Raw genomic sequence first — 55,023 nt, forward strand, 5'->3', positions numbered from 1 at the left:
ACGGACGTCATCACCTACGCCTCCCGCCTCCTCCCCCACATCGCCCCCGGCCTCACCCCGGTCGCCTCGGTCCGTGAGAACCCGGGCTTCTTCGAGGTCCGTACGGCGACGGAGACGGCCGAAGTCGTCGCCGCGTGCGAGGAGTTGCTGCGCAACGAGGGCTCGACGGGCCTGATCGCGGCCGACGCCCGCGTCCCCGCACTGGCCGAGGCCCTGACGGCGGCCGGGATCACCTTCCTGGCCCCGGGTGAGGAGACCACCCGCGAGACCCGTCTCACCCTCGTCCCGGCCTCCCTCGCCAAGGGCCTGGAGTACGACTACGTGGTCCTGGACGAACCCCGGGCGGTGGTGGACGGCGAGCCGGACGAACGCACGGGCCTGCGGCGCCTTTACGTGGCCCTGACCCGAGCGGTGTCGGGCTTGATCGTGACCCATGCGGCACCGCTGCCCGCGCAGCTCGATCAGTAGGGTCCGGCTCGATCAGCGGGGTCCCGGCCCTGCCGGTATCAGGCGACGTCGTCGTCCAGTACCGCCCGCCACCTCGCGACCGCCTCCGCCGAGACCGGCCCCTCCCAGCCCTCCGGCCGGGCCGCGCCCCCGATGTGGAAGGCGTCGATGCCGGCGTGGCGGAGGGCGGGGACGTGATCCAGGCGCAGGCCGCCGCCGACGAGGATCGTCTGGCCGTAGCCGGGTTCGCCCCGTCGGCCCGCCTCGGCGAGCAGGGTGGCGAGCCCCTCGTCCACCCCTTCGGCCGCTCCCGCCGTGAGGTAGGTGTCCAGGCCGGGCAGATCGGCGAGCTGCTTGCGCAGGGCGTCGCGGTCGGTGGCGCGGTCGATGGCCCGGTGGAAGGTCCAGCGGCAGCCGCCGAGCGCACCGACGACCCGCTCGACGGCCGCCAGGTCGAGCCCGCCGTCCGCGTCGAGAAAGCCGAGCACGAACTGATCGGCCCCGGCCTCCCGCAGCTCGCCCGCCACCCGCACCAGGCGGTCCAGGCCCTCGGGGTCTCCCGCCGCGAACCCGTCCGCCGGCCGCAGCATCACGCGCAGGTCGATGTCGACGGCGGCCCGGATCCCGGCGACGGTGGCGGCGGACGGGGTGAGCCCGTCGGCCGCCATGTCGGTGACCAGCTCCAGGCGATCCGCGCCTCCGGCCTGGGCGGCGACCGCGTCCTCGACGTCGAGGGCGATCACCTCCAGGACTGCACGCTTGCTCATGGCACCCCATTCATCGGCCGACTACAGGTCTAGTCCAATTCAAGACTACGCCTGCCCCGCACCGGCCCGGCGCACCCCTGGTCACCCGAAGATGTTCAGTTCCCCCTCCGCGGCGCCCGCCAGCTCATAGGCGGCCCCGTTCAGCGGACGCCCCGCGTACAGCCGTACGAGCGTGGCGGCGTCGCCGATGTACCGGGCGGGCGGACTCGCCGCGGTCACGGCGCCGAGCCGCAGCGGCTCGTCCACGTCGTCGAGGTCGGCGTGCAGCGGCAGGTGCCCCTTCTCCCGGGTGATCCGGACCAGCAGCGTCAGCGCGTCCGGCAGCCCGGCTCCCGCGTACGCCCCCGGTACCCCGAAGACGTCCCGCACGTCACCCGCGTGCACCCTCCCCCACTGCCCTGAGGGCGTGGGGCCCCCACCCCGAGGGCGATCATGTCCAGCACGCCATCCGCCTTGGCGATCACCGGCCCGGCCTCGGTCATCCCGCGCTCCAGCTCGTCCACGACCCGCGCGTTCGTCCACTCGGCGCGCTCGGCGACGTCCCGGTCGTTCGACTCGGGCGAGAACACACCCTTCTCGAACCGGCTCTCCACCACCCGCATCAGCGCGGCGGAGCAGTGCGCCAGCACATCCCGCACCGTCCACCCCGGACACGCGACGGTCGGCAGCGCGAAGTCCGCGTCGGCGCGCGAACGCAGCAGCGGTATCAGGGCGTCCCGCTCGACGGCGAGCAGCCGGCCGGGGAGGTCGGGGTCACGTGCTTCCTCTGCGTGAGTCATGGAGCCACGCCAGGGGCGCCTGCTGACCCGCGTCACGGAAGAATGAACACATGGCCGACCTCGATGCCCTGCGCCTCCGCTTCGCCGGCGCCCTGGAAGGAGCCCGCGCCCCAGGCGCCGGCCCCGACCCCGCCCCCTACGCCGACAGCCTCCTCGCCCGCTGGCAGGAGCCACAGCGCCACTACCACACGCTGACCCACCTCACCGCGGTCCTCGACCACATCGACGTCCTGGCGGAGTACGCGGCCGATCCGGACGTGGTACGCCTGGCGGCCTGGTTCCACGACGCGGTCTACCTCCCCGACCGCTCCGAGAACGAGGAGCGCTCCGCGCACCTGGCCGAGCGGGCCTTGCCCGAGGCCGGCGTGCCACCGGAGAAGACAGCCGAGGTCGCCCGCCTGGTCCGCCTCACCATCACCCACGCCCCCGCCGACGACGACCGCAACGGCCAGGTCCTGTGCGACGCGGACCTCGCGATCCTGGCAGCACCCCCGTCGGCATACGCGACCTACACCGCCGAGGTACGCGAGGAATACCATTTCATCCCGAACGACACCTTCCGCGAGGGCCGCTCGGCAATCCTGCACCAACTCCTCGACCTGCCGTGCCTGTTCCGCACTCCGTACGGACGTGAACACTGGGAGGCGACGGCCCGCTACAACCTGGCGGCGGAACTGGACTTGCTCAGCGAAACCGCCTGATCCCATCGACGGGTACGCCGGAATCATCGGACTCCAACTGCGCCGCTCGCGCTTTCAGCTCTTCCGCGACCTCATCCCAGTCGGGCCCAAAAGAGAGCAGGTCGGCTGCCGCCTCACGCAGCAGCCCGGGGTCGTCAGGACGCTGCAAGCAGGCCAGCCGGTAAGCCAGATTACGGGCCCAGACCGGCATCGCCATCCAGTCCTCCGCCAGCACATCACGCACAGCGGAAAGGATGTCGTCGGGTTCGGCGAATGAGACTTTCTCGATGAACTCCCGTACCGGATCCGGGATCCTTTGGGCACCTTCCTCGTAAGTCGATTCGATCATATCGCGAGTCAATTCAACGAGTTCGGTCAAGGGGTTCCGCTTTCCGTGGCTTCGTCGCGCTCCCGCCCTGTCACGGCGACCGCCTCCGGCACTATTCCGGCGACCGGTGGCAGCACCAGCCCCCGCTCGCCGTCACCCGCGTCCACCAGCACCCCGCACGGCAGCCCGGCCTCGGCCACCGCCGGTACTCCGGCGTCCAGCACCGCCGCACCCCACACCGTGCGGTACCGCCACGTCCGGTCGGCCTCGCCGCGCGCTCTCGCGTACCGGGCGAGCGCGGCCTCGTCGGTGAACGCGAGCAGCCACCGCGCCCCGTGCGTCTCCACCGTCAGGGCGTCGCCGCTCTCCCCGTGGGGGACGAGGACCCGACGGCGGCGGAATTCGCCGAGCCTTGCGTGGAACTCACGTCGGTGGTCGGGGAGTCGCGTGGCTCCCGCAGAGGGCGGGGGCGCCTCGGGCGTTGGGTTCGCGGCGGCCGATGAGGCCGCCCCGGGCGGGGCCGACGCCTCCTCGGCAGCGAGCGCCGGCTCGTGGCCCGCGTAAAGGACCGTCCGTGCCGCGATGTCCGCCAGCGCCGACCTGGGCGGCTGTATTTCGGTCTCGTCCATCTCCCCCGCCGATCCCACAGCGTCTTCCCCCCTCAGGTGAACGACCTGAAATCGTCACATGTGCGCTCCGACCCAAACAACGTTCACCGGATCAACAGCGGGTAAAGCACCCGCCAAGGCGCGCGCATCACTGATCCGCAGGCCAGCCGGAAATGCTGTCGACCTGAGCGGACCCGCCCCGTACTGTTCGCGCATGCGACCGTTGAGCGGGGACCAGGTGGACGAGGCCGTCGCGGGCTGTGCGGCGGTACTGCGCGCGGCGGTGGACCGGGACTGGAGGGGCGTCAAGGCCGGTGGGCTGGAGTGGAGTTGCCTCGAAACGGCCGAGCACCTCGCGGGCGCCCTGTTCAGCTACACGAGCCGGCTGGTCACCGGCGCCCAGGAGTACTTCCCCTGCGATCTCGCCTTCGACGAGGACGCCGACAACGCGGGTGCGCTGGAGGTGATCCGGTCGACCGGTGCCCTGCTCGCCGCCACCGTCCGTGCCACCCCGCGCGAGGTGCGCGCCATCCACCCGTACCCGTTCGGCAGCGCCGACCGCGAGGGCTTCGCCGCGATGGGCATCACCGAGCTGCTGCTGCACACGTACGACATCACCCAGGGCCTGGGGCTGCCCTACGAGCCCTCCGAGGAGCTCGCCGAGTCCGCCCTGACCTGGCTCTTCCCGCACGTCCAGCCCGGCCCCGCGCCCTGGCCGACGCTGCTGTGGGCGACCGGGCGCGGCGAGCTGCCCGGCCGGGCCCCGGTCACCGACTGGCGCTGGCGCAACAACCTGGTCATACCCGCCGAACGCCTCACCCTGACCGGTATCCGCCCGGCCGCCGCCCGCGATCTGGGCCTGGGCGGCGACGGCGGCTTCGAGTGGCTCGGCGGCGAGCCGTACGAGGGCACGCGGCGGGCCGCGAACTCCATGATGAAGGCGTACGAAGCGGGCGTGCACCGACCCGAGTTCGGCATCTTCGCCCTGGTCCGGCACGAGGACGGCCGGGCGATCGGCGCCATGGGCTTCCACGGCGTCCCGGACGAGGAGGGCCGCGTCGAGGTCGGCTACGACCTCGTGGAGGGCGCCCGCGGCCAGGGCTACGCCACCGAGGCCCTGCGCATCCTGACCCCGTGGGTGCTGGCCCGGGACGGCGTCGACATGGTGCTCGCGGCCATCGAGCACGCCAATGTCCCCTCCCAGCGTGTGGTGTCCCGGGCGGGGTTCACCCGGGCGGCCGTCGACGAGGAGCGGATCGTGCACGAGGAACGGATCACGCACGAGGAGTACGGCGTGGACAGCGGCCTCCAGCTCTACGTCCGCCGGGCCTGAGGCCCCGTCCTCGCGCGCGCCTGTCTACGTCCGCCTCTCCCGGCGCCCCTTCCGCCTGCGCAGTCCGGACCTCAGCAGCAGACTCACCACCTCGCGGCTGCCGACCTCCACCGCCCCGGCCGCCACCGCGTCCGCGTACCGGTGGGACGGGAGATCGTAGTGGTCGCGTTCGAAGGCCCGACGGGGTACGCCCAACTCCTCGGCGAACAGGTGCAGTTCGGCGTACGACACATCGCTCACCAGGTGCGACCACATGCGTCCGTGGCCGGGCCAGGACGGCGGGTCGATGTACACCGTCACGGGCGCCTCACGAGGACGCCGTCCCGCCCGTGGCCCGCCCCAGCGCGCCCACCGCGGCGACCTTCACACCCGCCTTGTGGCACACCCAGTGGGGATCGGGTCCCAGCTCCGGCTCCACGTCCAGCGCGTGCGGGTCGCCCGAGCCGCACACCGGGCACAGCGGCCAGCGGCCGTGCCGGTCCAGCAGGGAGTCCTGCACGTCCTGCGCGATCAGCCCGGCCACGTAGTGGACGCCGTCCGGCCACTGCTCGACCCACCAGCGCCGCTGGGAGACGGACTCCTCGACCATGGAGACCACGTCCGCGTCGGCGACATCGCCCGCGACCAGGTCGGCGAGCACCAGCGCGCGGGCAGCGTGCAGCGCCTGTTCAAGCGGGCTCAGGGACTCCATGCTCCCATTGTGCGCACTCTTGACCGCGCCGCCGAAACGAAAATATCTTTCATGAGTGACCCAGGACGCGAAGGAAATTTTCGGCAGTCCGGGCGGTTCGCTCGCCGCCAAGGTGCGCACGCTCGCCCCTTCCATGACCCGGTCCATGCAGCGCGTCGCCGAGGCCGTCGCGGGCGACCCCGCCGGCTGCGCCGCCCTCACGGTCACCGGCCTCGCCGAGCTCACCGGCACCAGCGAGGCGACGGTCGTGCGTACCGCGCGCCTGCTGGGCTACCCCGGCTACCGCGATCTGCGCCTCGCCCTCGCGGGCCTCGCGGCGCAGCAGCAGTCGGGCCGCGCGCCCGCGATCACCACGGACATCGCGGTGGACGACCCCATCGCCGACGTCGTCGCCAAACTGGCCTACGAGGAGCAGCAGACCCTCGCCGACACGGCCGCCGGACTCGACACCGTCCAGCTGGGCGCGGCCGTCTCCGCGCTGGTGGGCGCCCGCCGCACCGATGTGTACGGCGTGGGGGCGTCCGGTCTGGTCGCCCAGGACCTCACCCAGAAGCTGCTGCGGATAGGGCTCATAGCCCATGCGCACAGCGATCCGCATCTCGCGGTGACCAACGCGGTGCAGTTGCGGTCCGGCGATGTGGCGATCGCGATCACGCACTCCGGATCGACGGGGGACGTCATAGAGCCGCTGAGGGTCGCCTTCGAGCACGGGGCGACCACGGTCGCGATCACCGGGAGGCCCGACTCGCCCGTGACGCAGTACGCCGATCATGTGCTGACGACGTCCACTTCTCGGGAGACTGAGCTGCGGCCCGCCGCGATGTCCTCCCGGACCAGTCAGTTGCTGGTGGTGGACTGTCTGTTCGTGGGGGTCGCCCAGCGGACCTATGACAGTGCGGCGCCCGCGTTGGCGGCGTCCTACGAGGCGTTGGCGCATCGGCACCGGAGTGCTTCGCGATAGACCGTGGAACTGACTGTTGGGGGGATCTGCGGGTCCGTTCCGGCTGGGCGCGCCCCGCGGAGGAGCCGCAGATCGAACACAGCCCCGCGCCCCTGGGGAATTGACCCGCCCTGAACTGGAGAGAGCCGCCCCCCATGACCTCCGCCCCCCGTCGGCTGCAAGCCGAACTCGCCGCTCTGACCACCGAAGCCTTCCGTCCGGAACTCGCCGAGATCGACCGGTTGCCCACCCTCGACATCGCCCGCCTCATGAACGGTGAGGACGCGGGGGTGCCCGCCGCCGTCTCCGCGCGGCTGCCGGAGATCGCCGCCGCCATCGACGCCGTGGCCGAGCGCATGGCGCGCGGAGGGCGGCTGGTGTACGCCGGTGCCGGTACCGCGGGCCGGCTCGGTGTCCTCGACGCCTCCGAGTGCCCGCCCACCTTCAACACCGATCCGGCGCAGGTGGTCGGCCTGATCGCGGGCGGGCCCGAGGCGATGGTGACCTCGGTCGAGGGTGCCGAGGACTCCAGGGAGCTGGCCGGCCGGGACCTGGACGCGCTCAAGCTCACCCCGGACGACACAGTCGTCGGCGTCTCCGCCTCCGGCCGCACCCCGTACGCCGTGGGCGCGGTCGAGCACGCCCGCGCGCTCGGAGCCCTGACCATCGGCCTGGCCTGCAACGAGCACAGCGCGCTCGCGGCCGCCGCCGAGCACGGCATCGAGGTCGTCGTCGGCCCCGAGCTGATCACCGGATCCACCCGGCTGAAGGCGGGCACGGCACAGAAGCTGGTGCTCAACATGCTGTCGACGATCACGATGATCCGGCTCGGCAAGACCTACGGGAACCTGATGGTCGACGTGCGCGCCTCCAACGAGAAGCTGCGCGCCCGCTCCCGCCGGATCGTCGCGCTGGCCACGGGAGCGTCCGACGAGGAGATCGAGCGGGCGCTCACCGAGTCGGGCGGCGCGGTGAAGTGCGCCATCCTGACCGTCCTCGCCGGGGTCGACGGCCCGACGGCCGCCCGCCTTCTGGAGGAGTCCGGCGGCCATCTGCGTGCCGCGCTGGCGATCGCGGGCACCTGACCCGCACGCTCGGGGCGTGCGCAACGACCCCGCCTCCACCGCAACCGCCGTCCTCGCCCGGGTCGGCGGCCCCGCGAACGTCGTCTCCGTCGCCCACTGCGTGACCCGGCTCCGGCTGGGCGTCGCGGATCCGGCGGCGGTGGACGAAGAGGGGCTGCGGGCGCTGTCCGGGGTGCTCGGGGTGGTGGTGGACGGGGAGTCGTCCTTGCAGGTCGTGCTGGGGCCGGGCGTGGTCGACGAGGTCACGGCGGCGGTGCGGGCCCAGGTCGGCGAGCGGCCGGTGGACACCGCCGCCCAGGTGAAGGAGCGGCTCCGGCAGCGCAACGCCACCCCTTTCAAGACCATTCTGCGCCGCATCGCCGCCGTCTTCGTACCGCTCATCCCCGCCCTGATCGGCTGCGGCATCCTCGCCGGTCTGGGCGGGCTGCTGGTCAACGCCGGCTGGCTGCCGGGCCTGACCCCGGCCCTGGCCGCCGTCGCCTCCGCGTTCATGGCGCTGATCGCGGTGTTCGTCGGGTACAACACGGCGAAGGAGTTCGGGGGCACACCCGTGCTGGGCGGGGCGGTGGCGGCCGTGGTCGTGTATCCCGGCGTGGCGAAGGTGACGGCGTTCGGGGTGCAGCTGGCCCCTGGCCAGGGCGGGGTGCTCGGCGCGCTCGCGGCGGCGCTGCTGGCGACGCGGGTGGAGAAGTGGTGCCGGGGCCGGGTGCCGGGCGCGCTGGACGTCCTGCTGACCCCGACCGTGACCGTCCTCGTCTCCGGCCTGGTCACCCTCTACGGCCTGATGTACGCGGCCGGCGTGGTCGCCTCGGCGATCGGTACGGCGGCCGACTGGCTCCTGACGACCACGGGCGCCTTCGCCGGGCTGATCCTGGGCGGCCTGTTCCTGCCCCTGGTGATGCTGGGCCTGCACCAGGCGCTGATCCCCATCCACACCACCCTCATCGAGCAGCAGGGCTACACGGTCCTGCTCCCGCTGCTGGCGATGGCGGGTGCGGGGCAGGTCGGCGCGGCCCTCGCGGTGTACGTCCGCCTGCGCCACGACACGTCGTTGCGTACGACGATCAGGTCGGCGCTTCCGGCGGGCCTGCTCGGCGTGGGCGAGCCCCTCATCTACGGGGTGTCGCTGCCGCTGGGCCGGCCGTTCGTGACGGCCTGCGCGGGCGGAGCGGCCGGCGGGGGATTCGTCGGGTTCTTCGCGATGCTCGGGGACAAGGTCGGGGCGACGGCCATCGGCCCGTCGGGCTGGGCCCTGTTCCCGCTGCTGGCGGGCAACCGGGGACCGGGAGTGACGGCGGCCATCTACGGAGGCGGGCTGCTCACCGGCTACGCGGTGGGCTTCGCGGCGACCTATCTCTTCGGCTTCGCACGCCGCCCCCGTGTGGCCGCACCCGCGTGACGTCCGGCCCGACCGGTCGTTCCCCCGGGCATGATGAAGAAACTCCTGGTCACCGCCTTCCTCGCCACCTCCGTCGCGGCCCTGGCCGCCCCCGCTCACGCCGACGAGGGCGAGTACGACATCCGAGCCGTGAAGTGTGCCGAGAACTTCGCGCTGCTTCCCGTCCTCCAGCCGATCTCACCGCTGTCGTTCGCGGCCGGTGGTCTCGCCGCCATCCCCACGTGCACGACGGGCAGCGCCGTCGGCCAGATCAACGGCTGACGTCAGCGGCCTGACGGGGTGGTGGGGGCGCGCCAGACGAGGGTGTAGCGCCAGAAGAGCCGGCGCCGCATCCGGGCGCCGGGGAGGAGGCGGCGGGCCTCGCGGGACATCTCGGCGAAGGTCATCTCGGGGGCCCGGGTGGGGGCGGTCATGGAGACCGGCAGGGGTCTGGCCCGTCCCCGGTTCTTCAGCCAGCCTGTGGCCGCGTTGAGGGGCAGGGCGAGCAGGCCGAGCGTATGGTCCCCGGGGCTGTCGGCCCGGGCGCAGCCGACGACGACCAGGGTCCCGCCCGGGGCCAGTTCCTCACGGAACCGGGCCAGGGTGTCGGCGAAGGGGAGGTGGTGGAGCACGGCGACACAGGTGATGACGTCGTAGGGGCCGGCCGGGAGAGCGTGCGGGGCCTCGGCCAGGGTGTAGGTGACGGGGGCGGAGGGAGCGGTCGACTCCCGTGCGCGCTCCAGGATCGCCCGGTCCGCGTCGACGGCATGGACCGTCCCCGCGCGTGCGGCCAGCAGCCGGGCCAGATCGCCGCTGCCGCAGCCCACGTCCAGCGCGGATCCGAAGCGGCGGGGCAGTCGCCGTAGCAGCCAGGGGTGGTAGTGGGCGTTGTGCGACCACGGGTGCGCGGCGTTGAAGCGGGTCAGGGCGGCGAGCAGGCGGGCCGTGAAGGTCGTCGTCACGGCCCCAGTCCAGCACGTGCGCCGCACGCCCGGTGACTCAGTACCATCGGTTTCACACCGGACTCGGAGGAACTCAGGGACCACGAGGAACTCAAGGACTGCGCAGGCCGACATGAACCACGCCCAGCTCACCGCCCTCGGTCGAGCCCTCCGGCTGCTCGGGGAGCACGGGGAGGCCCTCACGGCCGACGCCCCGGACGCCCGGCTGCACGAGATCAAGGCCGATCTGCGGCGGGCCCTCGACCTGCTGGAGGAGAGCGTCGGGGTCGGCGCGGCCACGACCCGGTGCCCCGAGCATCCGCACGGGCCCGTCGACGAGAGCGCCCCCGACCTGTGTCTGCTCTGCGAGACCAGGCGCCGGGCCGCCCGCCGCTCGGAGTTCCAGGGCAGCAGGCCGCACGCCGTCGAACCCGCCGCCACCGCCCCCTCCCGGTACGGTGTGCGCGCCGACCGTCCGCAGCCCCAGCAGCGATGGCTGCCGGAGGCGTGGAACGGGCGCGAGTGGCAGCTGTGCGGCACGCCCCGGCGGGACCGGCGGGAGGCCGAGGCGTATCTGGCCGCTCAGCGGCGCGGGTCCCGGCCCGCCATGGCGTACCGGCTCGTGCACGAGTTCACCGACTACGAGGTGCTGCGGATCTGGGGGACGCCCGTCCAGGTCGACATCGAGCCCTTGGGCAACCTCTAGGCCGGGGGCGTCCTTCAGGGCAGCAGCGGCAGGGGGAGGAATTCATGCCCTTCCCATAGGCGCCTGCTGGTCTCCCTCGGGTACGCCGTGACCGTCGGCTCCGCGTCCAGGACCTGTACCAGGCGTTCCGCGGTGTCGTAGGCCGGCCAGCCCGGGTCGCCGGTCCTGGCGAACGACGTCCACGAGCGGCGGAAGCGGGAGGAGAGCTCCTCCGCCTCGGCGGGTACGTCCGCTCCGGCGAAGAGCAGGACTCCCAGGTCGGCGCGGAACGTGCCGAAGAGCAGGGGGATGTCCAGGGCGTGGCAGGCGCCGAGGGCGCCGCCGTTACCGGGTGCCGTCCAGGCCAGTTCGTAGACGTGCGCGCTGCCGCCGCCCGCCCGCTGGGCCTCGGCGAGGTGCAGGGACGGCATCGCGAACAGCCAGTCGGTCTGCACGCGTTCGTACAGGTCGGCGGGGGTGGCTTCGGGGAAGGCCGCGCGGTAGGCCCGCTCGCCCGCCTCGCCGCCCGGGGCCAGCAGCCGCAGGATGCCCGTCGTCTGCTCCTCCGTGATCTTGTCGAGCAGGCCGGCCATCACCAGGAACAGGCGGAACTCGTCACGGTTGTGGCCGACCAGGAGGTCCACGTCCCTGGCCGCGCCCGCCGCGAGAGCCTGCCAGGGGGTGGTGGGCAGGATGTCGCCGTCGACGACCGGGGCGAACGGGGTGGCCGTGGGCGCCGCCTGGCCCCACCGGTCCCGGTACCCGGGCATCTTGGCGCCCAGCGACTGGCCCGCACTGGTGAGACGGAGGGGATCCACCGCCGCCAGGTCGGCCGCGGTCGGCCGGTGGCCCACCTCGGCCGCGAGGGCCGCCGCCATGTCGCGTGCCAGCTCGTCGGAGAAGAACGTGCCCGGCATGCTCTGCGCCACGGCCCGCCGGAACAGGCCGCGGGCCCTCGGCATCGCCAGCAGCGAGGCCACCGAGCCCGCTCCGGCCGACTCGCCGAAGACGGTGACCTGCTCCGGGTCACCGCCGAACGCCGCGATGTTCGCCCGCACCCATTCCAGGGCTGCCACCTGGTCGAGCAGCCCCCGGTTCGCCGGTGCGCCGTCGAGACGGGCGAAACCCTCTGTGCCCACCCGGTAGTTGAAGGTGACGACCACGACATCGCCGTCTCGGGCGATGTGCTGTGCGTCGTAGCCCGGCTGGCCGGCGTGGCCCATCCTGAAGGCTCCGCCGTAGATCCACACCATCACCGGGCGGGCGGACGACGGGTCGGGGTCGGGGGTCCACACGTTCACCGTGAGCCAGCCGACGCCCGTCGGGTCCGGTGCCGGGACGTCCTTGCGGCCCGTGATGCCGGGCTCCTGCGGAGGCGGCGGGCCGAACGCGGACGCCTCCCGGGTGCCGTCCCAGGCCCTTGCCGGACGCGGGGCCTGGAAACGGGCTTCGCCGACGGGCGGTTCGGCGAAGGGGATGCCCCGGAAGACCGCCAGACCGTCCTCGCGGCGGCCGCGCACCGCCCCGGAGGCGGTGCGCACCACGGGTCCGGCGGTCTCGGTCACGGGGGCCTGGGACTCACTCATCGTCACGCTCGCTCCTCACTGGTCATGACGAGAACGCACGACGACGATCACAAGTGCCCAGGCCCGTCCGACCGCGTCAGCTCAGCGTCTTGACCGCGGCCGCGTCGTACGGCTTCAGCTCCTCGAAGCGGTCGGCCAGCACCTTGGCCGCCCACTCGGGGTCCTGGAGCAGCGCACGGCCGATGGCGACCATGTCGAACTCCTCGGCCTCCAGGCGGTCCAGGAGGTTGTCGATGCCCTTGACCTCGGAGCCCTCGCCCTGGAAGGCGTTGAGGAAGTCGCCGTCGAGGCCGACCGAGCCGACGGTGATGACCTGCTTGCCGGTGATCTTCTTCGTCCAGCCCGCGAGGTTCAGGTCGGAGCCGTCGAACTCGGGCAGCCAGTAGCGGCGGGTCGAGGCGTGGAAGACGTCCACACCGGCGGCGGCCAGCGGCGTGAGGATCGCCTCCAGCTCCTCGGGGGTCTCGGCGAGGCGGGCGCCGTAGTCCTGCTGCTTCCACTGCGAGTACCGGAAGATGACCGGGAACTCGGGGGAGACGGCCGCGCGGACGGCCGCGGCGATCTCCGCCGAGAACTTGGCGCGGGCCACCGGGTCGCCGCCGTACGCGTCCGTGCGGCGGTTGGTGCCCGCCCACAGGAACTGGTCGAGGAGGTAGCCGTGGGCACCGTGCAGCTCGACGCCGTCGAAGCCGATGCGCTCGGCGGCGGCAGCGGCCTCGGCGAACGCGGCGATGACATCGTCCAGGTCCTGCTGGGTCATGGCCTTGCCGGTGGCCTCGGCGCCCTCGGTGACGAGACCGGACGGGCCCATCGCGGGAGCGTCCGGGTAGGGGGCGTCGCCGTCCTTGCGGACCATGCCGATGTGCCACAGCTGCGGGACGATCGTGCCGCCCGCCTTGTGCACCTCCTCGGCGACCTTCGCCCAGCCCGCCAGCTGCTCCTCGCCGTGGAACCGGGGCACACGGTCGCTCTGCCCTGCCGACTCATGACCGACGTACGTACCCTCGGTGACGATGAGCCCGACACCGGCGGCGGCACGGCGGGCGTAGTACGACACCACGTCCTCGCCGGGGACGCCGCCCGGCGAGAACATGCGGGTCATCGGGGCCATCACGATCCGGTTGGGGACGGTGAGTCCGTTGAGCGCGATGGGCCGGGAGAGTATCTGGGCTGCGCGGGAGGCGGGGGGCGTGGTGACGGTCACGTGGGGGGCTCCTCGTGAAGGGCTGCTTAACCGGCGGGTATGTGCACACGCATTGGTGCATCTCCTTAAGTAAACCCTCCTTGCGGCATCCCGCATTCCGCACGCCGGAACACCGCACTGTGATCCCGGACACGCCCCGGCATCAGGGCAGCTCAGCGGGTGGGCGCGAGCGGGTGTCCCGGTTCAGCCGCCGCACCTTTTCCCGCAGCACCTCGTCCGGCGCCACCTCCCCCAGCCCGTCCGGCGAACAGTCCCATTCCCGCCCACCGCCGATGGGACGCAACTGCACATAACCCCCTACGCGCGCCATGACCTCACCGATCCGCCCGGTCCGTACGTCGACGGCGTACGTCCCGATCTCCCCGGTCACGCACCGCCACCCGGCCGCCGCAGCGCCGCCGCCAGCCGCGAGGCCACGCCCAGGTTGCAGCGGCCCAGGTCGACGAGGGCGTACGGGTGGCCGTGGGCGCCGGTGACCGGGTCGATCCGCAGCGACGGGAGGATGATCCCCGCCTCGTGCAGGGCCGCACGCAGCCGCTCGACAGCCTCCTCAGCCGACCGAGCGGGCCGCTCGCCCGCCATCGTTTCCTTCGCCTCCATTGCGCCAATCCCTCCACGCTGAGTGTTCGCTTTCACCACACAGCGTGGCCGTCGGCGCTCTAACCTGGCTAGATACGACGCCCCAACAACCCCTGCTGTCAGACCGGGAGTTGCCATGGCAGGACCGAAGGACCTCGACCCGTCGTCATCGCCGCGCGCGCTCCTGGGCGCGGAGTTGCGGCACGCTCGCGAGAAGGTCGGGATAAGCCAGGAGGAGCTGGGCCAACGGTTGTTCGTGAGCGGGTCATTCATCGGGCAGCTGGAGGCGGGGACTCGGCGGATGCAGGCGGAGTATGCGCGGATGCTGGACGAGGCGCTCAGGACCGGGGGTTTCTTCACTCGGAACTGCAAGGCGGCGGCCAAGTCGAAGTATCAGGAGCACTTCGCGGAGGCGGCGGAGGCGGAGACTCACGCCACGTCGATCAGGCAGTACACACCGCTGCTCATTCCCGGACTGTTACAGACGCCCGCCTACGCGCGTGCCGTGAACCACGCGTACGACCCGACGACACCGAAGGAAACCATCGAGCAGTGGGTGGACAACAGGATGGCGCGAGCCCGGTTGCTCGACCACCCAACGAAGCCGCTGTTGTGGGTGGTGCTTGACGAAGCGGCTTTGCGCCGAGAGACCGGCGGCCGGGCTGTGATGGCAGAGGCCCTGCGTCACATCGGCGGCCTGGCCCAACAGGGCCGGGTCATCGTGCAGGTGCTGCCACTCAACGCGGGTGCGCACACAGCGATGGAGGGCGCCCTGAAACTGATGGACTTCGAAGACGCTCCTCCCCTCGTCTACCTGGAAGGAGTCCGCACGGGACGCCTGGAGGACGACCCTGCCACCGTCACCCAACTGAGGTTCGTGTTCGACCTCCTCGTGGCCTCCGCGCTCGCGCAGGACAAGTCCCTGGCTCTGATCAAGGCGTTGGCGGAGGATTACGCCCATGAGGAACACCCCTGACCTGAGCACGGCCATATGGATCAAGTCGAGCTACAGCGGCAACGCCGACAACTGCCTGGAAGTCGCCGTCGGCCACCCCACCCTCATCCCCGTCCGCGACTCCAAGACCCCCCACGGCCCGAAGCTCGTGTTCCGGGCAGAGGCCTGGTCGGCGTTCGTCGAAGACCTCAGGAGCCTCGACGCTTGAGCCTCGGGCATCGAGCCCCGAGACCCTTTTCCAAGGAACGGGTGGAGGGTCTCAACCCACCCTCCCACCCGGCGAGTTGACTTGACGCGTTCGGCTTGCGACGCACCGTGACGATCCTTTAGCGTGCCCGCATAACGAACAACCCCCGCCAGGTGCTGGAACACCTGCGGGGGTCTGACCGACGAGATCGAAGGAAGCGATCCCGTGGCTGACGCCAAGCTTAATGCTGCCCCCCTGCCCGCGCACGCGCCCCCGCACCCGATGGCCAATCCGGGTTACGGCAAGCGCTCGGCACCTGACCAACTCCCCCGAACCACCCACGACTTCGCACACTTACCGCCCCGCGAAGCCGCCATCGCCGCGTACATCGACCGCCTTCCCGGCGGCGCCGACATCTCCGTGAAGACACTGGCCAAGACGCTCCCGTACGGCCAGTGCGCGCTCCGTACGGCGCTCAACCGCCTCCAGGCGGCAGGGCACTTGAGGCGAGGAAGGGAGCGGCTGGAGACCGACTCGGGCGGCTCGCGCTGGATCACCCGATCGTGGTGGTCCCGTACCGCGCGTGACGACAGTTGGTGGGCGTCGTTCACACGCGGCGACGTACCCGAACCGGAACAGCCACAGGACGAACGCGCCCGCCCCACCCGCTCCCGCGCCCACATCCTCCTCGCCGCCCTGGGTCGTACGGCCCCGGTCCTGTCCCTCTCCGCCGCCGACTGCGCCGTACTCGCCCCGCTGGTGGAGGAGTGGTTCGCGCGCGGGGCCACCGAGAAGACGCTGCTGACCGCGCTGACCGCAGGTCTGCCGACGCCCGTCCACAGCCCGGCGGCCCTGCTCCGCCGCCGGTTGACCGACAAACTCCCGCCGGAACCACCGGCCCCACGCCCACCGCGCCGAGTGCTGGAGTGCGCGGAGTGCGGAGTACCGGGGCGCCCGGAAGCGCTGCCGGGGGGCGTGTGCGGCGGCTGCCGAGGCGAACGCGCCCCCGCGCACCCTCGTACGCCCCTGCCCGCCCCCGCAGTCCACGCCCGCGTGGGCGAGATCCGGGCTGCCATGTCCGTACGACGACGCGAAAGGACACCCGCATGACCGCTCCTACGGTCCGACGACACCACCCCGGGGCACGATGGAGGGGAGGAGGCGAAGCCATGACCCCCAGCACCGCCGAACGCCCGCAGATGCCCATCGAGGACTTCGAGCAACTCGCCAGCGTGGCCCCGGAGGGCGTGCGGCTCGAATTGGTCGACGGGCGAGTCCGCACCAAGGACCCGCTCAGCGTCGAGGACTTCGAGGAACTGGAGCGCCGGGCGCCGGAGACCGTCCGGCTTGAGTACATCAACGGAAAACTAGAGGTCAAGGCCATGCCGGACGGCAACCACCGGGAGATCCTCGTCTGGCTGCAGGAGCAATGCATGCAGCATCGCCCTGACCTCCGCGTCTATGGCGAGTCCGGCGTCAAGACCGAGGCCTACCGCAAGGGCCGCGCCCGCACGGACGGAGCCGTCGCTCCCAAGGGCCACTTCAAGGGGCACCGCGAGTGGTCCGCATCTGACGGCATCCTCGTGGCGGTCGAGATCACCTCCCACGACCGGGACACCCACCAGCGCGATCGCATCGACAAGCCCGTCGGCTATGCGACAGTCGACATCCCTGTCTGCCTTCTCATCGACCGCGACAACCGCACAGTCGTCGTGTACAGCGAACCGAAGGACGGCCGCTACCAACAGTCCTCCTCCTACCCGTGGGGATCAACCGTCGAGCTGCCGCCCCCCATGGGGATCACCCTCGACACCGAGGAACTCAAGGACTACGCGGACTGAGCCCCACACGCGCCCGAGGGCGGCACCCCCAGCCAGAAGCTGGAAGCACCGCCCTCGGTCCGAAGGACAGGCGATCAACCGTCAGGTCGATCAGAAGTCCATGTCACCGCCCGGCATGCCGCCGCCGGCCGGCGCGGCGGCCTTCTCCGGCTTGTCGGCGATGACGGCCTCGGTGGTGAGGAACAGCGCGGCGATGGAGGCGGCGTTCTGCAGGGCAGAGCGGGTCACCTTCGCCGGGTCGATGATGCCCTCGGCGATCATGTCGACGTATTCGCCCGAGGCGGCGTTCAGACCGTGGCCGACGGCCAGGTTGCGCACCTTCTCCACGACGACGCCACCCTCGAGACCACCGTTGACGGCGATCTGCTTCAGCGGGGCCTCCAGCGCGAGCTTCACGGCGTTGGCGCCGGTCGCCTCGTCACCCTCGAGGTCCAGCTTCTCGAAGACCGAGGAGGCCTGCAGCAGGGCCACGCCACCACCGGCGACGATGCCCTCCTCGACGGCCGCCTTCGCGTTGCGGACGGCGTCCTCGATGCGGTGCTTGCGCTCCTTGAGCTCCACCTCGGTGGCGGCACCGGCCTTGATGACCGCGACACCGCCGGCGAGCTTCGCCAGGCGCTCCTGCAGCTTCTCGCGGTCGTAGTCCGAGTCGCTGTTCTCGATCTCGGCGCGGATCTGGTTGACGCGGCCGCCCACCTGCTCCGAGGAGCCGGCGCCGTCGACGATGGTGGTCTCGTCCTTGGTGATGACGACCTTGCGGGCGCGGCCCAGGAGGTCCAGGGTCGCGTTCTCCAGCTTGAGGCCGACCTCCTCGGAGATGACCTCGCCGCCCGTGAGGATGGCGATGTCGCCGAGCATGGCCTTGCGGCGGTCGCCGAAGCCCGGGGCCTTGACGGCGACGGACTTGAAGGTGCCGCGGATCTTGTTGACGACCAGGGTCGACAGGGCCTCGCCCTCGACGTCCTCGGCGATGATCAGCAGCGGCTTGCCCGACTGCATGACCTTCTCAAGGAGCGGGAGCAGGTCCTTGACCGAGGAGATCTTGGAGTTGGCGATGAGGATGTACGGGTCCTCGAGCGCCGCCTCCATGCGCTCCATGTCGGTCGCGAAGTAGGCGGAGATGTAGCCCTTGTCGAAGCGCATGCCCTCGGTGAGCTCGAGCTCCAGACCGAAGGTGTTGCTCTCCTCGACGGTGATGACGCCTTCCTTGCCGACCTTGTCCATGGCCTCGGCGATCAGCTCGCCGATCTGGGTGTCGGCGGCGGAGATGGACGCGGTGGAGGCGATCTGCTCCTTGGTCTCGACGTCCTTCGCCTGCTCGAGGAGGGCGGCGGAGACGGCCTCGACGGCCTTCTCGATACCGCGCTTCAGAGCCATCGGGTTGGCGCCGGCGGCGACGTTGCGGAGGCCTTCCTTGACCAGGGCCTGGGCCAGGACGGTCGCGGTCGTCGTGCCGTCACCGGCGACGTCGTCCGTCTTCTTCGCGACTTCCTTGACCAGCTCGGCGCCGATCTTCTCGTACGGGTCCTCGAGCTCGATCTCCTTGGCGATGGAGACACCATCGTTGGTGATCGTGGGGGCGCCCCACTTCTTCTCGAGGACGACGTTGCGGCCCTTGGGGCCGAGCGTCACCTTCACGGCGTCCGCGAGCTGGTTCATGCCGCGCTCGAGGCCGCGCCGCGCCTCCTCGTCGAACGCGATGATCTTGGCCATGTGAAGTGGTCCCTCCAGGACTGGGGGTGATTCCTTCGGACCGCGCCCGCGCCCGCGACGGACGGCTCGCCTGCCTCGTGGTTCCTTGCCCCACCCGGCCTGCGGGCCTCACCGACCCGGTCCTTCGTTGTCACTCTCACCTTCAGAGTGCTAACGCCAATGATTAGCACTCGGCATGGTCGAGTGCAAGCGCCTCGGGGGGATCCGCAGGTGGGCGGCGCCCTCCGGGCCGGGGCAGACCGAAGGGCCCGTACCAGGAGGTACGGGCCCTTCGAAGATGAACAGAAGAACGTCGCTGTCAGTCGACGCGTGCTTCAGCTGGTCGCCAGCCGGACCATGTCCGCCTGCGGACCCTTCTGGCCCTGCGAGATCTCGAAATCGACCCGCTGCCCCTCTTCCAGGGTGCGGTAACCGTCCATCTGGATCGCGCTGTAGTGGACGAATACATCCGCACCACCGTCGACCGCGATGAAGCCGTACCCCTTCTCCGCGTTGAACCACTTGACGGTGCCCTGAGCCATGCCTAACTCCCCTATTACTGGCCCTTGCACAGATCCACACTTCGCGGACCCGGGTCAGACCTCACCCCCCATTGGTCGGGGGCGTGCGCCGGAACGCGTCGACCGCGGCTGAATGTATCTGTCCAACTGCCGTCTGCAACAGGTCAATCGGACGAGAAATCTGGACGCGCCCGTTCCGGAATCTGCCAAGAATTCGGCTGATTTCAGGGTAAGTCGGGCTACTCAAAGTGGCACAAAAGCCGCATACGGCCCGCATACTTTGGCTGCTTCTTATCGGGCGCGCGGCGTGAAATCCGGGGCCTGCGACCCGCAGGTCCGGTACGCGTTCCCCAACTGTACCGCGCTCAATCACACTGAATGGCCCCCTCCGTTTCTCTCACGGGGGAGGCCATTCGATGAACAATCGGTAACCGCGGTTACCGAAGGTAATGATCAGCCGCCGGCGACGGCCGGAATGATGGAGACACCGGCACCGTCCGGGGTCGCCGTTTCAAGACCCTGCTCGAAGCGGACGTCGTCGTCGTTGACGTAGACATTGACGAATCGGCGCAGCTTGCCCTGGTCGTCCAGCACCCGGGCGGCGATCCCGGTGTGGTTCTTCTCCAGGTCCTCGATGACCTCGGCGAGGGTCGCCCCCTGGGCGGCGACCTCGGCCTGGCCGCCCGTGTAGGTGCGCAGGATGGTGGGGATGCGAACGGTGACGCTCATGACGTGTGACCTCCGGTCGGGTGTACGGCCTCAGGGGCGCGGGGCTGTGTTCGATGTGCGGCTTCCGCCGCGTGGGCGCGACCAGCCCCCACCGGCCCGCGGACGAAACGAGTGGGGCGGACCCTAGACGAGCCCGGCCTCGCGGAACGACTCCAGGCTGGGACGAATGGTGGCGGTCAGCCCTGTGCCGGCCACCGCGTCCAGCGTCTTCAGACCGTCTCCCGTGTTCAGCACGACAGTCGTCAGCGTCGGGTCCAGCACACCGTTCTCGATCAGCTTGCGCGTCACGCCCACGGTCACCCCGCCGGCGGTCTCCGCGAAGATGCCCTCGGTCCGGGCCAGCAGCTTGATCGCGTCCACGACCTGCTCGTCGGTCACGTCCTCCACCGCACCACCGGTACGACGGGCGATGTCGAGGACGTACGGGCCGTCGGCCGGGTTGCCGATGGCGAGGGACTTGGCGATCGTGTTCGGCTTCTGCGGGCGGACCACGTCGTGGCCCTCCTTGAAGGCGACCGACACCGGCGAGCAGCCCTCGGCCTGCGCGCCGAAGATCTTGTAGGGCCTGTCCTCGACCAGCCCGAGCTTGATCAGCTCCTGCAGACCCTTGTCGATCTTCGTGAGCTGGGAGCCGGAGGCGATCGGGACCACGATCTGGTCCGGGAGCCGCCAGCCGAGCTGCTCGCAGATCTCGTACGCCAGGGTCTTCGACCCCTCCGCGTAGTACGGCCGCAGGTTGACGTTGACGAAGCCCCAGCCCTCGCCGGCCGGGTCGCCGATCAGCTCGGAGCAGAAGCGGTTCACATCGTCGTAGTTGCCCTCGATGCCGACCAGCTCGCCGCCGTAGACCGCGGCCATGACGACCTTGCCCTGCTCCAGGTCGTGCGGGATGAACACGCAGGAGCGGAAGCCGGCCCGGGCGGCCGCGGCGCCGACGGCGCCGGCCAGGTTGCCGGTGGAGGAGCAGGACAGGGTCGTGAAGCCGAAGGCTCGCGCCGCCTCCAGCGCCTGGGCGACCACCCGGTCCTTGAAGGAGTGCGTCGGGTTGCCGGAGTCGTCCTTCACGTACAGCCCGCCGGTCACCCCCAGCTCACGCGCGAGGTTGTCGGCCTTGACGAGCTTGGTCCAGCCCGGGTTGATGTTCGGCTTGTCGGCCACGTCGGCGGGGACGGGCAGTAGCGGCGCGTACCGCCAGATGTTCGCGGGGCCCGCCTCGATGCGCGCCCGCAGCTCCTCGGTGCCGTAGGCGGAGAAGTCGTAGGCGATCTCCAGCGGACCGAAACACTCCTCGCAGGCGAACACCGGCCCGAGCGGAACCCGGTGACCGCACTCGCGGCAGCTCAGGGCAGCGGCGGGGCCGAGGTCTACGGTGGGATTGCTGGTGCTTGCAACTGTCTGCACAGCCATGGAGGCGAGGCCCTTTCTCCTCATCTTCCTCACGACGCATCTCGCCGTGAGACGGATTTGGCACCTTCCCTAGCCGGGAGCCTCGCTGGAGAACGAGAACCGACTGGAGGGTTGCCGGGGCTTCATCGGGCCGTGTCCCTCTGCCCCTCTGGATGAGCTGTATGTGGTTGTAAACCCGCGGTTGACCCTCGACATGCGATGGTCATCGGCGTTGTTCAAGACTGTAACCGAAGGCCAGGACAGTTGAGATAGTCGTCCGAACCGCGAGACAACGTGAGGAGCCGCTGACTGTGCTGGAAGAAGTCGAGCGCTGGCTGGCCACCCGCTCCTGGTCCGTGACCGATCGCCCGCTCCGTCAGATCCTGGCGGCCAAGCAGCGCACGGGTCAGTCGGTCTCCGTCGTGCTGCCCGCGCTCAACGAGGAGGAGACGGTCGGCGACATCGTCGCGGTCATCCGCCACGACCTCATGGAGCAGTCCCCGCTGGTCGACGAGATCGTCGTCGTCGACTCCGGGTCCACCGACCGCACCTCCGAGGTCGCGGCCGCCGCGGGCGCCCGGGTCGTCCACCGCGACGACATCCTCCCCCGCATCCCGGCCGTCCCCGGCAAGGGCGAGGTGCTGTGGCGCTCCCTGCTGGTGACCAGCGGGGACATCGTCTGTTTCATCGACGCCGACCTGAAGGAGTTCTCCTCCGACTTCGTCTCCGGGGTCGTCGGCCCGCTGCTCACCGACCCGGACGTCGACCTCGTCAAGGCCATGTACGACCGCCCGCTCGGCGCCGAGCCGGATGCGCTCGCCCCCGGCAGGACGGCGGGGCAGGGCGGCCGGGTGACGGAACTGATGGCCCGCCCGCTGCTGAACATGCACTGGCCGCAGCTGGCCGGTTTCGTGCAGCCGCTCGGCGGCGAGTACGCGGCCCGCCGCTCCCTGTTGGAGCAGCTGCCGTTCCCGGTGGGCTACGGCGTGGAGCTGGGCATGCTCGTGGACGCGCTGCACCTGGTGGGCCTGGACGCCCTCGCCCAGGTGGACGTCGGCGTGCGCAAGCACCGTCACCAGGACGGGCAGGCCCTGGGCCGGATGGCCGCGGCGATCTACCGCACGGCCCAGCTGCGGCTGGCCCGCGGCCACCTCGTCCGGCCCTCGCTCACCCAGTTCGAGCGGGGCGAGGACGGATTCGAGCCGCGCACCTACTCGGTGGACACCGAGGAGCGGCCGCCGATGGCGGAGATCGCGGAGTACGCGGCACGCCGGGTGGCCTGAGGGGCGCGCGAGAACGGCTGTATACAGCCCCCTTCTGGGGCAGACCGCACGTTTGAGCGTTTCGGGGCCGGGCTAGGTTGAGGACCATGGCTTCCGCGCACACTGCTGATGTGCTGGTCGCGTCCAACCGCGGCCCGGTTTCGTACGAGGTGCACGAGGACGGCTCGCTGCGCGCCAAGCGGGGCGGCGGCGGGCTGGTCTCGGGGCTGTCGGCCATCGGGCCGGACCACAACGCCGTGTGGGTGTGCGCCACGCTGGGCGACGGCGACCGGGAGGCGGTACGGCGCGCGGGCGGCGGGCTGCTGCCGGCCGAGGAGACCGGCGGGCAGCGGGTGCGCATGCTCGACATCGACGCGGCGGTGTTCACCGACGCGTACAACGGCATCGCCAACTCGGTGCTCTGGTTCGTCCACCACATGCTGTACCAGACCCCGCTGGAGCCGATCTTCGACGCGGGCTTCCGGCGGCAGTGGGCGGCGTACGAGGCGTACAACCAGGCCTTCGCCGAGGCGCTGGCCGAGGAGGCCGCGGACGGCGCGGCGGTGCTGATCCAGGACTACCACCTGGCGCTCGCCCCCCGGATGCTCCGCCGGCTCCGCCCCGACCTGCGCATCGGCCACTTCTCGCACACCCCGTGGGCACCGCCGGACTACTTCCGCCTGCTGCCCGACGACATCGCGGCGGAGCTGCTGAGCGGCATCCTGGGCGCGGACCGGGCCGCGTTCCTGACCCGGCGGTGGGCGGACGCGTTCACCGACTGCTGTCACGCGGTACTGGGACCCGGCATCCCGTCCGGGACCCGGATCGGGGTGCACGGGCTCGGGGCGGACGCGGACTTCCTGCGGGAGCGGGCGCACCGGACGGACGTGAACGAGCGGATGGCCGCGCTGCGGGCGGAGATCGGCGAAGGGCGCCGGACGATCGTCCGGGTGGACCGCACCGAGCTGTCCAAGAACATCGTGCGCGGCCTGCTGGCGTACGAACAGCTGCTGGAGGACCGCCCCGAGTGGCGCGAGCGGGTCGTCCATCTCGCCTTCGCCTACCCGTCCCGGCAGGATCTCGCCGTCTACCGCGACTACACGGCGGAGGTACGACGGGTGGCCGGGGAGATCAACTCGCGCTACGGAACGCCGGGTTGGACACCGGTCCTGCTGCACGTCAAGGACGACTTCGCGCGCTCCCTGGCCGCGTACCGGCTCGCGGACGTGGCGCTCGTCAACCCGATCCGGGACGGCATGAACCTGGTCGCCAAGGAGGTGCCGGTCGTCTCGGACGAGGGCTGCGCGCTGGTGCTGTCGCGGGAGGCCGGGGCGTACGAGGAGCTGGGTGAGGACGCGGTCGTGGTGAATCCGTACGACATCGGGGGGACGGCGGAGGCGTTGCACGCGGCGCTGAGCATGGCGGCCGGGGAGCGGGCGGAGCGCTCCAAGAGGCTGGCCGCCGCCGCTACCGCGCTGCCGCCCGCCCAGTGGTTCCTGGATCAGCTGGGTGCGCTGGAGCGGTGACGTCAGCGCATGTGTGCCGCCAGGGTCCGGAGCAGGGACACGACTCCCTCGGGGCCGTCGGTCACCACGTCCGCCCGCTCGGCCAGTTCCGTCACCTCCGTGCTTCCGCTGCAGACGAGGAGGCCCGGTAGTCCGTCCGAGCGGAGTTTGTCGACTGCCGCGTAGGCGGGGAGGTCGCCCAGGTCGTCACCGGCGTAGAGGACCGACTCGGCGCCGGAGTCGCGGACGTACTCGGTGAGCGCCACGCCCTTGTCCATGCCGGGCGGGCGGAGTTCGAGGACCAGCCGGCCGGGCTCGACGATCAGGCCGTGCCGGGTGGCGAGCTCGGCCAGGGGTGCGCGCAGGGCCTCGAAGGCGGCCTGGGGGTCGTCCGCGCGGCGGGTGTGGACGGCGACGGCGCGGCCCTTCTCCTCGACCCACGTGCCGCGCCAGGCGCCGACGCGGTCCAGGAGTCCGGGCAGTTCGGCGCGGACCGCGGCCACGCCGGGGTGGGGCGGGGGCGCGGTGACCGTGCCGGTCGCGGCGTCCCAGCGTTCGGCGCCGTAGTGGCCGAGGACGACCAGGTGCTCCAGGCCCGGGACGCCCGCGAAGCCGCCGTACCGCACCGCGACCCCGGCGGGCCTGCCGGTGATCACGGCGACGGAGGCCACCTTGGGGGCGAGGGCGGCGAGCGCGGGAACGGTGTCGGGGTGGGCGCGGGCCTGCTCGGGGTCGGCGACGATCGGGGCCAGCGTGCCGTCGAAGTCGAGGCCGATCACCGCGGTGTGCGGCTTCGCGAGCAACGCCTGGAGTCCGTCCCGCCCTGCCTGGGTCGCCGGGGTCGGCAGAAGGTCCATGCATCGACACTATCCAGCGCGGGCGGGACTCACGCCTCCCGCGTGTGGGCCGACGGCATCACCCACCAGCAATCTTTCATGATGCGGAAGCGAATGTCCGCATTATGGATGGCGGGTGCGGAGATAGGCGCCCTCTGCATAAGCTCCCCGACGACCACCGGCCGAAGTTTTCAGCAGGTCGGATCAGAGCGTATTCGGGGGAGTACAGTCATGCCTGTTGACGCATGGATAACTTGTTTCGCCGCGTCGTGGATATTTTCCCTTTCACCCGGTTCAGGATCCGTTTTCTCCATGTCGAACGGCCTGAACTACGGATTCCGGCGCGGCTACATGGGGGCAGTCGGACTGGTACTCGGCCTGTGGGCAGTATTCCTCGCAGTCGTCGTCGGACTCGGGGTCATCATCCAGGCCTCGCCGATCGCGTTCAACGTCCTCAAGTGGGCCGGAGTGGCGTACCTGTTCTACCTCGGCCTGTCGCAGTTGCTGTCCAAGGCGTCGCCCATCACGCTGAACCAGGGGGACACGCCCCGTATCGGGACCTTCACGATCATAGGTAAAGGCATTTCGCTGAACCTGATCAACCCCAAGGGCTACATCTTCATGCTGGCGGTCATCCCGCAGTTCATCGTCTCCGGATCACCGCTCGGGCCGCAGTATGTCGTGGTGGCGCTGACGATGGCGTTCACGGACCTCGTGGTGATGGCCTTCTACACCGGGCTCGCCTCCCGGGTCGCGCTCCGCCTCAAGACGGAGAAGCAGGTCAAAATGCTGAACAAGGTGTTCGGCACGCTCTTCATGGTCGCGGCCGTCGTGCTCGCGACGTTCCAGCAGGCTCACCGCTAGCCGCGGCCGCCCGGCTCCGGGCCACCCGTATCTCGCTGCCGAGAGGGCCGTCGGGGCTGTCGGCAACCACCGGTTCCACCGGTGGGCCGTCGCCGGCCGACGCACGCGGCGCTTCCCGTCCCCGCGCACGCGATGCAGCGTATTTCGAGCCTCCATGCCCGCGGGCATGCGGGCTGCCCGGGCCGGCCTGCCGAGAACACCAGATTCTCACCTGACAGTTCGGTGAGAAGAATCTTGAGATGGAGAGTTTAGCCTTGCAGGCGGTTGGTACTCTATTGCGGCAGGCGTGCGAGAAATTTACTCACGCTGTCGCGATCAACTCCTCTTCCGAATCGATTGAATTCACCGAGCTATTGTCACGCGCCCGGAAAGTCGCGGACGAACTGCAGGAGCAGGGCATCGGGAACGGTGACGTCGTCGGCGTGCTGGGCCGTCGCGGAGCGTCGGTGATCGTGGCAGTCTTCGGAGTCTGGCTGTCCGGCGCGATAGTCATGCTCGTCGACGACGGCCTGCCCGAGGTACGGCGCGAGACGATGCTGAATTGCGGACCCGTCCGGGCGACCATCGACTGCGGGAACGCACTCCGCATCACGCTGCGAGCCGGCCCGGGGGCCGCAGACGAAGGCGCCGTCGGCGAGAGCCTCGACAACGAGGACTACGCCTACATCGCCTTCACCTCCGGATCCACGGGGAAGCCCAAGGCGATCATCGGCAGCCACACGGGCCTGTCACTGTTTCTGGAGTGGCAGGCCGGCGAATTCGGCATCGGGCCGCACGATCGATTCGCGCATCTCACCAACCTGTCCTTCGACGTCTGGTTCCGGGACGCGCTGACGCCCCTGATCAGCGGAGCCACGCTGTGCGTTCCGGACGAGCAGCACCTTGACGCCGCCGGCGTGCGGGAGTTCCTGCGGCAGGAACAGGTGACCGGCCTCCACCTGGTCCCCTCGCTCGGCAAGGTGTGGATGTCCGGACCGGCCAAGCCCGAGCCGATACCGTCCGTCCGCCTGGCCTTCTTCGCGGGAGAGCCTCTGGACGGCGCGCTCGTGCGCAGGTGGCAGGAGTTCTTTCCGCGCTGCCAGGTGGTGAACCTCTACGGCCCCACCGAGACCACGCTGGCTCAGCACTTCTACCGGATCCCGCAGAGCACGGCCGCCGGGATCCAGCCGGTGGGGCAGAACCTCCCCTGCTCGCGGAGCCATGTCCTGGACGAGAACCGGCAAGTCTGCCCGGACGGTGTGGTCGGTGAGATCCACATCTCGGCGGACCATCCCTCGCACGGCTATCTCGTCGACGGCCGGATCGTTTCGCCGTTCGTCGGGATCTGCGTCGACGGGGAGCAGGTCGTCGCCTACCCGACCGGGGACCTCGGACGCCGTACCGACCACGGGGACCTGGAGATCGTCGGCCGGGCGGACGAGCAGATCAAGATCGCAGGTGTCCGGATCGAACTGCAGGAGGTGCGTTCGGCGATCCAGTCGCATCCGAGTGTCCGCGACGCTTTCGTCTGTGCCCTGGAGGACCGGTTCACCAAGGTCATCGTCGCGGTCGTCGAGGGCGACGCGACGGCTGAGCGGCAGCTTCGGGACGACCTGAAGGGGCGCTTGATGAGCGTCATGGTCCCCTCGGTGTTCCTCTACCTTCCCGGGCTGCCGAAGCTCCCCAACGGGAAGGCGGATCGGAAGGCGCTGGCGGAGGCCGCCCGCAGCCACCTCCGGCACCGGGCCGAGCGTGTCGGCGGTACCGGGCTCGAGGGCCGGACGGACCGGTCGGTCACCGACCGATTGGAGCGCATCTGGCTCACAGTGGCCGGTGGCGGCGCGGAGCGGGTGACCGATCGCGAAGTCAGCTTCTTCGATGCGGGCGGGACGTCGCTCACGATCGTTGTTCTCCACTCGGAGATCCAGGCGGAGTTCGGGGTCCACTTTCCACTCGTCCGGCTGTTCGAGCACGCCTCCTTCAATGCTCAGCGCCGGTTCCTCGAATCCCTGAAGGACTCCCGCACCAGCACACCGGACGCCCGGGCGGCTGTCGTCGGCAACGCCGCCCGCGCTCGTGTTCTGTCAGCCAGACGCTCCCGTCGTCTCCAGCAAGCGCACTCCTCTGCCGGATTGGAAAAGGATTAGCATGCACAGCGATTATGACGAGCTGATCGCGATCGTCGCTATGGAATGCCGACTGCCGCAGGCCGCGTCCGTCGAGGAGTTCTGGCAGAAGCTGGTCGACGGCGAGAGCGTGATCACCGATCTGACCGACGCGGAGGTGGCGTCGGCCGGGGTGCCGGAAGAGCAACGGTCGCATCCCGACTACGTCAAGCGGGCGGGAGTCCTCGACGCCGTCGCCGAGTTCGACTCCACGTATTTCGGGTTCTCCGCGCGTGAGGCGGACGTACTCGACGTCCAGCAGCGCCTCATGCTCGAGAAGTCCGTCGCGCTGCTGGAGCGGGCGAACATCGACCCGCAGCGCACCGACCAGCGGATCGGTGTGTTCGCCGGCTCGGGAATGAGCACGTACCTCTTCGGGGCCCTGCGCCGACGGGATCTCGTCGACTCGCTGGGCGAGATGGTCGTCCGTCACGCCAACGACAAGGACTTCCTGGCCACCCGGATCTCCTACAAGCTGAACCTGCGCGGGCCCAGCGTGAACGTGCAGACCGCGTGCTCGACCGGCCTCGTCGCCGTCCACTCGGCCGTGCAGAGCCTGCTGCTGAACGAATGCGATGCGGCCATCGCGGGTGCGGTGTACGTACGCGTCCCGCAGGAGGCCGGCTACCGGTACCAGGTCGGCGGCGTACTGTCACCGGACGGCCGATGCCGCCCGTTCGACTCCGGGGCCAACGGCACCGTCTTCACCAACGGCCTCGGCCTCGTCCTCCTGAAGCGGCTGCGCGACGCGGTCGCCGACGGCGACGAGGTGCACGCGGTGATCGCCGGCTCCGCCGTCAACAACGATGGAGCGGAGAAGGTGAGTTTCACCGCTCCGAGCGTGTCCGGCCAGGTCACGGTGTTGAGAGAGGCGCTGGAGATCTCGGGCGCCCAGCAGACGGACATCACCTACATCGAGGCGCACGGCACGGGGACGGCGCTCGGCGACCCCGTCGAGATCGAGGCGATCAAGCAGGCCTACGGCCTCGACGGTGCACCGTGCGGCATCGGCTCCCTCAAGGGCAACTTCGGACACGTCAACATCGCCGCCGGAATCGTCGGCCTGATCAAGGCGGCGCTGGTGCTCAAGCACAAGTACGTGCCGCCGACGGTGAACGTCCGCGAGGTCAACCCGGCGCTGGGGCTGGACGGATCCCGCTATTTCGTGGTCACGGAGGGCCTTCCGCTCGACCAGGACACCACCGCCTGGATCGGCGTGAGCGCCTTCGGCATGGGCGGCACCAACGGCCACGTCGTCCTTCGCAGCTTCGAACAGGCACCGGCGGCGCCCGCCGCTCCCGCCGACGGCCCCCGCATCCTCACCTTCTCGGCGAAGTCCGAGAAGGCGCTGCGCCGGCAGGCGGCCGCGCTGGCGAAGCATCTCGCGGCCGACGGCGACGCCGCGCCGGCCGAATACGCGCACACCCTGCGCACCGGGCGGACGCGTCATCCCCACCGTGCCGCGCTGGCTGTCGTGGACCGCGCCGAGGCGGTCTCCCGGCTGAAGGCCGAGCGCTACCACGTGGGATCCGAATCGGGCCCCCACGACATCGCGTTCGTCTTCGCCGGGCAGGGAACCCAGCGCACCGCGATGGGCTCCGTGCTCGCCGTGAAGAACGAGACCTTCGCGCGCCGGCTCGACGAAGCGGTGGCCGCGGTGAACGACCACGTGGCCTTCGATCTGTGGAAGTTCCTGGTGGCCGACGGGGAGGCCGACGCCACCGACACGTCCGTGGCACAGCCCCTGCTGTTCGCCGTCGAGTACGCGCTGGCGACGACCCTCATCTATTGCGGCGTCAGTCCCCGCTACCTCTTCGGACACAGCCTCGGGGAGGTGGTCGCCGCCGCGGTCGCGGGCGTTTTCGACCTGCGGACGGCTGCCGAGCTGGTGGCGACCCGGGCGAGGGTCATGGCCCGCTGCGCCCCCGGAGCCATGCTCGCGGTCGATCGGCTGGACCCGTTCGCCGATCTGATCAGCGCGGAAGCGCTGGTGGTCGCGGCACGGAACTCCCCCCAGCAGTTCGTGCTGTCCGGAGCCCACGAGAGCATGGAGACGGCCACCGCGAGGGCCGCGGAGGCCGGCGTCCACCACCAGAAGCTGGCGACCTCCCACGCGTTCCACTCGCCGCTGATGCAGGACGCCGCGGACGACTTCCTGGAGTTCCTGCGCGCCTGCGACATGCGGGCGCCACGGATTCCGGTGGTATCGAACATCACCGGCCGACTCCTCACCGAGTACGAGGCTCGCAGCCCGCACTACTGGGCGGAGCACCTGGTTCGCAGCATCAACTTCGCCGACTCGGTGGAGACGCTGCGTCAGCTGGGCGTGAGCAGGTACATCGAGATCGGTTCCGGCCGGTCGATGAGCAACCTGGTCCGCGCCAACTACGGATCGGACCTCGAACCGACCTTGGAGCTCGCCCAGACGCTGGGTGAACCGGACCACGAGGAAGAGTCGTTCGCGGACGCGATCGCGCTCGGCTGGGCTGCCGACCCCGAGCTGCCGATCGATCACTACGCCAGTGCCGCGCGGCTGGTCTCCCTGCCGACATACGCCTTCGAGAAGGACATCCACTGGGTGGAGCCGAACCTCGGTTTCGGCGCGGAGCCGAGTGCGTGCGAGGTGAGGACTCGGCCGGGAACCCCAGCCGCACGAGAGGAGGAGCCCCCAGAGGCCGGTGGCCGGTCCCAGGACGCCGCGCCGGAGCCGGGCGACGGTCTTCACGAGGCGACCGCGGAGATCCGGCAGGTGGTCGGCACCATCTTCGAAAGCTTCGTCGGCGGAGCGGACGCGGCCGACGAGCGCGGCTTCTTCGAGCTCGGCGGCAACTCGCTCATGGCGATTCAGCTGATCAACAAACTGCGCACCACGTTCGAAGTGGACATCTCCGTGCAGGACTTCTACGAGCACAGTTCCGTCCTGGGAAGCACAAAGGTGATCACGGCGCTGCTGCTCGGGGAGCCGGTCCATGTCTGACGGAGCATTCCTCAGCGCAGGGGACCTGGCGCGGCTGAAGGCGCGCCTGAAGTCCGGGGCCACAGGTGCGGTCGAGCCCCGGGACACGCCGGGGTCCGCGCCGATTCCCGACCTTGGCGTCATCTTCTTCTCCGGGCTGGGCACGGACCGCGATCCCTATGACCTTCTGCTGGACGTCTCCCGCTTCATCGACAGGGCCGGCTTCACCGCCGTCTGGACCCCGGAACGGCACTTCACCGAGGTCGGAGGTGCCTATCCGAACCCGTCCGTCCTGGGCGCGGCACTGGCCGTGATCACCGAGAACGTGCGTATCCGCGCGGGAAGCGTCAACCTTCCGCTCCACGATGTCCTGCGCGTGGCGGAGGAGTGGGCGCTCGTGGACAACCTGTCGGGCGGACGCGTCGATCTCGCGGTGGCGCCCGGCTGGCATGCGCGGGACTTCGTCCTCAACCCCGACGGGTACGAGCTCAGGTCCCAGCTGCTCAATCAGGCCCGGGATCAGCTCCAGGACCTGTGGCGCGGAAACGCCGTCAAGCGGGTCGACCCGCTGGGCGAGACACACGAGGTTCTGAGCTTCCCGCGTCCTGTGCAGCGGCAACTCCCTCTCTGGCTGACGTCGTCCAAGAGCGTGGACTCATGGCGATTCGCCGGCGAAACGGGTCTGAACGTCCTGACTGCGTTGATCAACTTCAGTCCGTCCGGACTCGAGCAGCGAATCGGCCTCTACCGTGAGGCGCGCGCTCGTGTGGGCCTGGACCCCGACGCCGGCGTCGTGTCGCTGATGCTGCACACCTACATCGGCACCGACACGGACGAGGCCGTGGAGCGGGTCCGGCCGGCCATGACCGAGTACCTGAGCTCGTTCGTCTCGCAGCACGCCACCTCGGGGCAGAGCGAGTCGCCGGACAAGTCCCGGACGCTGCAGACGCTCGGCGACGACAGGGACGCCTTCATCGACATGGTGTTCCACCGGTACATCTCCACGAGCTCGCTGATCGGTGACCTCGACCGGGCGCGGACGACCCTGGAGGGCTTCCACGCGATGGGCGTGAACGAGATCGCATGCCTGGTCGACTTCGGGCTGTCCAAGGACGAGGTCATGAAGAGCCTTGCCCGGCTTTCCTCCCTGCTTCGGAAAGGAGCGTGACGCATGAAGGCCTACAGCTTCCACGGGGTCGGCCCGCGAATCCACCCGAGCGTCTACGCGTTCGACGACGTGGTCGTCATCGGTGATGTCGAGATCGAGGCGGATGTCAGCCTCTGGCCGGGTGTGACCATTCGCGGCGACAAGGGCACGGTCCGGATCGGCTCGGGGTCGAACATCCAGGACCACGCGATGCTGCACTCGGATCCCGGTCACCCTCTGGCAGTCGGACGCGATGTGACGGTCGCTCACGGCGCGCTGCTGCACGGGTGCTCGGTCGGCGCGGGATCGGTGATCGGAATCGGGGCGGTCCTGCTGAACGGGGTATCGGTCGGCGCGAGCTCCCGGGTCTCCGCGGGCGCGGTACTGAGCGTCGGCCCCCAGTACCCGGACCGGAGCCTCATCGCGGGTGCCCCGGCTTCCGTCCTGATGACGCTGAGCGGCAGCGACGTGGCCGTGCTGGACGAGACCGCCGCGGAATACCGAGCGCTCGCCGAGCAGTACCGTACGGGGCTCCGCCGCATCGTCCCCGCCGGTCGTGAGCACTCCGAACCGCGGACCGGCCTCTGATGGGGCAGCAGGTCCGGCCGACCGGCGATCGGCTCCTGAGACGGTACTCCCACGGCCATCGGCGCGCGGTCGTCTGCTTCCACCACGCCGGCGGCGGAATGTCCGCGTTCCGGGGATGGGCCGACGCGCTCGCGCCGAACTTCGACTTGGTGCTCGTGCAGCTCAAGGGCCGTGAGGACCGGATCGTGGAGCCGCTCACGGACGACCTGGGCGATCTCGTGCTGGAGATCGCCCAGGCAATCTGCCGAATGCCCTACGACGACGTCGTCCTCCTCGGCCACAGCATGGGGGCGACGCTCGCGTGGGCGGTCGCCGACATGCTGTGGGCGATCGAGCGCAGGCCCGCACGGGTGGTGCTGTCGGCTCAGGCCCCGCCTCCGTACAGCCGCAAGTCCGGTGGGCTCCCGGCCCCGGAGGACTTCGCCGAGTGCACTGCGGGCTTCCTCGACGCGCTCGGAGAAGCCGCTACGGGCACCGTCGGGGAGTTCTACGGGGATACGCTGGCTGCGGATCTTGCCTGGATGTCCCGCGAGTTCCCTTCGCTCACCCCCCGGCCGCTCCCGGTCGACGTGTACTGCGTCTCGGGCGAGCAGGACCTGCTGCTGAAACCCGATGTGATGGGCGGTTGGGCGGCGCTGACGACGCGGGACTTCTCGCAGGTGACGGTGGCCGGCGGGCACATGTACCTCTTGGCGGATCCCGGGCCCCTGCTCAGGCTCGTGAACATGCTTGCCGTACAGGACTCCGCGGACAAGGCGGCTGCTGTTGTCCGGTAGCGCACTCGACCGTGGAACCCTGCGTATCGGTTTCCAGAGGAATACGCCGCCGTTCTCGTATTCGCCGACCGCGGAATTCCATCCGATCGGCTATTCTGTCGATCTGGCGCAACTGGTGCTTGCGAATGTTTTCCGCAGCGTGGAAATGATTCCACCGGTCCAGGCCGTCGAGGTCACCTCGTCCACACGCGAGGGTCTGCTCGTCGGGGGCGTTATCGACATGGAATGCGGGTCGACGACGATCACGGAAGAACGGCTGCTGCGCAACGCTTTCAGCCGACCGATATTCCGGAACTCCCATCGCATTGCACACAGGTCCGGCACGAATTCACCGGCACCCGGCGGCTTGCGCGTAGTAGGCATCCAAGGGTCGACGAGCGAGGCCGCACTCCGGAGTCAATCGGACATCGGGTTCGAATACACCTTCATCGGCGTGCCGTCCATCGGTGCGGCGAGGAATGCGTTCAGCAACGATCAGCACGTCGATGCCATGGTGGCGGACGAAGTGATTCTCAGGTCACTGCTCCGCGGAAGCGCGGCAGCCGAGGACATCCGGCTCATGGACGTGCGACTCGGCGAGGAATGCTACGGATTCATGATGAGACATGGGGATGGGGCGCTCGTCCACAGTGTCGATGCGGCTCTTGACGACGTCTTCGCTTCTCCCGATTACCTCCTGCTTCGCAAGAAGTGGTTCCATGACGAACTTCCCGGACTGGGGTTCGGTCTGGAGATCGATCCGGCGGACGAAATGTTTGTGTCATGACGAAGGACGGGGGTCCACCATGCGTACGGGAACAGGGAGCACAGACACCGGCGAGTCCACGCTGCGGGGAATGTTCAAGGAGGTCATGGCCTCGGTGGCCACGCCCGTGTCCATCGTGACGACGATGTCCGACGACAATCTGCCATGCGGCGCGACCGTCAGCGCCTTCGCCTCTCTCTCGATCGATCCGGTAATGGTCCTGGTCTCCCTCGACCGGAGGTCGACGACTCTCGAAGTGATCCGCGAAACCGGCCGTTTCGGTCTCCATGTACTCGGTGCCGACCAGGCCGGCCTGGCGTTGTCGTTCGCCACCAAGAACGGAATCGACAAATTTCACGGGACCAGCTGGAGAATCGATCGCGGAATCCCGCGACTCTCGCAGGCGTCGGCCTGGATAGCGGCCAGCGTGGCCGACATGGTCGACGGCGGTGATCACGTGATCGTTCTCGGTCGGGTCGACGCCGCTGAACCGACCGGGAGAAAAGAGCCGCTTGTCTATTTTCGGCGCACCTTCGGAACCCACTCGCCGCACCCCGGTAACTCCTGAGCAAGAATGGAATGTATCAATGGAACAGCATGTCAGGGTCGGGTTGCTCGGGTGCGGGACCGTCGGCGAGGCATTCGCCGAATTGCTCGTCGAGCGGAGCCCCGCGATCGAGAGCGTGACGGGTATCTCCCTTGAACTCGCGCGTATTGCCGTCCGCGATCCGGGAAGGCCGCGCTCGTCGAAACTGGACCCCGAACTTTTCACCGGGAACACCGACGACGTCGTCAAGGCCGAGGACATCGATATCGTGGTCGAACTGATCGGTGGTACGAAGCCGGTCGGCGAGCTGGTCATGGCGGCGTTGAAGGCGGGCAAGCCGGTGGTGACCGCCAACAAGGAGCTCGTCGGGAGCGCGGGTCCCGAGCTGTTCGCCGCGGCCGAGCAGGCTGGAGTCGACTTCTTCTTCGAGGCCGCGGCTGTGGCGGCGGTGCCGATCCTGCGACCGCTGCGGGAGTCGCTGCTCGCCGAGGACGTGACTCGGGTGGCCGGCATCGTGAACGGCACCACCAACTACATACTCACCCGCATGATGGCCGACGGCCTCGGCTTCGGCGAGGTGCTGGCCAAGGCTCAGGAACTCGGCCTGGCAGAGCCCGATGCGACCGCCGACATCGAAGGAGCCGACGCGGCGTCCAAGGCCGCGATCCTCGCCTCACTGGCGTTCAACCAGTCCGTCGTGGCGCACAACGTCACCCGCGAGGGCATCACCGGTCTCGAACCGGAGGACTTCGAACTGGCCGCCCAGTTCGGATACGTCATCAAGCTGCTTGCGGTGGCCGAGCGTTTCCCCGACGGCCCGGACGGGATCGGATCGGTGGGTGCCCAGGTCTTCCCGGCCCTGGTGGAACGCGACCACCCGCTGGCGACCGTCCGCGACAGCTTCAACGCGGTGTTCGTGACGACCTCCGCCGCCGGTGAGCTGATGTTCTACGGGCACGGCGCCGGCCCCCGGCCGTCGGCGTCGTCGATCCTGGGCGACGTCGTCAGCGCCGCGGACCATCTGCGTCGCGGCACGCACCGCCGTGTGCCCGTCGGCCCGCCCGCGGTCATGCGGCCCACGCAGGAGCTGGTGCACTCCTACTACATACGCACTGAAGTGAACGAGGCCCCAGGCGTCCTGTCCGAGGTGACAGGCGTCTTCGGGCGCCACGGCGTGTCGATCCGCAAAGTGGACCAGCAGGGTTCGGAATCACAGGCCCGCGTCGTGTTCATCACCTTCCCCGCGACCGAGCATGCGCTGCACAGTGCCCTCGAGGAGCTGCGGGGCCTGGGACACGTCCGGGACGTCGGCCGGGTGCTGCGGATCTACAAGTGACGCCTTGAGAGGTCGTTTCCAGCAGCCGGTCACTTTCGGAAAGCGGACGGATACTCAGCGCTCGGCCCGCCGTGCCTCCCGTACCCGCCGCAGGCGGTTCACCGTCACCGGGTCCAGTGCCAGCGCTCTCTCGTCGTCCAGCAGCGCGTTCAGGAGCTGGTAGTAGCGCACCGGCGCCAGGCCCAGCTCCTCGCGTATCGCCCGCTCCTTCGCGCCGGGGCCGGCGAAGCCCCGGCGCTCCAGCGCGAGGATGGCCCTTTCACGGCTGCCCAGTTCCATGTGCGCAACCGTAACGCCGGGCACCGACAACCGGCTCAGCCGGAGGTCCGGCTGTCGGCCGTCGTCGCCGTGGCCTGGAGGCGGGTCAGGATGGCGGAGGGGCTGCCGTCGGGGGCCACCGCCTGGCCGATGTCGTTCTTCACGGCCGCGCTGACCGCCGCCCAGGAGGTCTTGCCGACCGGGTAAAGCTGGGAGGTCGGCAGCTGGTCGAGGAAGGCGTGCAGATCCTTGTCCCGGGCCGAGTCCGAATCGCTCATGGCGTTGGACGCGGAACCGGTGACCGGCAGCAGCCCGTACTCGCGGGAGAAGGCGAGGACGTTCTTCTGCTCGTAGACGAAGTCGAGGAAGTCGCCTATCTGCTTCGCGTGCCCGTTCTGCTTGAAGCCCATCATCCAGTCGGCGACGCCCATCGCGGCCTTGGCCTTGCCGGTGGGGCCCGGCATCGGGACCATGCCGAACTTCACGCCCTTCTGCGCGGCCTGCTGGATCAGCGTGGGATGCCCGTTGAGCATGCCGACCTGGCCGTCGGCGAAGGCGGCGAAGGCGGCCGCACGGTTGAGCTTGCCGGGCGCGACGGGCCCGGTCAGGCCCTTGCCGACCAGGTCGTCCTTGAGCCAGGTGAAGGTCTGGACGTTCTGCGCGGAGTCGATGGTGTAGGTGCCGATGTCGTCGGTGTAACCGCTGCCGCCGTTGCCGCCGGTCAGCAGCCACTGCATGGTTTCCGCCTGGGCCTCCTCGGGGCCCAGCGGCAGCGCGAAGGGGTACTTCACGCCCTTGTCCTTGAGCGCCTTGGCGTCGGCGGCCAGCTCGTCCCAGGTGGTGGGCGGGGTGATGCCGGCCTTGGCGAACAGGGTCTTGTTGTAGAAGAGCACGCGGGTGGAGGCGCCGAACGGGATGCCGTACTGCGCGTGGTTCCACTGGCCCGCGTCGGCGAGCTGGGAGAGGAAGTCGGCCTGGGTGCGAATGGAGAGCAGGTCGGAGGCCTGGTAGAGCTTGCCCGCGGCCGCGTAGTCGGCGTAGGCGCCGATCTGGGCCATGTCGGGGGCGTGCCCGGCGTCGACCATCTCCTTGACCTTGCGGTCGACGTCGTTCCAGGAGTAGACGCTGACCTCGACCTTCACGCCGGAGTGCTTGGCCTCATAGGCCTCGGCCAGCTTGTCCCAGTACTTCTGCGAGCTGTTGGCGGCGGAGTCGCCGTAGTCGGCCGCGACCAGCTTGAGGGTCACGTCGGAGGACCCCGTGCTTCCACAGCCTCCGAGGGCCGCCGCCATGCCCAGTGCGGACACCACCGCGATCGTTCCTGCCGTACGCCGACGCACCGTCAAAGCCCCAACCCTGCTGTCTGACCGTTCAATATGTGGACACATAAGGTCTACACCACGTGAGTGGACTAGACCTCTTGTGGGTCGGCGGGCCACACTGTCCCCGTGAGACATGTCATCGCCCTGGACGTGGGCGGTACCGGGATGAAGGCCGCCCTCGTCGGCGACGACGGCGAACTGCTGCACCGTGCCCGCCGCGCGACCGGCCGCGAGCGCGGGCCCGACGCGGTGGTCGAGACCATCCTCGACTTCGCCGCCGAGCTGCGCGCGTACGGCGTGGCGCACTACGGCGAGCCGGCCGCCGCGGCCGGCCTCGCGGTACCCGGCATCGTCGACGAGGAGCACGGCATCGCCGCCTACGCGGCCAACCTCGGCTGGCGGGACGTACCCCTGCGCGACCTGCTCGCCGACCGGCTCGGCGTGCCCGTGGCGCTCGGCCACGACGTGCGCACCGGCGGGCTCGCCGAGGGCCGGATCGGCGCGGGCAGGGGCGCCGACCGGTTCCTGTTCGTGCCGCTCGGCACCGGGATCGCCGGCGCCATCGGCATCGCCGGACGCGTCGAGTCCGGCGCGCACGGCTTCGCGGGCGAGATCGGCCACGTCGTCGTACGGCCGTCCGGCACCCCCTGCCCCTGCGGGCAGCGCGGCTGTCTGGAGCGGTACGCCTCCGCGTCCGCGGTCGGCGAGGCCTGGGCGGCGGCCTGCGGGGACCCGGAAGCGGACGCCGCCGACTGCGCGAAGGCCGTCGCGTCCGGTGACCCGAACGCCGTCCGGGTCTGGCAGGAGGCGGTGGACGCGCTCGCGGACGGGCTGGTCACCGCGATCACCCTGCTGGACCCCCGCACGCTGATCATCGGTGGCGGCCTGGCCGAGGCGGGGGAAGTGTTGTTCCAGCCACTGCGGGACGCCGTGCGGCAGCGGGTCACCTTCCAGAAACTCCCGTCCATCGTCCCCGCCGCCCTGGGCGACACGGCCGGCTGCCTGGGCGCGGGACTTCTTGCCCGGGATCTCCTCAACCACACCGACCATACGGAGGTAACCCCCTGATGGCAGCCGACCCAGGGGCGCGGGGAACTGCGCGACCAGCCACGACGCACCCGCAGCCCGCGACGGCCGCAACCGCCCTCGTGCTGTCCGGCGCCAGCGTGGTCCTCCCCACCGGAACGGTCGAAGAGGGCCAGGTGATCGTCGACGGCACCCGCATCACCAGCACAGCCCCAGCAAACGCCCAGGTCATCGACGTACGAAACCACTGGGTGGTCCCCGGCTTCGTCGACATCCACAACCACGGCGGCGGCGGAGCCTCCTTCTCCGGCACGGTGGACGACGTACTGAAAGCCATCCGCACCCACCGCCTGCACGGCACCACCACCCTGGTCGCCTCCACCGTCACCGACGAGATGGACCTGCTGGTCCAGCAGGCCGGGCTGCTGAGCGAGCTGGCCGAGCAGGGCGACATCGCCGGGATCCACTTCGAGGGGCCGTTCATCTCGCCGTGCCGCAAGGGCGCGCACTCCGAGGAGTTGCTGCGCGACCCGGAGCCGGCCGAGGTGCGCAAGCTGATCGACGCGGCCCGCGGCAAGGCGAAGATGGTCACCCTCGCCACCGAGCTGCCGGGCGGCATCGATTCCGTACGACTGCTCGCGGAGCACGGCGTGATCGCCGCCGTCGGCCACACGGACGCCACCTACGAGCAGACCGTCGAGGCCATCGACGCGGGCGCCACGGTCGCCACCCACCTCTTCAACGCGATGCCCACGCTCGGCCACCGCTCCCCCGGCCCGATCGCGGCCCTGCTGGAGGACGAGCGGGTGACGGTCGAGCTGATCAACGACGGCACGCACCTGCACCCCGCGGCGCTGGAGCTGGCCTTCCACCACGCGGGCGCCTCCCGGGTCGCCTTCATCACCGACGCGATGGACGCGGCCGGCATCGGCGACGGCCGCTACATGCTCGGTCCGCTGGAGGTGGAGGTCAGCGAGGGCGTGGCCCGGCTGGTGGAGGGCGGCTCGATCGCGGGCTCCACGCTGACCCTGGACCGGGCGTTCAAGCGGGCGGTGACCGTCGACAGGCTGACGGTGGAGGACACCGTGGCGGCGCTGTCCGCGAACCCGGCCCGGCTGCTCGGCCTGTCCGACCGCATCGGGTCCCTGGAGCCCGGCAAGGACGCCGACCTGGTCCTGCTGGACGCGAACTTCGACCTCAAGGGCGTGATGCGCCGGGGTGAATGGGTGGTCGTGCCCCAACTGCCCTGATCCATCCCCCAACTTCGCCGGACGGCGGCCGATCCTCCCCCTGGGCCGGCCGCCGTCTCTTTGGCATGATCAGGGCCCCGGAAACCGATGACGGACGGACTTCGAGGGAGGTCGGCCCGGGTGATCCTCACGGTCACACTGAACACCGCTCTCGACATCACCTATCGCGTACGGTCCCTGCGGCCACACACCTCGCACCGCGTCTCGGACGTCATAGAGCGACCGGGCGGCAAGGGCGTGAACGTGGCCCGGGTGCTGGCGGCCCTCGGGCACGAGGTGACGGTCACGGGGTTCGCGGGCGGCGCGACCGGGCGGGCGATACGCGACCGGCTCGCGGACACAACCTGCGTGAGGGACGCACTGGTCCCGATAGCCGGGGCCACCCGCCGCACGATCGCCGTCGTCGACGAACTGACCGGCGACACCACCCAGTTGAACGAGCCGGGCCCCCAGATCTCTCCCACCGAGTGGGACACCTTCCTGGACCGCTACGCGGAACTCCTGCCCTCCGCCTCGGCGGTGTCCCTGTCCGGCAGCCTGCCGCCGGGGGTGCCGGTCGGCGCGTACGCGGGCCTCGTACGATCGGCCAGGACGCTGGGCGTCCCCGTCCTCCTGGACACCAGCGGGGAGCCCCTGCGTCGCGGGGTGGCCGCCCGCCCCGACATCATCAAGCCCAACGCCGACGAACTGGCCGAACTCACCGGCTCCCACGAGCCCCTACGCGCCACCCAGGACGCCCGCCGCCGAGGCGCCCACGCGGTGGTGGCCTCCCTGGGCGCGGAGGGCCTACTCGCGGCGACCCCTGAGGGCCGCTGGCGCGCCACCCCACCGTCCCGAGTCCACGGCAACCCGACCGGCGCAGGCGACTCGGCGGTGGCGGGCCTGCTGTCGGGCCTGGTGAAACGCCTGCCGTGGCCGGAGCGACTAGCCCGCGCGGTGGCGTTGTCGGCGGCAACCGTAAAGGCACCGACAGCGGGCGAGTTCGATGCTCCGGCGTACGAGGAGCTGCTGGGGCGGGTGGCAGTGACAAGTGAGGTCATCGCAGCTTGAAAACCGGCCAACCACGGCCGATGACCATCGACGCACACCACTTTTTAGAACATATGATTGCCAGCGACCACAGATCTATTTCTCGCTGGGGGAACACATACGCAAATCACCGGCCATCAAGCAACTCGCGGCTCTCGGTTTGGCCTCGATGGGACTCGTCATCTCCATGAGTTCCACGGCGTCGGCCGATCAAGCGGGAGTCTGGATGAGCGATGGCCACTACTTCAGTATACGAAGCGCTCCCAGCACCTCGTCGACCATACTCCACACGGTTACCGACCCCCGTGCCAGGATTCCTTGCACCACTACCCCGTGCACGCGGCAGAACAACGGCGGCTCATACAAGTGCTGGGCTGGGGGCCCTTCCGACAATGACTGGGTCAAGGTGAAGGCGGACGGAAAGACGGGTTGGGTGGCCATCCTCTGCGTCGAAGGCGGACGCATCTAAGCAGCGGGTGTTGCGATCTCGGCGGCCGCCGAGATCGCAACACCGCTTCGGGGCTCAGCCGCCGGACTTGACCTAACCCTTCACCAGCCACAACTGGTCGAGATTCGCGTTGCATTGGTTGCCGTCGTTGCAGGCGATCTGGATCGTGTTCGCGCCCTTGTTCAGGTTCACGTTGGACCAGGTGGTCTTCCAGCCCTTCTCCCAGTCACCTTGGGGCGTGCCGCCACCGAAGTTCTTCATCTGTATCGGCCGCGAGTCCACCTTGCCGTTGACGACCAGGGTCGCGTTGGCGTCCACGCCCGGGATGCCGTAGCGCACGTACAGCCGGTAACTTCCGGCCTTCTCGACGTTGTTGACCGACCAGGTGACCGTCGCTCCGACGTGGTTGAAGCCCGTCACATAGGTTCCGCCCTTGGCTTGCGAACCCTTGACGTCCGACGCCGTCGTCACGCCGGGCCCGAGCAGCAGCGCGCTCGCGTCCGTCTTCGGCAGCTCCCCCGCCGCCGAGCTGCTCCCCGACGGGCTCGGCTCGCTGCTCTGGGACTGGGTCGGGGTGCTGTCCGACTTGCTGTCGGTCTTCTTGCCGTCGTTGCCGTTGATCACCGCGATGCCGATGCCTATGACGACCGCGGCGACCACTGCGATCGCGCCGATCAGCAGGCCCTTGGTGTTCGGGCCGCGGCGGCCGCCGGTGGGCGCCATGGGCTGGCGGCTCGTCGGGGCGCCGCCCGGCAGGGTCTCCGGGGCCTGGTAGTGGGCGTTCGGCTGGCCGTAGGCGCCCTGCTGCTGCGGGACCGTGGGCTGCGGCTGGCCGTACGGGGCCTGCGGCTGGCCGTACTGGCGCTCGCCGACCGCGCGCACCCTGCTGCTCCTGCTGACCGAGTTCGGGTAGCCGTAACCGCCGGACGGCGGCTGGGCTCCTCTGGCCTGGCCGTCGGCGTACAGATAGCCGAACGGGTCGTCGTCCTCGGGCGTGCTCGGGCTGTTTTCGCCGGGCGTCATCCCTTGGTCTCCTCAGCGGGTGCGAGTGGATGTGGTACAGGTCTGGAATGGCGAGCCTACCCGCTCTGGCTGGCCCAAACGGGTGACTCGTACCGCATCAACTCGCTGACCTGCGGATCACCCGGCGCGGCGGTGCTGTTTGGGACGAGATCGTTTCTCTACGTACATCCGCTCGTCGGCTGACTTCAACACTTCGTCCGCAGTCATGCCGCAGTGTGCCCAGCCGATGCCGAAGCTGGCGCCCACCCGGACCGCCCGGCCCTCCGCGCGGATCGGCTGGATGATCTCGTTGCGCAGGCGTACCGCCAGGTCCTGGGCGTCGGCCTTGCCGAGGCCGTCGGCGAGGATCACGAACTCGTCGCCGCCGAGCCGGGCCACGGTGTCGCCGTCGCGGACGCCCCGGGAGAGCCGGCGGGCGACCTCGATCAGGACCGCGTCGCCCGCGTTGTGACCGAACCGGTCGTTGATCGACTTGAAGCCGTCCAGGTCGCAGAAGAGGACCGCCAGGCCCTTGGTGCCGTCGTCGTGGCCGTCCTCGGGGGCGACGGAGTGCACGTGGTGGTCGAAGGCGTCGTACGCCTCCGTGCCCGGCGCGAAGTCGAAGCCGTGGCCGGCCTGGCTGTCGTAGGCCGGGTGGCCGTAGGCCGCGTCCAGGGAGTCCAGCTCGCCGGGCTGGGACGGGCGCTGGCAGATGCGGGCCGACAGGCGGGAGCGCAGCTCGGCCGAGTTCGGCAGGCCGGTGAGGGAGTCGTGGGAGGCGCGGTGGGCGAGCTGCAGCTCGCGGCGCTTGCGCTCCTCGATGTCCTCGACGTGGGTCAGGAGGAAACGGGGGCCGTCGGCGGCGTCGGCGACCACCGAGTTGCGCAGGGACACCCAGACGTAGGTGCCGTCGCGGCGGCCGAGGCGGAGCTCCGCGCGGCCGCCCTCGGCGGAGGTCCTGAGCAGGGTGCCGATGTCCTCGGGGTGGACGAGGTCGGAGAAGGAGTAGCGGCGCATCGCGGAGGCGGGACGGCCCAGCAGCCGGCACAGGGCGTCGTTGGTGCGCAGGATCCTGCCGTGCTGGTCACCGCCCATCTCGGCGATCGCCATGCCGGAGGGGGCGTACTCGAAGGCCTGCCTGAAGCTTTCCTCGCTGGCCCTGAGCGCCTGCTGCTCGCGCTCCAGGCGGACTAGTGCCCGCTGCATATTCGCGCGTAGACGCGCGTTGCTGATCGCGATGGCGGCCTGGAAGGCGTACATCTGCAGGGCCTCGCGGCCCCAGGCGCCGGGCCGGCGGCCGTTGCGCGGCCGGTCGACCGATATGACGCCGAGCAGCTCGCCGGAGGCGCCGCCCTGCACGCCGGGCGTGTACATCGGCGCGAAGAGCCGGTCGGAGGGGTGCCACTCGTCCTCGAAGCGCGGCGCGGGCCCGTCGGTGTACCACTGCGGGACGTCGTCGTCGTCCAGCACCCAGCCCTCGGTGTGCGGTATGAAGACCAGGTCGCCCCACGTCTCGCCCATGTTCAGCCGGCGCAGCCAGGACTCGCGGGAGCCGACCCGGCCGGTGATCAGGGCCTCGGCGGCGGAGTTCCCGGAGAACGCGGCGACGACGAGGTCGCCGTCGGGGCGTACGAGGTTGACGCACGCCATCTCGTAGCCCAGTGCGCCCACGACGCCGTCGGCCACGGTCTGCAGTGTGTCCGCCAGGCTGCGCGCCGTGTTCATGTCGGCCATGACCTGGTGCAGCTGTCGCAGGGACGCAAGACGGACATACGGCTCCGACTCGGTCTCCATGCTCGCCCTCCCCCCGAGACCTCGCAGCGAATCAAGGGTGCTCGTACAGCTTCCCCGCCACTGAATCACAGCGCGCTGCCCACTCGGTACACAGGGTCAACAATTCTTGCCTTCTGTGACTCAAGTCACAGAAAAACGTGAACAATTGAGTGGAGTTTCTGCCTTTTCCTCATGCGTTTGACGAACGGGGATTGCGGGTGTGGTCCTACTCCGGTCCTAGGACCGGGCTCGGGCGGAGGCCCGATGCGGTGCGCGCGGTGCGGAGATTAGCGTTTCCTGCGTGCTGAAGACTTCCTCGCCCACCGCCCCCATCACTTCCGGGCATGCTGATGGGGTGAGCAACGACGAGTTCCGGGCCGCGATGTCCCGACTGGCCTCGGGTGTGGTCCTGGTCACCGCGCAGGAACCGCCGCTGGACCCGGACGACCCGACCGCACCGGGCGTCGAGGACGTGGGCATGACCGCCACCGCGTTCATGTCCGTCTCGCTGGACCCGCCGCTGGTGCTGGTCAGCCTGCGCGAGGGCTCCCGCATGGACGACCTGCTCGACGAGCAGCCGCTGTGGGCCGTCTCGGTGCTCTCCGAGAGCCAGCGGCATGTCGCGGGCCGCTTCGCCATGAAGGGCCGCATCAGCGACCGTCTGCTCTTCGAGGACCTTCCCCACGTCCGCGGGGAGGTCACCGGCGCGCCGCTGATGGGCGGTGCGCTGGCCACCCTGGAGTGCCGCACCGAGCAGCGTGTGACGGCCGGGGACCACACCCTCGTCATCGGCCGGGTGCTGACCGCGCGGGTGCCGAGCGCGGAGGGCGGACCGCTGATGTATTTCCGCGGCCGGTACCGGCACATGGGGTGACCGAAGGCCCCCGGAATTCCGCGGCGGTGCCGTGAACGCCGTGCCCCGTGCGCGTGGATGACGGCTCGTCCGGGAGAGATGACCCCCGGGAATCCCGACACCGCTCTCACCCTGCGCGTTCCCGGCGCCGGAACGGATCACCGGTTCTTCGCCTTCGCACGCGCGGCCGCCCCCGCCCATGAGTCTGCCGTGGCCGGTCGCGCCCACGCGGCGGAGCCGCACATCGATACAGCCTCGCGCCCCTTCGGGGCGCTCGTGACCTCCTTGGCTAGACCAGCTCGACAGTCAGCGCGGCGAGCCGTTCCGGGTCAGTGACGATGTCGATCGTGGCGATGCGCCCCGCCTCGAAGGTGAAGGCCAGGGCACGCTCGACGCGGCCGTCGAGCAGCACCGCCAGGCCCGTGAGGCCGCCGACCAGCGCGGGACGGGCGACGCCGGCGAGATGCGCGAAGCTCGTCGCACCGGCGGCGACCGCCGACGCGCCGCTCGTCACACCGGCCTCGCTGCGGGCCACCACGTCCGGGTCGAGCATCGCGAGCAGCCCGTCGAAGTCGCCTCCGCGCGCGGCGGAGAGAAACGCGTCGACGACCTGGCGCCGCCGGGCCGGATCGGTGTCCGGGGCCTCGGCGCCCCGCACCCGGCGGCGAGCCCGGCTGGCGAGCTGCCGCGCCGCGGCCGGGCTGCGGCCGAGGACACCGGCGACCTCCTCGAACGGCACGCCGAACAGGTCGTGCAGCACGAACGCGAGCCGCTCGGCGGGGGTGAGGGTGTCGAGGACGACGAGGAGCGCGACCCCGACCGAGTCGGCGAGCAGGGCGTCCTGGGCGGGATCCGGCTCGGCGGACGGTGCCGGGTTCCAGCTGTCCAGCGGTTGCTCGGCACGGGAGCGGCGGGAGCGGAGCATGTCCAGGCAGACCCGGCCGACGACCGTCGTCAGCCAGCCCCCGAGGTTCTCCACCTGCCGGGTGTCGGTCCGGCCGAGCCGGAACCAGGCCTCCTGCACGGCGTCCTCGGCCTCGGCGGCCGACCCGAGCATGCGGTGTGCGACGGCACGCAGATGACTTCGGTGCGCCTCGAACCGCTCGGCGAGAAAGTCCGTACCGCCCCGGTGGTCACCCTCGCGTTCACTGTGGCTCATCAGCCGGCCCAGCCTCTCCGTCCCGTTCCGTACCCGTCGACGGGATGACGGACCGGGAGGCGGGAGTGTGACAGCCGGGCGCGGCGGCTACGTCCAGCCGCGGCCGGAACGGCCCCGCTTCGTGTCCGAGCGCTGCTTCTTCTCCCGCAGGCGCCGCTCGTTGATCCCGCGCGGGATCCGGGTCGGTCTGCGGGGCTTGGGCGGGGGTGCGGTGGCCTCCGCGAGGAGAGCGGCGAGGCGTACGGCGGCGGCCTCGCGGTTGCGCCACTGGGAGCGGTGCTCGGAGGACCGTACGACGACGACCCCGTCGACCAGCCGCCCGGCCAGCCGCTCGAGCGCCCGCTCCTTCCACACCGGAGGGAGCGCCTCGGTGGCGGCCAGGTCGAAGCGCAGCTCCACCTGGGAGTCACTGGTGTTCACATGCTGGCCGCCCGGCCCGGACGACCTGGAGAAACGCCACATCAGCTCGGCCTCGGGAAGCGAGACGGAGCCACGGACGATGTAGGGACCGGACATGTGTCCCATGGTCCCGGTCCGGACCGCCTCACGTCACGCGGTTTTCGCGTCGGTAAAAGAGGTAAAGGGATCCGGAACCATGGGGACCCCCCTCGACGTTCTTCCGGGTGACGGTAGCTTCGTCGGCACAGAAACCTAAAGGGGAAGGACTCCCAATCATGGCTGTAAGCCTGTCCAAGGGTGGCAACGTCTCGCTCACCAAGGAGGCTCCGGGCCTGACCGCCGTCACCGTGGGCCTCGGCTGGGACGTCCGCACCACCACCGGCACGGACTTCGACCTGGACGCCTCCGCCATCGCGGTGAACACGCAGGGCAAGGTCTACTCCGACGCCCACTTCGTCTTCTTCAACAACAAGCAGACCCCGGACAACTCGATCGTCCACACGGGCGACAACCGCACGGGCGAGGGCGCCGGCGACGACGAGGCGATCAACGTCAACCTCGCCGCCCTCCCGGCCGACATCGACAAGATCGTCTTCCCGGTCTCCATCTACGACGCCGAGAACCGCGGCCAGAACTTCGGCCAGGTCCGCAACGCCTACATCCGCATCGTCAACCAGGCCGGCGGCGCCGAGATCGCCCGCTACGACCTCTCCGAGGACGCCGCCACCGAGACGGCCATGGTCTTCGGCGAGCTGTACCGCAACGGCGCGGAGTGGAAGTTCCGCGCGGTCGGCCAGGGCTACGCCTCGGGCCTGGTGGGCATCGCGCAGGACTTCGGTGTGAACGTCTGACGGACGCTGCGCTGTGCGGGAGCCCCTGGTCGTACGGGCCGGGGGCTCCGGCGTTCGGTCGTCAGGCCTGCGAGACGAATGCGGTCCAGGCGGCCGGGGGGAAGGCGAGGCGGGGGCCGGTGGTGTTCTTGGAGTCGCGGACGTGGACGGTGTCGGGGGCGGTGGCTATTTCGACGCAGGAGTCGCCATCCGGACCGCTGCTGTAGCTGCTCTTGAACCACTTCAGCTCGGAGGGGATTCCGGCAGAGGCCTTGCGGATCATGTTTCTCCAAGCATGTGCTCGATGAGGACCAGGGACTCCTGAGGCGGAAGAGCCTGAGCCCGGATGGCGCCATAACGCAGCTCAAGGATGCGGAGCTGCTTCGGGTCAGAGGTGGGTCGGCCATTGAACGCACCATCGGAACGCCCGACAGCTGTCCCGTCCGGGAACTTCAGGATCTCGACCCTGCCTCCCAGACCGGGATGAGCTCCGCTGTTCGTCGGCATCACCTGGAGCGTGACGTTGCGCAACCGGCCTACCTCCAGCAAATGTTCGAGTTGCTGGTGCCACACCATTGTGCCGCCGACGCAACGCCGTAGCACTGCCTCTTCAAGGACAAAGCCGAGGGACGGAGCTGGTGATCGCTCGAAGACGGACCGCCTGGCCATACGAGCCGACAGCACGCGCTCCAGGTCGTCCTCCGAATAAGCGGGCTGCCACGCCTCGAACAGGGCCCGCGCGTGGTCCGGGGTCTGCAACAGGCCGTTGATGCTGATGCACTCGTACACCCCGATCTCGACGGCCTGGGCCTCCAACTTGGCGAGTTCCCGCACCTTCTTCGGGTACCGGACCTTCTTCACGTCCTCCCACGTCGCGGCGATGAGCCCGCCCGCCTTCAAGACCTCGTCCGCCTTGTTCAGGTACTCCTGCCGGGGAATCCGCTTCCCGCCCTCGATCTTGTAGACCAGGTCCTCGCCGTACCCGACCGCGTCCCCGAAGCCGGCGGCCCGCATCCCCACCGCCTCCCGTCGCAACTTCAGCCGGCGTCCGACCGTCGCGATCACCGCCACGCCCCACTCGTCGTCCGGGTCGACCTCCCAACCCGGCTCGACCGCCTCACCGTCCACGCTCATGCCGCACCCCTCCGCCAGTACGTCCGAACTCGCGACGCCCCTACCCCTACGGCCGCTCCCGACAGCCCGGACACCACCGGACAAGCTCCGGACAGTCACCGTACGTATCGGCGTCATCACTGTTCACGGTAAGCCCGCATCGCCACGCTGAGTGACGTGAACCAGGAAATCGCCGCCATCCCCAACTTCACCGTGCAGCTCTCCCCCACACCACGCGGAGCCCGCCTGGCCCGACTGCTGGCCACCGAACAACTCCGCACCTGGGGACTGCCGTTGGATCCGGCGGCGCACATCGTGGCCGAGCCGGCGGCGAACGCGGCCACCCACGGCCGAGTACCGGGACGCGACTTCCGCCTCATGCTCTACGTCGTCGGCGGCACCCTCCGCATCGAGGTCACGGACACACGAGGTGACCGCCTGCCGCGCACCCAACTCCCATCTGTGGACGCCGAGTCAGGCCGTGGCCTCGTGCTCGTGGACGCGCTCGCCGACAGGTGGGGTGTCGCACCGGGGTCGCGGCCACGCAAGACGGTGTGGGCCGAGGTTCGCATCGACCGGAGCACGGCGAACCCTGCTCCGGTCGGGCCATGCTCCGGTGGGACGGGAAGCCTTTCCCGAAAAGCGGGAGACTGAAAGAACCCCCACCAAACCCCACCCCTCCCGCCCGCCGAGTGCCCTCACCCACGCGGGTGGACATCACCAACTCCGCTGGATTTCGGGTCGGTTGCCTGCCCTACGCTCAGCGCAACACAACCGCACACATGCAACGGCCCTCGCCGGGACGGCAATCCCAGTGCGAGGGCCTGACCACCGAGGAAGAAAGCCGCTTCCTGATGGATACCGAAAACCCTAGCGTGCCCCCGCATGCCCAGTCCCGCCTTGCCGCCAACAAACACCCGAACCGGCGGCACCCCGACACCGGCGGCGGTCTGATCCACGACCACACCCGCCACACCACCCGCTTCACGGTGATCGGCAACCACCTCACCCAGCACAAGGAACTGTCGCTCCTGGCCATCGGCCTCGGCGCCCACATCCAGTCGCTGCCACCCGGCGCCTCCGCCGACATCAAGACTCTGGCCGCCCGCTTCCCCGAGGGTCCGACCCGCGTCGCCGCCGCCCTGCGCGAACTGGAGGCCCACGGCTATCTGCGCCGCGAACGGGAACGCATCCCCGGCGGCCGCATCGTCACCCGCACGATCTCCTGCAACCAGCCGAAGCCGCACCGCGCCCACCGGGCCGACCGCGCAGCCCCGGCGCCCGCAGCCGCACGGCCCGTACGCACACGCCCGGCCCCGGCACCCGTGCTCCAAGCCGCACAGAACACCGCTGTCCCCAAGAAGCGCCCCGCGCGCCCCCTCCCCGCCGTACCGCATCCGGCATACCCGTCCCCCACCCTCCTCCAGACCGCTACGGACCTCCTCGCCGGCCTGCGCCACCTGGACCCCCGCCTCCTCCTCTCCACCCGAGACACGGCCCACCTCACCCCCGGCGTCGCCGCCTGGCTGGAGCGAGACGTCAGTCCCGCGGCCGTACGCCACGCCCTGACCAGCGATCTCCCCCCTGAGGGCCCACGCCCCACCGCCTGACCGCCCAGCTGCCGCCACTGCCCCCGTTCCAGACGCCCCCGCCACCCCCACCCCTCCGCCACCCACTCCGGAACTGCGACGGCTGCGACCGCGGCTTCCGCGCGCCCCACCCCGGCCGATGCCGCGACTGCCGCTCCGATCTCCAAGAGGCCGCCTAGCATGGACGTGACGATCCTTGCCCCTGGGCACAGACGACGAGGAGCGAGCGCCATGACCATCGCCCCGGACAACGCGCGGCAGGGCGCCTCCCACCTCTACCGGGCCATGCGTGACTTCGTGGAGTCCACGGACGGCACCCTCCCCGGCAAGTTCGAGATCACCAAGGAAGGGATCGTCCTCGACATGATGTCGCCTGTCCGGCCGCACGAACTCACCGCACTACGTCTCCGGAAACGCCTGGAAAAGGTCATGCCTGAGGAGATCGTGGCCCACACGGGTGAACCCGATGTGGAGGTGGAGCCAGAAGGCATCATGCGCCGCCCCGACATCATGGTGATCGCCGAGGCGGACATGGAGGGAGAGGGGTCCATCGACCCTCGTACGCTCATCGCCGCCATCGAGATCGTCTCCCGCTCCAACCCGGACAACGACTGGGTCACCAAGATGCGCGACTACCCCCTGATGGGCATCCCGGTCTACGCGATCTTCGACCCCCGCACCGGCACCGGCGCCGTCTTCACGGACATCCATCCCACCCCCGACGGTCCCCGCTACGCCACCCGCAAGGACTTCGGCTACGGCGAGGACGTCACCATCGGCGACTGGACGATCTCCACGGACGACCTGCCGTGCTACGAACCCATCGGCCGGTAATAGCCCAGCACCGGATCCAGTTGGGCGAACCACTCCCCCAGCCTCGCCCTCGGCTTCGCCTCGACCACGCACTCGTAGACCCTGCCGTCCAGGTGGACCACCGCCATCATCAGGGCCTTGCCGGACGGGCTCGCCTTGAAGTGGACGCTGCGGATCTCCTGCCAGGAGAAGTCGATGGACAGGCCGTGGTCCTCGAAGGCCACACCTGAGGTGTCGACCACGATCGAGTTGTGACGGTCGACCGCCATGAACTCCGGTCCACCGGCGGGAGGTTGGGGTGGGCTGGGCGCGTAGGCGTTGGGGTAGTGGGGTGACGGTGGGCCGAAGCCCGGCGGGGCAGTCGCCGGTGGAGGCGGTGGCTGCTGGCCGTACGGGGGCTGGCTGCCGTACGGCGGTGGCTGCGTGGTCATCGTCTTCCTGCCTCAGATCGGCGAATACTGTCGCACCATGATTCTCGAACAGCTCCCTCCGGCGGACAGCGCCCTGCCCGGCGGGTCGCCACGCTGGTCGAGGAGCGCTTCCGTGCCGCCGGACGCCAGGCCGCGTGGCTCGCCGTTCTCGATAACAACCCCAAGGGCCTGGCCTTCTGGCCCGCCCTCGCCACGAGGTCGTCGACCGCCACCCCGACCGTGCCCTCGGCCGCCCCTGCGCCGTGCCGGCTCCGGACTCGCCGCCTCGCACGCCGCCGACCACATCCTCACCTGACGCTGGTGGAGCAGGCAGGAGCTGGCCGAGGAGGCGGAGCCGGTGTGGCCGCCGGACCTTGCACGGCTGCTGGACGAGTGGGAGGGCTGAGGCGGCGGTGGAGTGGACGACGCCGGCCGGTAAGAGACTCGGCGCCGTGGTCGGGATCGGTTCGGCCATGCTCGCCGACAGGGTGCTCCCCCACTGCCTCAAGGGCGTGGGAGAGCCACGCCCTTCCGGTCGGGGGCTCCGGTGTGTGGGCGAGGTCTTGATCGTCCAGGCGTCGAATCGAGAAGCGATGTCTGACAGAATTGACGTTCATGGGTCTGCTCGGGGGGCGACCCGGCGCTTTCGCCGGGCGTGCAGACCAAACTGGATATCGCGTCCTCGCGGACGGACACCGGTGACCGACTCGGCCACCGTGGTGGCCGTGCCGTGAGCCCGGCACCCATCACCCCCGGCCTTGTCCGATCACTTCGGATCGATTTCGGGATGATGAGAGCGATACGTGAATCCAGGCCACTGTGGGTGGCCGGTACAGCGCTGATGGCCGTCATGGCGGTCGGGGGATGCAGCGGCACCTCGGGCCCGGAGAACGGCGATTCGGCGAAGAAGCCCGCCCCGTCGGGCTTTTCGGGGACGGAGCCATCGATTCCGCCGCTCGTCCCGGCGGCGGGCGGCGACCCGTCCAAGCCGGTCGATTTCAAGGGCGGCGGTGCGGTCGTCCGGCCCGACGGTTCCATGACCCTGCCCTTGGACGCGTACGTCTCGATGAAGGACGAGCGGACGATCATCCGCGCCGAGAACGTCCTCGCGCAGCAATGCATGCGGGACAAGGGGCTGAAACTCCCCGAGGCACTCATGCTGGACAACGGACCCGAGCCGCCGGCCCCTTATGTCATCTACGGCGTGATGGACATGAAGGCCGTCAAGGTCTACGGGTACCGGGAGCCGTCCCCGGAACCGAAGCCCGCGAGCGGCCGAGCGGTCGATGACGACATCACTCCGGCGGTGAAGCGCGCCTATTTCGACGACCCGAAGAGCGGCAGGCTCGGATGCGCGGGGAAGGCGCGCAGGAAACTCGGCGGCAAGAACCCGGAGACGCTGTTCATGGTCGTCCAGCAGTTGAGGTCACAGACGCTGAGTGCCACCTTCCAGGACAGCCGGGTCGTGGCCACGGTCTCCACGTGGAGTGCCTGCATGAAGAAATCCGGCTACAACTACGACAACCCGCTGGCCCCCGCGCACGACCGGAGCCTCCTCGGCAAAGGCCTGCCCGTCCCCAAGGGGGCGACCTTGCCGCCGCCCTCCCCCGCCGAGATCGCGGCCGCCGTCACGGACGTCGAATGCAAGCGGAAGGCACAGTACGTTCAGACCGCCGCTCTGATTTCCGCCGCATATGAGCGGGAGATCATCAAGCAGCGGGCCAAGCAATTGCAGGACGCGCGGCGTACGCAGAAGCTGAAGGTGGAATCGGCCGAGAAAATCATCAAGACCGGCGCCTGAGCAGCCGTTGTCCATTCATTAACACCAGGACAGGGCCTGCCGAACGGATCGGCAGGCCCTGTGTGCGGCAATTACTTCCAGCGCTGGTTGGAGTTGTTGTAGTCCGTGGAGTTGGCGTAGATGCCGCCGTGGCCCTCGTCGTCCAGGATCCAGCCGGTCTGACGGTTCTTGAGCTTCCAGCCCGACGACGTCGAGATCTCGTACCACCGCTGCCACCAGTTCGTCTGGTCACGCCGGCTGTTGCAGCTCTCGGTGTACACCTGCCGGTAGTAGCCGACGAGGCACATGAGGTGGCCGTTGGACTCGTTGTAGCTGCCGTCGCTGTTCGACTGGTCATACCACTGGTAGTCGTCCTCGTTCACCCCCGGCATGGCCCAAGCGCCCTTGACGGTACCGTCGGAAGTGCCGGTGAGGTAATAGCCGGACTTCACGTTCTTCCACGTGACCCAGCCGTCCGCGGACGCCGCGCCGGACGTGGCGACAAGCAGGGCGGGAACTGCCGCGGCGACCATGAGCGCCTTGGCCATTTTCTTCATCACACGGATCCCCTCCGTTTGGCGAGAGGCGGGCAGGCCGGGTATTCGGGCATGCCGCAGCGCCTCGTCGATCCATGATTGTTGTGACAGATGATCAAGCTGGAGGACAATAACACCCGTTGGTGTCATGTCCACACTTGAGAAATCCTCGGCACGGCGGCGCTATCCGGAAGGCGGGAATCCGAATAGGCCGCGTTCGCGCAGGCGGTCAATGGGTGTCCTGGGGCGGCGCGGTACCGCGATCATGGACCGGAGACAGACCCGCCACCGACGAGGAAGCCCTCCCCATGCCTGTGCCCGCCGACCCGACGGTCCTCCATCCGATGCCCGAGCAGCCCCGGGTGGTGTTGCTCAAACCGCTGGTGAAGTCCCCGCTGATCGAGGTCGGGGAGTACTCCTACTACGACGACCCGGACGACCCGACGGCGTTCGAGACGCACAACGTGCTCTACCACTACGGGCCGGAGAAGCTGATCATCGGCAAGTTCTGCGCGCTGGGCACAGGCGTGCGGTTCATCATGAACGGCGCCAACCACCGTATGGACGGGCCCTCGACCTTCCCCTTCCCCACCATGGGCGGCTCCTGGTCCGAGCACTTCGACCTGCTCACCGGCCTGCCCGGCCGAGGGGACACCGTCGTCGGCAACGACGTCTGGTTCGGCCACGGCACGACGGTCATGCCCGGCGTACGGATCGGACACGGCGCGATCATCGCCTCCGGCGCCGTGGTCACCGGCGACGTGCCCGACTACGGCATCGTCGGCGGCAACCCGGCCCGCCTCATCCGCACCCGCTACGACGACCGGGACATCGCCCGGCTGCTGGCGGTGGCCTGGTGGGACTGGCCCGCGGAGCACATCACCGGGCAGGTGCGGACGATCATGTCGGGCAGCATCGCCGACCTGGAGGCCGCCGCCCCGGACGCCCCGGGCGTGTGACGCGCGGGCGGGAGTTCCCGCGTGGGCGCACCGGCCCGTGACGGGACGCCGTCCCGTCACGGGTGGGCCGGCCTGCCGTCCCCGTACAGCCAGTCCTTCCAGATCTCGGTGAAGTCCTTGTCCGGGACCTTCTTCTCGACGTACTCGGTGAAGTCGGCGGTGCTCGCGCTGCCGTGGCGGCGGGCGGCGGCCCAGCCCTGGATGATGTCGTAGAAGGTGTCGTCGCCGACCTTCTGACGGATCTTCTGCAGGACCATCGCGCCGCGCTCGTAGACGGGGGTGTCCGAGATGTGCGCGGCGCTGGAAGGTTTCGCCGGAGGGAAGGCCCACACCGCTTCGTCGTCGTCCTCGTACAGCTCGTCGAAGGTCTTCTGGGCGCTCTTGTGGCCGTAGTCCTCCTTGTACAGCCACTCCGCGTACGTCGCG

Annotated in this window: 58 protein-coding genes, 2 pseudogenes and 1 riboswitch (2 of these 61 running past the window's edge); of the genes and pseudogenes, 33 read left to right on the plus strand and 27 right to left on the minus strand. The window is 69.9% G+C overall.

The window, feature by feature from the left end:
• A protein-coding gene (locus AVL59_RS44805; protein ID WP_067315962.1) for a HelD family protein crosses the window boundary here: on the plus strand, positions 1-468 show its 3' portion. The gene continues 1,620 nt to the left of window position 1, outside the view; 468 of the gene's 2,088 nt are visible here — the last part of the coding sequence; its start codon lies beyond the left edge, outside the window; the stop codon is at positions 466-468.
• A 38-nt stretch (positions 469-506) separates the two neighbouring features.
• Here AVL59_RS44805 and AVL59_RS44810 read toward each other — a convergent pair whose 3' ends face one another.
• On the minus strand, positions 507-1,214 hold the full coding sequence (locus tag AVL59_RS44810) for a copper homeostasis protein CutC (protein ID WP_067315964.1): 708 nt from the start codon (positions 1,212-1,214) through the stop codon (positions 507-509).
• 81 nt (positions 1,215-1,295) lie between these two features.
• A pseudogene (locus AVL59_RS44815) lies at positions 1,296-1,993 on the minus strand (maleylpyruvate isomerase family mycothiol-dependent enzyme).
• 50 nt (positions 1,994-2,043) lie between these two features.
• Here AVL59_RS44815 and AVL59_RS44820 point away from each other — a divergent pair.
• Positions 2,044-2,694 (plus strand): HD domain-containing protein, encoded by a 651-nt coding sequence (locus AVL59_RS44820; protein ID WP_067315965.1) that lies wholly within the window; start codon positions 2,044-2,046, stop codon positions 2,692-2,694.
• Here the strand turns inward: AVL59_RS44820 and AVL59_RS44825 are convergent.
• Entirely contained in the window at positions 2,678-3,052 is a 375-nt protein-coding gene (locus tag AVL59_RS44825; protein WP_237281820.1) for a hypothetical protein, read from the minus strand. The genes AVL59_RS44820 and AVL59_RS44825 overlap by 17 nt on opposite strands.
• A complete protein-coding gene (locus tag AVL59_RS44830) occupies positions 3,049-3,630 on the minus strand; it encodes an SseB family protein (RefSeq protein WP_159400217.1) in 582 nt (193 codons plus the stop codon). Before AVL59_RS44830 ends, AVL59_RS44825 begins: the two co-directional genes overlap by 4 nt.
• Positions 3,631-3,823: 193 nt before the next feature.
• Between AVL59_RS44830 and AVL59_RS44835 the strand changes: the two genes are divergently transcribed.
• Complete coding sequence (locus tag AVL59_RS44835) at positions 3,824-4,942, plus strand: GNAT family N-acetyltransferase (RefSeq protein WP_099053233.1); 1,119 nt, start codon at positions 3,824-3,826, stop codon at positions 4,940-4,942.
• A gap of 24 nt (positions 4,943-4,966) precedes the next feature.
• Here AVL59_RS44835 and AVL59_RS44840 read toward each other — a convergent pair whose 3' ends face one another.
• A complete protein-coding gene (locus tag AVL59_RS44840; RefSeq protein WP_067315971.1) occupies positions 4,967-5,242 on the minus strand; it encodes a DUF4031 domain-containing protein in 276 nt (91 codons plus the stop codon).
• 7 nt (positions 5,243-5,249) lie between these two features.
• Positions 5,250-5,633 (minus strand): hypothetical protein, encoded by a 384-nt coding sequence (locus AVL59_RS44845; RefSeq protein WP_067315973.1) that lies wholly within the window; start codon positions 5,631-5,633, stop codon positions 5,250-5,252.
• Between the two features lie 55 nt (positions 5,634-5,688).
• On the opposite strand from AVL59_RS44845, the gene AVL59_RS44850 reads away from it, so the two are divergent.
• The 4 genes from AVL59_RS44850 (at position 5,689) to AVL59_RS44865 (ending at position 9,318) form a co-directional block, all read left to right on the plus strand.
• Positions 5,689-6,594: a MurR/RpiR family transcriptional regulator gene (locus AVL59_RS44850; RefSeq protein ID WP_067315975.1), complete on the plus strand. Its 906-nt coding sequence runs from the start codon at positions 5,689-5,691 to the stop codon at positions 6,592-6,594.
• Between the two features lie 134 nt (positions 6,595-6,728).
• The gene (murQ, locus tag AVL59_RS44855) at positions 6,729-7,658 is read left to right on the plus strand and encodes an N-acetylmuramic acid 6-phosphate etherase (protein ID WP_067315976.1); all 930 of its coding nucleotides are present in this window, start codon (positions 6,729-6,731) and stop codon (positions 7,656-7,658) included.
• A 16-nt stretch (positions 7,659-7,674) separates the two neighbouring features.
• Positions 7,675-9,057, plus strand: coding sequence for a PTS transporter subunit EIIC (locus AVL59_RS44860; protein ID WP_067315978.1), 1,383 nt, complete (start codon positions 7,675-7,677; stop codon positions 9,055-9,057).
• 30 nt (positions 9,058-9,087) lie between these two features.
• Complete coding sequence (locus AVL59_RS44865) at positions 9,088-9,318, plus strand: hypothetical protein (RefSeq protein ID WP_067315980.1); 231 nt, start codon at positions 9,088-9,090, stop codon at positions 9,316-9,318.
• A 2-nt stretch (positions 9,319-9,320) separates the two neighbouring features.
• Here AVL59_RS44865 and AVL59_RS44870 read toward each other — a convergent pair whose 3' ends face one another.
• Complete coding sequence (locus AVL59_RS44870) at positions 9,321-9,998, minus strand: class I SAM-dependent methyltransferase (RefSeq protein ID WP_067315981.1); 678 nt, start codon at positions 9,996-9,998, stop codon at positions 9,321-9,323.
• 112 nt (positions 9,999-10,110) lie between these two features.
• On the opposite strand from AVL59_RS44870, the gene AVL59_RS44875 reads away from it, so the two are divergent.
• Positions 10,111-10,683, plus strand: coding sequence for a hypothetical protein (locus AVL59_RS44875; RefSeq protein ID WP_067315983.1), 573 nt, complete (start codon positions 10,111-10,113; stop codon positions 10,681-10,683).
• A gap of 14 nt (positions 10,684-10,697) precedes the next feature.
• Here the strand turns inward: AVL59_RS44875 and AVL59_RS44880 are convergent, their stop codons facing one another.
• From AVL59_RS44880 to AVL59_RS44895, 4 genes are all read right to left on the minus strand, one after another.
• Entirely contained in the window at positions 10,698-12,248 is a 1,551-nt protein-coding gene (locus AVL59_RS44880; protein WP_067315985.1) for a carboxylesterase/lipase family protein, read from the minus strand.
• A gap of 76 nt (positions 12,249-12,324) precedes the next feature.
• Positions 12,325-13,452, minus strand: coding sequence for an NADH:flavin oxidoreductase (locus AVL59_RS44885; RefSeq protein ID WP_067315987.1), 1,128 nt, complete (start codon positions 13,450-13,452; stop codon positions 12,325-12,327).
• Between the two features lie 142 nt (positions 13,453-13,594).
• The gene (locus AVL59_RS44890; RefSeq protein WP_067315989.1) at positions 13,595-13,822 is read right to left on the minus strand and encodes a hypothetical protein; all 228 of its coding nucleotides are present in this window, start codon (positions 13,820-13,822) and stop codon (positions 13,595-13,597) included.
• The gene (locus AVL59_RS44895) at positions 13,819-14,052 is read right to left on the minus strand and encodes a hypothetical protein (RefSeq protein ID WP_067315991.1); all 234 of its coding nucleotides are present in this window, start codon (positions 14,050-14,052) and stop codon (positions 13,819-13,821) included. Before AVL59_RS44895 ends, AVL59_RS44890 begins: the two co-directional genes overlap by 4 nt.
• 115 nt (positions 14,053-14,167) lie before the next feature.
• Here AVL59_RS44895 and AVL59_RS44900 point away from each other — a divergent pair, with 115 nt between their 5' ends.
• The 4 genes from AVL59_RS44900 (at position 14,168) to AVL59_RS44915 (ending at position 17,014) form a co-directional block, all read left to right on the plus strand.
• Entirely contained in the window at positions 14,168-15,007 is an 840-nt protein-coding gene (locus AVL59_RS44900; RefSeq protein WP_067315993.1) for a helix-turn-helix domain-containing protein, read from the plus strand.
• Positions 14,991-15,194, plus strand: a complete 204-nt coding sequence (locus AVL59_RS44905) for a DUF397 domain-containing protein (RefSeq protein ID WP_079147292.1) — start codon at positions 14,991-14,993, stop codon at positions 15,192-15,194. The genes AVL59_RS44900 and AVL59_RS44905 overlap by 17 nt, the downstream gene beginning before the upstream one ends.
• A 261-nt stretch (positions 15,195-15,455) precedes the next feature.
• Complete coding sequence (locus AVL59_RS44910) at positions 15,456-16,283, plus strand: hypothetical protein (RefSeq protein ID WP_067318524.1); 828 nt, start codon at positions 15,456-15,458, stop codon at positions 16,281-16,283.
• Positions 16,284-16,342: 59 nt separating this feature from the next.
• Positions 16,343-17,014 (plus strand): Uma2 family endonuclease, encoded by a 672-nt coding sequence (locus AVL59_RS44915; RefSeq protein WP_079147293.1) that lies wholly within the window; start codon positions 16,343-16,345, stop codon positions 17,012-17,014.
• Positions 17,015-17,104: 90 nt separating this feature from the next.
• Here the strand turns inward: AVL59_RS44915 and groL are convergent, their stop codons facing one another.
• From groL to thrC, 4 genes are all read right to left on the minus strand, one after another.
• Positions 17,105-18,727, minus strand: coding sequence for a chaperonin GroEL (gene groL, locus AVL59_RS44920; protein ID WP_067315996.1), 1,623 nt, complete (start codon positions 18,725-18,727; stop codon positions 17,105-17,107).
• Between the two features lie 314 nt (positions 18,728-19,041).
• The gene (locus AVL59_RS44925) at positions 19,042-19,248 is read right to left on the minus strand and encodes a cold-shock protein (protein WP_019057200.1); all 207 of its coding nucleotides are present in this window, start codon (positions 19,246-19,248) and stop codon (positions 19,042-19,044) included.
• Between the two features lie 432 nt (positions 19,249-19,680).
• Complete coding sequence (locus AVL59_RS44930) at positions 19,681-19,956, minus strand: MoaD/ThiS family protein (RefSeq protein ID WP_067315998.1); 276 nt, start codon at positions 19,954-19,956, stop codon at positions 19,681-19,683.
• Positions 19,957-20,079: 123 nt separating this feature from the next.
• Positions 20,080-21,363 (minus strand): threonine synthase, encoded by a 1,284-nt coding sequence (gene thrC / locus AVL59_RS44935; RefSeq protein ID WP_067316000.1) that lies wholly within the window; start codon positions 21,361-21,363, stop codon positions 20,080-20,082.
• Positions 21,364-21,380: 17 nt separating this feature from the next.
• A riboswitch (SAM riboswitch) is annotated at positions 21,381-21,522 on the minus strand.
• 131 nt (positions 21,523-21,653) lie between these two features.
• Between thrC and AVL59_RS44940 the strand changes: the two genes are divergently transcribed.
• Positions 21,654-22,625 carry a glucosyl-3-phosphoglycerate synthase gene (locus AVL59_RS44940; RefSeq protein ID WP_067316002.1) on the plus strand — a complete coding sequence of 324 codons (972 nt, stop codon included), beginning with the start codon at positions 21,654-21,656 and terminating at the stop codon, positions 22,623-22,625.
• Between the two features lie 86 nt (positions 22,626-22,711).
• Positions 22,712-24,130, plus strand: coding sequence for an alpha,alpha-trehalose-phosphate synthase (UDP-forming) (locus AVL59_RS44945; RefSeq protein ID WP_099053234.1), 1,419 nt, complete (start codon positions 22,712-22,714; stop codon positions 24,128-24,130).
• A gap of 2 nt (positions 24,131-24,132) precedes the next feature.
• On the opposite strand, the gene otsB is transcribed toward AVL59_RS44945, so the two are convergent.
• The gene (gene otsB / locus AVL59_RS44950; protein WP_067316006.1) at positions 24,133-24,966 is read right to left on the minus strand and encodes a trehalose-phosphatase; all 834 of its coding nucleotides are present in this window, start codon (positions 24,964-24,966) and stop codon (positions 24,133-24,135) included.
• Between the two features lie 210 nt (positions 24,967-25,176).
• On the opposite strand from otsB, the gene AVL59_RS44955 reads away from it, so the two are divergent.
• The 9 genes from AVL59_RS44955 (at position 25,177) to AVL59_RS44995 (ending at position 36,048) form a co-directional block, all read left to right on the plus strand.
• Positions 25,177-25,809, plus strand: coding sequence for a LysE family transporter (locus AVL59_RS44955; RefSeq protein ID WP_067316008.1), 633 nt, complete (start codon positions 25,177-25,179; stop codon positions 25,807-25,809).
• A 239-nt stretch (positions 25,810-26,048) separates the two neighbouring features.
• The gene (locus tag AVL59_RS44960; RefSeq protein ID WP_079147294.1) at positions 26,049-27,935 is read left to right on the plus strand and encodes a non-ribosomal peptide synthetase; all 1,887 of its coding nucleotides are present in this window, start codon (positions 26,049-26,051) and stop codon (positions 27,933-27,935) included.
• Position 27,936: 1 nt separating this feature from the next.
• Positions 27,937-30,930, plus strand: coding sequence for a type I polyketide synthase (locus AVL59_RS44965; protein ID WP_067316011.1), 2,994 nt, complete (start codon positions 27,937-27,939; stop codon positions 30,928-30,930).
• Entirely contained in the window at positions 30,923-32,077 is a 1,155-nt protein-coding gene (locus tag AVL59_RS44970) for a MupA/Atu3671 family FMN-dependent luciferase-like monooxygenase (protein WP_079147295.1), read from the plus strand. Before AVL59_RS44965 ends, AVL59_RS44970 begins: the two co-directional genes overlap by 8 nt.
• Positions 32,078-32,080: 3 nt before the next feature.
• The gene (locus AVL59_RS44975) at positions 32,081-32,644 is read left to right on the plus strand and encodes a gamma carbonic anhydrase family protein (protein ID WP_067316013.1); all 564 of its coding nucleotides are present in this window, start codon (positions 32,081-32,083) and stop codon (positions 32,642-32,644) included.
• Positions 32,644-33,420: a thioesterase II family protein gene (locus tag AVL59_RS44980; RefSeq protein WP_067316014.1), complete on the plus strand. Its 777-nt coding sequence runs from the start codon at positions 32,644-32,646 to the stop codon at positions 33,418-33,420. Before AVL59_RS44975 ends, AVL59_RS44980 begins: the two co-directional genes overlap by 1 nt.
• Positions 33,410-34,186 (plus strand): substrate-binding periplasmic protein, encoded by a 777-nt coding sequence (locus tag AVL59_RS44985; RefSeq protein WP_159400218.1) that lies wholly within the window; start codon positions 33,410-33,412, stop codon positions 34,184-34,186. The genes AVL59_RS44980 and AVL59_RS44985 overlap by 11 nt, the downstream gene beginning before the upstream one ends.
• A 70-nt stretch (positions 34,187-34,256) precedes the next feature.
• Positions 34,257-34,733: a flavin reductase family protein gene (locus AVL59_RS44990; protein ID WP_237281821.1), complete on the plus strand. Its 477-nt coding sequence runs from the start codon at positions 34,257-34,259 to the stop codon at positions 34,731-34,733.
• Between the two features lie 19 nt (positions 34,734-34,752).
• Positions 34,753-36,048, plus strand: a complete 1,296-nt coding sequence (locus AVL59_RS44995) for a homoserine dehydrogenase (protein ID WP_067316019.1) — start codon at positions 34,753-34,755, stop codon at positions 36,046-36,048.
• A gap of 54 nt (positions 36,049-36,102) precedes the next feature.
• On the opposite strand, the gene AVL59_RS45000 is transcribed toward AVL59_RS44995, so the two are convergent.
• A complete protein-coding gene (locus AVL59_RS45000; protein ID WP_067316020.1) occupies positions 36,103-36,327 on the minus strand; it encodes a DUF3263 domain-containing protein in 225 nt (74 codons plus the stop codon).
• A 35-nt stretch (positions 36,328-36,362) separates the two neighbouring features.
• On the minus strand, positions 36,363-37,646 hold the full coding sequence (locus AVL59_RS45005) for an extracellular solute-binding protein (RefSeq protein WP_443732251.1): 1,284 nt from the start codon (positions 37,644-37,646) through the stop codon (positions 36,363-36,365).
• Positions 37,647-37,754: 108 nt separating this feature from the next.
• Between AVL59_RS45005 and AVL59_RS45010 the strand changes: the two genes are divergently transcribed.
• The 3 genes from AVL59_RS45010 to AVL59_RS45020 all read left to right on the plus strand — a co-directional run bounded on the left by AVL59_RS45010 (position 37,755) and on the right by AVL59_RS45020 (position 40,954).
• A complete protein-coding gene (locus tag AVL59_RS45010; RefSeq protein ID WP_079147297.1) occupies positions 37,755-38,696 on the plus strand; it encodes an ROK family protein in 942 nt (313 codons plus the stop codon).
• Positions 38,696-39,904, plus strand: coding sequence for an N-acetylglucosamine-6-phosphate deacetylase (gene nagA / locus AVL59_RS45015; RefSeq protein ID WP_208870555.1), 1,209 nt, complete (start codon positions 38,696-38,698; stop codon positions 39,902-39,904). Before AVL59_RS45010 ends, nagA begins: the two co-directional genes overlap by 1 nt.
• A 120-nt stretch (positions 39,905-40,024) precedes the next feature.
• On the plus strand, positions 40,025-40,954 hold the full coding sequence (locus tag AVL59_RS45020) for a 1-phosphofructokinase family hexose kinase (protein ID WP_067316027.1): 930 nt from the start codon (positions 40,025-40,027) through the stop codon (positions 40,952-40,954).
• A 520-nt stretch (positions 40,955-41,474) separates the two neighbouring features.
• On the opposite strand, the gene AVL59_RS45025 is transcribed toward AVL59_RS45020, so the two are convergent.
• Positions 41,475-42,404, minus strand: coding sequence for a CBM35 domain-containing protein (locus AVL59_RS45025; RefSeq protein WP_067316029.1), 930 nt, complete (start codon positions 42,402-42,404; stop codon positions 41,475-41,477).
• A gap of 117 nt (positions 42,405-42,521) precedes the next feature.
• Positions 42,522-44,177, minus strand: a complete 1,656-nt coding sequence (gene cdgB / locus AVL59_RS45030; protein ID WP_067316030.1) for a diguanylate cyclase CdgB — start codon at positions 44,175-44,177, stop codon at positions 42,522-42,524.
• Positions 44,178-44,511: 334 nt separating this feature from the next.
• On the opposite strand from cdgB, the gene AVL59_RS45035 reads away from it, so the two are divergent.
• On the plus strand, positions 44,512-45,030 hold the full coding sequence (locus tag AVL59_RS45035) for a flavin reductase family protein (RefSeq protein WP_067316032.1): 519 nt from the start codon (positions 44,512-44,514) through the stop codon (positions 45,028-45,030).
• 268 nt (positions 45,031-45,298) lie between these two features.
• On the opposite strand, the gene AVL59_RS45040 is transcribed toward AVL59_RS45035, so the two are convergent.
• Together AVL59_RS45040 and arfB are read right to left on the minus strand one after the other, a co-directional pair.
• Positions 45,299-46,168: a sigma-70 family RNA polymerase sigma factor gene (locus AVL59_RS45040; protein ID WP_067316033.1), complete on the minus strand. Its 870-nt coding sequence runs from the start codon at positions 46,166-46,168 to the stop codon at positions 45,299-45,301.
• An 87-nt stretch (positions 46,169-46,255) separates the two neighbouring features.
• Positions 46,256-46,693: an alternative ribosome rescue aminoacyl-tRNA hydrolase ArfB gene (gene arfB / locus AVL59_RS45045; RefSeq protein WP_067316034.1), complete on the minus strand. Its 438-nt coding sequence runs from the start codon at positions 46,691-46,693 to the stop codon at positions 46,256-46,258.
• Between the two features lie 149 nt (positions 46,694-46,842).
• On the opposite strand from arfB, the gene AVL59_RS45050 reads away from it, so the two are divergent.
• On the plus strand, positions 46,843-47,418 hold the full coding sequence (locus AVL59_RS45050) for a TerD family protein (protein WP_020940795.1): 576 nt from the start codon (positions 46,843-46,845) through the stop codon (positions 47,416-47,418).
• A 61-nt stretch (positions 47,419-47,479) separates the two neighbouring features.
• Here the strand turns inward: AVL59_RS45050 and AVL59_RS45055 are convergent, their stop codons facing one another.
• Positions 47,480-47,680: a DUF397 domain-containing protein gene (locus AVL59_RS45055; RefSeq protein ID WP_067316036.1), complete on the minus strand. Its 201-nt coding sequence runs from the start codon at positions 47,678-47,680 to the stop codon at positions 47,480-47,482.
• Complete coding sequence (locus AVL59_RS45060) at positions 47,677-48,531, minus strand: helix-turn-helix domain-containing protein (protein WP_067316037.1); 855 nt, start codon at positions 48,529-48,531, stop codon at positions 47,677-47,679. Before AVL59_RS45060 ends, AVL59_RS45055 begins: the two co-directional genes overlap by 4 nt.
• 156 nt (positions 48,532-48,687) lie before the next feature.
• On the opposite strand from AVL59_RS45060, the gene AVL59_RS45065 reads away from it, so the two are divergent.
• The 3 genes and pseudogenes from AVL59_RS45065 (at position 48,688) to AVL59_RS45075 (ending at position 50,933) form a co-directional block, all read left to right on the plus strand.
• A complete protein-coding gene (locus tag AVL59_RS45065) occupies positions 48,688-49,164 on the plus strand; it encodes an ATP-binding protein (protein ID WP_067316039.1) in 477 nt (158 codons plus the stop codon).
• A 200-nt stretch (positions 49,165-49,364) separates the two neighbouring features.
• Positions 49,365-50,278, plus strand: a pseudogene (locus tag AVL59_RS45070) (helix-turn-helix domain-containing protein).
• 52 nt (positions 50,279-50,330) lie between these two features.
• Positions 50,331-50,933 carry a Uma2 family endonuclease gene (locus AVL59_RS45075; protein ID WP_067316041.1) on the plus strand — a complete coding sequence of 201 codons (603 nt, stop codon included), beginning with the start codon at positions 50,331-50,333 and terminating at the stop codon, positions 50,931-50,933.
• Here the strand turns inward: AVL59_RS45075 and AVL59_RS45080 are convergent.
• Entirely contained in the window at positions 50,912-51,343 is a 432-nt protein-coding gene (locus tag AVL59_RS45080; protein ID WP_067316043.1) for a hypothetical protein, read from the minus strand. The genes AVL59_RS45075 and AVL59_RS45080 overlap by 22 nt on opposite strands.
• 802 nt (positions 51,344-52,145) lie before the next feature.
• Here AVL59_RS45080 and AVL59_RS45085 point away from each other — a divergent pair.
• Positions 52,146-53,123, plus strand: coding sequence for a hypothetical protein (locus AVL59_RS45085; RefSeq protein WP_159400219.1), 978 nt, complete (start codon positions 52,146-52,148; stop codon positions 53,121-53,123).
• 71 nt (positions 53,124-53,194) lie between these two features.
• Here the strand turns inward: AVL59_RS45085 and AVL59_RS45090 are convergent, their stop codons facing one another.
• Positions 53,195-53,662, minus strand: coding sequence for a hypothetical protein (locus tag AVL59_RS45090; protein WP_208870556.1), 468 nt, complete (start codon positions 53,660-53,662; stop codon positions 53,195-53,197).
• 284 nt (positions 53,663-53,946) lie between these two features.
• On the opposite strand from AVL59_RS45090, the gene AVL59_RS45095 reads away from it, so the two are divergent.
• Positions 53,947-54,597 (plus strand): CatB-related O-acetyltransferase, encoded by a 651-nt coding sequence (locus AVL59_RS45095; protein ID WP_067316047.1) that lies wholly within the window; start codon positions 53,947-53,949, stop codon positions 54,595-54,597.
• 56 nt (positions 54,598-54,653) lie between these two features.
• On the opposite strand, the gene AVL59_RS45100 is transcribed toward AVL59_RS45095, so the two are convergent.
• Positions 54,654-55,023: the end of a M1 family metallopeptidase gene (locus AVL59_RS45100; protein WP_067316049.1), read on the minus strand. The gene runs 1,025 nt beyond the window's last position; the window shows 370 of its 1,395 coding nt (coding positions 1,026-1,395); its start codon lies off the right edge, out of view; the stop codon is at positions 54,654-54,656.

This window comes from Streptomyces griseochromogenes, from assembly GCF_001542625.1.
Taxonomy (GTDB): Bacteria; Actinomycetota; Actinomycetes; order Streptomycetales; family Streptomycetaceae; genus Streptomyces; species Streptomyces griseochromogenes.

Coding starts and splice junctions, on each gene's coding strand:
- AVL59_RS44990 (WP_237281821.1), top strand. CDS start 34,257: ATGTTCAAGGAGGTCATGGCCTCGGTGGCCACGCCCGTGTCCATCGTG.
- AVL59_RS45080 (WP_067316043.1), bottom strand. CDS start 51,343: ATGACCACGCAGCCACCGCCGTACGGCAGCCAGCCCCCGTACGGCCAG.
- otsB (WP_067316006.1), bottom strand. CDS start 24,966: ATGGACCTTCTGCCGACCCCGGCGACCCAGGCAGGGCGGGACGGACTC.
- AVL59_RS44995 (WP_067316019.1), top strand. CDS start 34,753: ATGGAACAGCATGTCAGGGTCGGGTTGCTCGGGTGCGGGACCGTCGGC.
- cdgB (WP_067316030.1), bottom strand. CDS start 44,177: ATGGAGACCGAGTCGGAGCCGTATGTCCGTCTTGCGTCCCTGCGACAG.
- AVL59_RS44820 (WP_067315965.1), top strand. CDS start 2,044: ATGGCCGACCTCGATGCCCTGCGCCTCCGCTTCGCCGGCGCCCTGGAA.
- AVL59_RS44945 (WP_099053234.1), top strand. CDS start 22,712: ATGGCTTCCGCGCACACTGCTGATGTGCTGGTCGCGTCCAACCGCGGC.
- nagA (WP_208870555.1), top strand. CDS start 38,696: ATGGCAGCCGACCCAGGGGCGCGGGGAACTGCGCGACCAGCCACGACG.
- AVL59_RS44880 (WP_067315985.1), bottom strand. CDS start 12,248: ATGAGTGAGTCCCAGGCCCCCGTGACCGAGACCGCCGGACCCGTGGTG.
- AVL59_RS44955 (WP_067316008.1), top strand. CDS start 25,177: ATGCCTGTTGACGCATGGATAACTTGTTTCGCCGCGTCGTGGATATTT.
- AVL59_RS44845 (WP_067315973.1), bottom strand. CDS start 5,633: ATGGAGTCCCTGAGCCCGCTTGAACAGGCGCTGCACGCTGCCCGCGCG.
- AVL59_RS44930 (WP_067315998.1), bottom strand. CDS start 19,956: ATGAGCGTCACCGTTCGCATCCCCACCATCCTGCGCACCTACACGGGC.
- AVL59_RS45095 (WP_067316047.1), top strand. CDS start 53,947: ATGCCTGTGCCCGCCGACCCGACGGTCCTCCATCCGATGCCCGAGCAG.
- AVL59_RS44875 (WP_067315983.1), top strand. CDS start 10,111: ATGAACCACGCCCAGCTCACCGCCCTCGGTCGAGCCCTCCGGCTGCTC.
- AVL59_RS44910 (WP_067318524.1), top strand. CDS start 15,456: ATGGCCAATCCGGGTTACGGCAAGCGCTCGGCACCTGACCAACTCCCC.
- AVL59_RS44895 (WP_067315991.1), bottom strand. CDS start 14,052: ATGGAGGCGAAGGAAACGATGGCGGGCGAGCGGCCCGCTCGGTCGGCT.
- groL (WP_067315996.1), bottom strand. CDS start 18,727: ATGGCCAAGATCATCGCGTTCGACGAGGAGGCGCGGCGCGGCCTCGAG.
- AVL59_RS44905 (WP_079147292.1), top strand. CDS start 14,991: ATGAGGAACACCCCTGACCTGAGCACGGCCATATGGATCAAGTCGAGC.
- AVL59_RS45000 (WP_067316020.1), bottom strand. CDS start 36,327: ATGGAACTGGGCAGCCGTGAAAGGGCCATCCTCGCGCTGGAGCGCCGG.
- AVL59_RS44835 (WP_099053233.1), top strand. CDS start 3,824: ATGCGACCGTTGAGCGGGGACCAGGTGGACGAGGCCGTCGCGGGCTGT.
- AVL59_RS45075 (WP_067316041.1), top strand. CDS start 50,331: ATGACCATCGCCCCGGACAACGCGCGGCAGGGCGCCTCCCACCTCTAC.
- AVL59_RS44970 (WP_079147295.1), top strand. CDS start 30,923: ATGTCTGACGGAGCATTCCTCAGCGCAGGGGACCTGGCGCGGCTGAAG.
- AVL59_RS44900 (WP_067315993.1), top strand. CDS start 14,168: ATGGCAGGACCGAAGGACCTCGACCCGTCGTCATCGCCGCGCGCGCTC.
- AVL59_RS44980 (WP_067316014.1), top strand. CDS start 32,644: ATGGGGCAGCAGGTCCGGCCGACCGGCGATCGGCTCCTGAGACGGTAC.
- AVL59_RS44960 (WP_079147294.1), top strand. CDS start 26,049: ATGGAGAGTTTAGCCTTGCAGGCGGTTGGTACTCTATTGCGGCAGGCG.
- AVL59_RS45040 (WP_067316033.1), bottom strand. CDS start 46,168: ATGAGCCACAGTGAACGCGAGGGTGACCACCGGGGCGGTACGGACTTT.
- AVL59_RS45025 (WP_067316029.1), bottom strand. CDS start 42,404: ATGACGCCCGGCGAAAACAGCCCGAGCACGCCCGAGGACGACGACCCG.
- AVL59_RS44975 (WP_067316013.1), top strand. CDS start 32,081: ATGAAGGCCTACAGCTTCCACGGGGTCGGCCCGCGAATCCACCCGAGC.
- murQ (WP_067315976.1), top strand. CDS start 6,729: ATGACCTCCGCCCCCCGTCGGCTGCAAGCCGAACTCGCCGCTCTGACC.
- AVL59_RS45060 (WP_067316037.1), bottom strand. CDS start 48,531: ATGAGCGTGGACGGTGAGGCGGTCGAGCCGGGTTGGGAGGTCGACCCG.
- AVL59_RS44865 (WP_067315980.1), top strand. CDS start 9,088: ATGATGAAGAAACTCCTGGTCACCGCCTTCCTCGCCACCTCCGTCGCG.
- AVL59_RS44830 (WP_159400217.1), bottom strand. CDS start 3,630: ATGGACGAGACCGAAATACAGCCGCCCAGGTCGGCGCTGGCGGACATC.
- AVL59_RS45055 (WP_067316036.1), bottom strand. CDS start 47,680: ATGATCCGCAAGGCCTCTGCCGGAATCCCCTCCGAGCTGAAGTGGTTC.
- AVL59_RS44915 (WP_079147293.1), top strand. CDS start 16,343: ATGACCCCCAGCACCGCCGAACGCCCGCAGATGCCCATCGAGGACTTC.
- AVL59_RS44925 (WP_019057200.1), bottom strand. CDS start 19,248: ATGGCTCAGGGCACCGTCAAGTGGTTCAACGCGGAGAAGGGGTACGGC.
- AVL59_RS44810 (WP_067315964.1), bottom strand. CDS start 1,214: ATGAGCAAGCGTGCAGTCCTGGAGGTGATCGCCCTCGACGTCGAGGAC.
- AVL59_RS44965 (WP_067316011.1), top strand. CDS start 27,937: ATGCACAGCGATTATGACGAGCTGATCGCGATCGTCGCTATGGAATGC.
- thrC (WP_067316000.1), bottom strand. CDS start 21,363: ATGGCTGTGCAGACAGTTGCAAGCACCAGCAATCCCACCGTAGACCTC.
- AVL59_RS45050 (WP_020940795.1), top strand. CDS start 46,843: ATGGCTGTAAGCCTGTCCAAGGGTGGCAACGTCTCGCTCACCAAGGAG.
- arfB (WP_067316034.1), bottom strand. CDS start 46,693: ATGGGACACATGTCCGGTCCCTACATCGTCCGTGGCTCCGTCTCGCTT.